Here is a 50,199-nt window from a genome sequence, read left to right as displayed (position 1 = left end):
ACAGTGACCTCCTATATGTTTAAATTTTGGTTATCTAAAAAATGTGGATAACTTAAAAGAATGAGCATAGTCGATTTTAGCATTTTTTTAAAACTTTTTCCACAAGCAATTGTTCAATGTGGAAAAAAAGTACACAAGGGTGAAAAAAGTTTTCCACAGGGTGTCGACACTTGCGGAAGAAAGTGGTTTTTGAATGAGTTATCCACAAAAAGTTGAGAATAATTAAGCTTGACACAATCATGTTTCAAGAACTTATCAACAGCTAAAAAAACACCTGTGCAAAACTTTTTAACAGGCTGTTTTTTTGTGTAAAACTAGTGGAAAAATGGCTGTGAACAGAAAAAAATGTGGAAAACTATCCACAAGCTACTCACAGGAAAATTTAATTTGTGGATAATTGAAACGAATCTTTCTCAGGAAATATTTCTTAAATTTTATTGACAAAAGACCCTATTACTCGTTATACTATCAAAGTATGTCTATATATTGATGGATAGTTACAATTTCAGGAGGTGTAATTGCATGAAAAGAACGTATCAACCAAACAAACGTAAACGCCAAAAAGTTCACGGATTCCGTAAACGTATGAGCACTAAAAATGGCCGTCGCGTATTAGCAAGCCGTCGTCGTAAAGGTAGAAAAGTTATTTCTGCTTAATGATGGTCTGGTCTTTTAAACAGTCAATTTCTAAGAACCCTTAGTTATCTCCATAATTTTTTGGAAGATGTGAAGATAACTAAGGGTTCTTTTTCTGTTTTCAATAAAAGAAAGCAGGATTCTATAGAAAAGGCTACTAAAAAAGAGCGGAAATATGCTATTATTATTAAGAAGTAAAAAAATATAGAAACAAAGGGATGCCGATGAAAAAGTCCTACCGTGTCAAGAAAGAAAAAGAATTTCAACAGGTGTTTAATAAAAAACAATCTTGTGCAAATCGTCGTTTCGTGGTGTACGTTTTAGAGAAACCACAACAAGCCCATTTTCGAGTGGGGATTTCTGTTGGGAAGAAAATTGGAAACGCGGTCACAAGAAATGCTGTGAAGCGGAAAATCCGCGCGAGTTTATTTCAATTAAAAGACCGTATCTCTCCAGAAATTGATTTTATCGTGATTGCACGTCCAGGATTGGAAAAGTTATCGTCTGAAGAAGTGAAAGCTAATTTAACACATGTGTTAAATTTAGCTAAAATATTAGATGTAAGAGAGGGAATTGAGTAGTGAAGAAGTATAAGCGCTTATTATTAATGGCTGGGTTAGTGACCTTAGTCTTTGTTTTATCCGCCTGCGGAACCGCGCCCGTAAGTGAAAGTAGTACAGGAATTTGGGATCGATACATTGTTTATTATTTTGCCCAAGCGATTAAGTTCCTATCATTAGGCGGCAGTGTCGGAATTGGGATTATCCTATTTACGTTAGTCATCCGGATTATTTTATTGCCGTTGATGCATTTCCAAACGAAGAGTATGCGTAAAACACAAGAGTTGCAACCGCAATTAAAGGCCTTGCAACAAAAATATTCTTCAAAAGATCCTGAAACACAACGCTTATTCCGAGAAGAACAGCAACGTTTGTATGCAGAGAATAATGTGAATCCTTACATTGGCTGTTTACCACTGTTGGTTCAACTACCAATCATGATGGCTTTGTATCAAGCCATTTCACGCGTGCCTGAGTTAAAAGAAGGAACGTTCTTGTGGTTAAGCCTCGATAAGCCGGATCCGTATTTAATTTTACCGATTTTAGCGGCTGTCTTTACGTTTGCTAGTACGTATCTTTCAAGTATGAGCCAACTAGAAACAAATGCCTCACTGAAAATTATGAATTACGTTATGCCAGCGATGATCTTCTTTATGGGGATTTCATTAGCCAGCAGTTTATCTCTTTACTGGGTGGTCTCAAATGCCTTCCAAACAGGGCAAACATTGTTATTAAACAATCCATTCAAAATCCGTAAAGAGCGGGAGGAAGCAGCACGTCAAGCCAAAGCACGGGAGCGAGCGCTTGAACGAGCAAAAAGTCCTAAGAAAAAAGGGAAGAAAAAATAAAGGAGGTCGTTCAGATGCCGATTTATGAAGGAAATACAATCGAAGAAGCAACGCAGAAAGGCTTACAAGCACTTGGTTTAACCAAAGAGGATGTTACAATTGATGTGTTAGACGAAGGAAAAAAAGGATTTTTAGGTCTAGGAAAAAAACTTGCCCAAATTTCAATGGAACCAACGATTAGTGAGCAAGTCACAGAAGCGGTCGAAGAAACAGTGGAAGATATTGTTGTTGCCGATGAAGCAACAGCAGTGGAAGAAGCAGTTGAGGAATTAACCGAAGCAATTCCTAGTCTCTCAGAGGAATCAACACATTCTTTAGAAAATCTGGAAGATGAAGCTGCTATTACTGAATTAGCGATGTATTTAACGAATATTTCAAATGAACTGAACGCCCCTGCCATGGTTCGCATAGCGCGCGAGAATGGCAATATTATCTTCCATTTAGAAACAGAAAAACAAGGTATCTTAATTGGAAAACACGGAAAAGTGTTAAATGCGTTACAGTATTTAGCGCAAGTCTTTATTCACCGCATTGCAAGCAATAAGCTATCGATTGTTGTGAATGTTGGAAATTATCGTGAAAAACGTCATGAAATTTTGGAACGTTTAGCGAAACGCACCGCGGAAAAAGCCAAACGCACTGGGCGGCCAGTCTTCTTGGAACCAATGCCGGCTTTTGAAAGAAAACAAATTCATCACACGCTAAGTAAAGATGAGCAAATCAAAACCCATTCTGAAGGGGATGAACCTTATCGGTATTTAGTGGTTGAACCAGTTAAGAAGTATTTTTAAACAGAGGTCGGGACGGAACCGTTTAGCTCCGAGAAATAAGAAGGAATTTCCGAAAATTGCTTTTTAATTTTTGGAGAATTTCGGCTTATTTCCGAAGGAGTTGGTTCTGTTCCCGCCGTTTATCAGGTTTTGAGCCTGGAACAAAAATCCAAAGTGATTTTTGTTCCAGGCTCTTTCCCAGTTAAATGATTTTTTAGCCGTCTCCGTTTCTTTTTTTATGTTATGATAATCAGTAATTACTCCAGTAGTAAATTCAAATGAAAAAGTTTTGTAAAGAGACGTAGGGGGAGCAACAGGTATGCGTACGGAGAAAATACTGGTTGTAGATGATGATGCAGCAGTTCGTCGCTTGATTTGGAAAGCATTACAATCAACAGGTATTCTTATTTACCAAAGTGAATCAATTGAAAAAACAAAAGATATTGTGTCCAGAGTTACCTTTGATTTGTTCATTTTAGATGATAACTTGGAACATGACAGCGATGGTTACTACTTAGTCCAAATGATTAGAGAGAAATATCCACTGGTGCCAATTATCTTTTTTAGTAGCAAAAAAGAAGAAGAGGATATCATTGCAGCCTTGGAAATGGGCGTGGATAGTTATATAACGAAACCTTTTTCCTTGAATGTTTTTAAGGCTCAGGTGATTGCTTCGTTGAATCGAGCTCGAATGATTCGAAAACAATTGAATGTTTATAAAAAAGAAGAGCTACAGGTAGGTGATTTCCGTTTTGATTATGGTCGTTATCAACTATTTAAAAAGGATTTACCTATTTCATTGTCTTCGAAAGAAGTTCAATTAATTCAATTTTTTCTGGAGAATCCCGAGCAAGTATTCTCTAAAGAACAAATTTACAGCAGTGTTTGGGGTACTGGGGATGTCGATGCGAATACGATTATGGTTTTTATTAATCGTTTACGAAGTAAATTAGAAGAAAACCCGAAAGAACCTTGTTACCTTCGGACCGTTTGGGGCATTGGTTATACCTTTACGCCAGATGGTTGCGTACAAAAAAAATGAAAAAAGGCCCGCAGCTGCACGAGCAACTGCGGGTCTTTTTTGCTTATTCAATTTGCCGACGTTCCATTTCTTTCAAAATAAATTGAAGCGAACGATTTAGATGTTCATGGGTTAAAAGTGTGATCTGGTCAATATTCTTTGTTTTCATTCCGCGGAAAATTAACCAATGTTCTTCTAGGGCAATACTACGACGTTCTGAGGCACGAATCGCAATATCTCTGAAATAGATTAAGTAAGCATGGAGATCAGTCACAATTTTTTTTAAACGTAGCATCTGACTCTTAGTATAAATAAAGGAATTAAAATCTGAAAAGTTCTGTAGTAAGTCATCTACTTGGTTATTTTTATTGTATTGTTCTCCTTCGAGAAGTAAGGCTTCCAATTCATCAAAATCTTCTGGTGTCATGAGTTCCATGGCTTTAATGGTTGCTAAAGTATCCAAAGATTTACGAATATCATAAATTTCATAAGCATCTTTCATACTAATCCCTTTAACCACGATACCCACCATAGGTATATGTTCCACCAATTGTTCTTTGACCAATTCTTGTAAAGCAAAGCGAATGGGCGTCCGACTAATGTTTAATTGCTCGGAAAATTCTTTTTCGTTAATCCGTTCACCCGCAGGAATATCCCCTAAAATAATGGTTTTTTTAAAGGCTTCATAGGTACAAATTTTTAGAGGTTTACTGCTGGTTAAATCTAAGTTCCGTTTTACTGCTTCAACCGTTGGATTCATATGAGGCACCTCCCTATAGATTATTTTTATAGATAATAAATATAATATTAAAAATGAAAATATAACGCAAGAAAAGACAAAATGAAAAGAAAACCGAGGAGAAAAGGCACTCCTACGGTTTCAGCGACGACGTTTAATTTTGTGGAATAAATAAAGGCATGTGACCTAAAGCAACAATTGTAACAACGAAAATAACGAAAATTCCTAAGGCATATTTTGCCGATTCTTTTTGCCATTGGCCCATATCTAAACCAGTTAAACGTAATAGCAAGTAAATAAATGCCACTAATGGACTTAATAAGTGGAACGCTTGCCCCATTAAGGAAGCTAAAGCCATAGACATATTGTCAAATCCATAAGAACGTCCAGCTTCTGCTAGGACTGGTAAGACACCGAAATAGAAACCATCGTTTGAAATAAAGAATGTTCCTGGTGCTGAAATGAACGCAATCACTAAGCCCCAAGCGCCGGCTAATTGTTTTGGAATAATATTAACAAAGCTATTTGCTAAGGCATTGGCCATACCAGAACCTTGGAATAAGCCCATGAAGACGCCAGCAGCAAAAACTAAGATAACTACTTGCACAGCGTCACCAGCATTTGCACTGATACGGCTGCTTTGATCTTTTAATTTTGGATAGTTAATCATTAAAGCGATACAAGTACCAACTAGGAATAATAATAACGGTGGCATTTCAATCCACGAAGGCAAACCTAATTGACCAACGAATGAACTTAAGACTAACCAACCGATTAAGACAATCGTTAAAATACCATTGAACGCAAAATTCTTTGGACGACGAATTTCTAATAACTCAGGATCGTTAACAATAGTCATTTCTTCCAATTCTTTATCAGTAAGCGTTGTCACGCCTAAGCGAGCACGTTCTTTTTTCCCCATGCGATAAGCAACAAAGAAGATAACATACAATACAGATAAAATCATACCAGGTGCTAAATAAGAAAGAATGTCGGCATCAACTTCTAGTACGGCCATGGCACGAGCTGTTGGACCGCCCCAAGGTAATAAGTTCATAATGGTGTTTTGTAAGATAACAAGCACACCTAAATTCATCAATTTCATATTAAGTTTTTTGTAGATGGGAATAAACGCAGAACAGCAAATCAAGGTCGTAGTTGTTCCATCTCCGTTTAAGGAAACAGCAGCAGCAACTACCGCAGTAGCCATCAAGACTTTCATTGGATCGCCTTTAGCAAAGTAAATCATTTTTTTAGTGATTGGGTCAAACAAACCAGCATCCAACATAATAGAGAAGTAAAGAATGGCAAATAATAACATAATACCAGTTTTTGAAGTAGTTGAAATCCCATCTAAGACGAAATTCCCAATGTTGACTTCAGGGACAACACCGTCAGCACCAGGTGGCGGACTCGCTACTCCAGTTGCAATTGCAATCAAAGTAAAAATAAGAGGAATAATTACTAAAGATGTAAACGGTGACAATTTCTTTTTCATGATTACATACATAAAGATGATAATCATACCATAAGCTAAAATAGTGAGTAACATGTTTTTCTTCCTTTCTTTTTTTAGAACTTTTTTGTAAGCGTTAACAACCGGTGTTAATAAAAAAGAATAGCCATGAGAAATGTTTCACAGTATTCTGGTTTACAACAAAAAATATTTTTTGTGTTTGTCTATAGTGTGAGAATATACAAACTTTCGCAGAGAATAAATAGCCTAAAACAAAAAGAACATCAAAAAAACAATTCAACAATCAAATTCTTATTAATAACTTAATATAATATTAATAGAATCTTAACGGCTGATAAATGCTTATATACCAATGTTTACAGAGTTTTTTTCACAAAATAAACAATAAAAGAACAATCTGAGCTAGTGTTTTCACTAGGTTTTTTAACGGTTTTTTCTATAATGAACGTATACCAAGAATTAGTGAAAGGAGAGACAATATGGGCCTATTTAAGTCCTTATTCAAGAAAGAGCAACACACGCAGGATACCGAGATTAATGAAAGCGTTATCCAACGTGAAGCGGATAACTTGGAAAAGCGATGGATAGATATACCAGCATATATTCCTGCTGAGCCAAAAGAATATCAATTGGTAAGTATTGTGGCCACTGCCATCGCAGCAGGAGAGTTTCCAGAAAGTCGTTTTGTTATCAAAAAAATCGCAAAACGAAATCCAGAAGCAAAAGAAGTTGCCATTATTGCAGCCAGTATAGCTGCAGAGCTTTCAGAAGAGTCTCAGCTAGTTGTCAAAAGAATTTCAAAACAAAACCTTGAGGAGGATCATTATGTTACGCAAATTTAAAATTTCAATTGATGGGAAAGAATATTTAGTCGAGATGGAAGAAATCGGTGGCGTCCCACAACCAGCACCTGTTGCGCCACAACCAACAGCGCCAGTTGCTACGACAGAAACACCAGCCCCTGCTGTTGAAGAAGCCCCAGCGCCAGCAGCACAGCCAGCCGCCCCAGCAGGAGCAGATGCAATGCCTGCGCCAATGCCAGGAACTGTGTTAAAAGTATTAGTCAATGTTGGTGATACGGTGTCTGAGAACCAACCATTGTTAATTTTAGAAGCAATGAAGATGGAAAATGAAATCGTTGCAGGAAAAGCAGGTACGGTAACAGGAATTCATGTTACCCAAGGCCAAATTGTGAATCCAGGGGAACCATTGATAACAATTAACTAGAATTAATTTAAGAAGAGGAAGTGATTTGTGTGGAGACACTGATTCAAGGTGTTATAGGAATGGGGCAAGAACCAGGACGCATTGTGATGATGCTGATTGGTGGACTATTAATGTATTTAGGAATAAAAAAAGAGTATGAACCAACACTTTTAGTGCCGATGGGTTTAGGAACGATTTTAGTGAACTTTCCCAATTCCGGCGTATTGAGCGCTGGCGGCGAGCCAGGTCCGTTTAATGTTCTTTTTGATTTTGGAATAAAAACAGAATTATTCCCGTTATTATTATTTATTGGGATTGGGGCAATGATTGATTTCGGGCCATTGTTACAAAATCCGTTTATGTTGATGTTTGGTGCCGCTGCACAGTTTGGGATTTTCTTTACAGTTATTATGGCTGTTTTATTAGGTTTTGATTTAAACGATGCTGCTTCGATTGGGATTATTGGTGCCGCTGATGGTCCAACGTCTATTTTCGTAGCAAATACCTTACATTCAAAATACATGGGGGCCATAATGGTTGCCGCTTACTCCTACATGGCGTTAGTTCCGATTATTCAACCAGTAGCGATTAAAGCAGTGACGACGAAAGCCGAACGTCGGATCCGTATGACTTATCGGGCCGGTGAAGTTTCTCAAACAGCGAAAATTCTTTTCCCGGTTGTTATTACGATTGTCGCAGGGTTAATTGCGCCGGTGTCATTACCATTAGTTGGTTTCTTAATGTTTGGGAACTTATTAAGAGAATGTGGCGTTTTGGATCGTTTATCCATTACAGCTCAAAATGAATTGGTGAATATTATTAGTATCTTGCTAGGACTATCTATTTCCGTTAGCATGAACTATGCAGAGTTCTTAAAAGTCGATACGTTGATGGTTATTGGCTTAGGGTTAGTCGCCTTTATTATGGACTCAGTCGGCGGCGTGCTTTTTGCTAAATTCTTGAATTTATTTAGAAAAGAAAAAATCAATCCCATGATTGGTGCTGCGGGTATTTCCGCTTTCCCAATGTCTAGTCGGGTCATTCAAAAAATGGCTACAGATGAAGACCCACAAAACTTTATTTTAATGCATGCTGCTGGTGCCAACGTTTCAGGACAAATCGCTTCTGTAATTGCTGGTGGCTTACTATTAGCCTTTTTAACATAGGACGGAAAGGAGAACGAATACATGTCTGTTAACATGGAAGATTTAAAAATTGCTTTTGAACTGTTAGGTTTTGGTTGGGGCGGCGTTTTCGTTGTTTTATTTATCATTTATCTAGCATCTAAATTACTAACAAAATTATTTCCAATTAAAAAATAAAGGAGGTTATTGCTGTGAGCAGCGTATATACAATGAAAAGAATCTGGTTGCAAAAAGATAAAAAAGCTTATCAAGCTTGGCGCGAATTAATGGAAAAAGCCGAATTGCAAACGACAGAAGCACTTGATTACACCGTTGGCATATATGATGACACAGCATTAATCGCCTCGGGCTCGCTTTCAGGCAAAACGATTAAGTGCGTGGCCGTTTGTAAAAAATATCAATCTGAAAATTTGTTAACCCAATTGGTGGTTCATCTACTTGAAAAACTGAGAGAAGAAAACCAATTACACAGTTTTTTGTATACAAAACCAAAAAATGAACAAATTTTTCAGTCGCTAGGCTTTCAAAAAGTGGTTGCGAATCAAGAGGTGCTATTTATGGAGCAAGGCAAACCAGATTTTGCCGATTATCTTGGTTACCTGACACAGCATAAAAAAGCAGGGCCAGCCAGTAGCATTGTCATGAATGCAAATCCTTTTACGAAAGGCCATCAGTACTTAGTCGAAAAAGCAGCCAAAGAAAGTCCGCACGTTTATGTGTTTGTTTTATCTGAAGATAAATCGCTGTTTTCAAAAGAAGCACGTTTCGCAATGGTGCAAAAAGGGGTAGCCCATTTACCCAATGTGACAGTCCTATCTACAGAAGATTACTTAGTTTCGTCTGCGACTTTTCCTACCTATTTTTTGAAAGAAAAAGCGCCATTAGAGGTAGCTGCAATTCAAGCAACCCTTGATGCAACGTTATTTAAAGAAAGAATTGCGCCAATACTTGAAATTCAGCAACGTTATGTGGGAGAAGAGCCTTATTCAGAAGTGACCGATGTCTACAATCAAGCAATGCAACAAGTTTTCGGACAAACGATAACGCTAACCATTGTCTCGCGATTAGCGATTGGTGGAGAGCTGATTAGTGCGACGAAAGTTCGCAAAGCGATGGCTGAAGGCGACAAAGAGACACTCAAGAAGTTTTTACCAGCAACAAGTTATCAATACTTAGTAGAACACAAGAAACTAATGAGGTGAAGAAAGTGAAGATTATCAAAAATGCTACTGCAGGGACAGTAGAATCAAGTGATATTATGATTACCGTCCAACCCATTGAATCAACAGAAAATACCATTGAATTAGAAAGTAGTGTCGAAAAACAATTTGGCAATCAAATTCGTCAGGTGATTACGACAACTTTGGAACATTTAGATGTCCAAGGCGTTGCGGTCAAGGCGATTGATAAAGGGGCATTAGATTGTACAATCAAAGCTCGGATGATTACAGTTTTACATCGAGGCGCTGAAAAAGAAACGTATGATTGGAAGGAGTTGGACTCATGGAACGTTTAAGAAGAACAATGATGTTTGTCCCTGGAGCGAACGCAGCAATGCTAAGGGATGCACCTTTGTATGGGGCAGATTCAATCATGTTTGATTTAGAAGATGCAGTTTCATTAAAAGAAAAAGACTCTGCCCGTGTTTTAGTCCATTCTGCTTTGAAAACTTTCGATTATGGCAATATTGAAATTGTTGTTCGAATCAATGCTTTAGATGCCGGTGGTGCAGAAGATATTGAAGCAATGGTCTTAGCTGGTGTCGATGTGATTCGTTTACCAAAAACAGAAACAGCCCAAGATATCATTGATGTTGAGGCAGTCATTACAGAAGTAGAACAGCAAAATGACATTCCCGTAGGAACAACGAAAATGATGGCTGCTATCGAATCGGCTGAAGGTGTTCTAAATGCGCCCGCGATTGCCAAAAGTTCAACTCGCTTGATTGGCATCGCGTTAGGCGCCGAAGACTATGTTACCAATATGAAAACACGGCGCCATCCAGATGGCCAAGAACTATTCTTTGCTCGTAGCATGATTTTACATGCCGCTCGAGCAGCTGGGATTGCAGCTATTGATACGGTCTATTCAGATGTAGACAATACGGAAGGCTTTGAAGCCGAAGTTCGTTTGATTAAACAGCTAGGTTTCGATGGGAAATCGGTGATTAACCCTCGTCAAATCCCATTGGTTAATAATATTTATGCGCCAACAGAAAAAGAAATCCAGAATGCTAAGGAAGTAATCTGGGGCATTCGGGAAGCCGAAGCAAAAGGTTCCGGTGTTATCTCCGTAAATGGAAAAATGGTTGATAAACCAATTGTTGAACGAGCTGAACGAGTCATTGCGTTAGCATTGGCGGCTAAATTAATTACCGAGGAGGAAATATAGACATGGTAGTAAATAAAGTAGGCAAAGACATTCCTCAATCTTATGCAGAGCAATACGGCATTTATGAAGGAGAATTAGCACACATTGATGCTTATCAAGAAGCGAGCCGAGCAATTAAACCAGTGAAACCTCGGGAGACAAAACTTTTAGGAAGTATTCGTGAAGCAATTGAAAAAACAGGTTTAAAAGATGGCATGACCATCTCTTTCCATCACCATTTCCGTGAAGGAGACTATGTGATGAATTTAGTTTTAGCCGAGATTGCCGCCATGGGGCTGAAAAACATTTCGATTGCACCTAGTTCAATTGCAAATGTTCATGAACCTTTGATCGAAAACATTAAAAATGGAGTAGTCACCAACATTACTTCTTCAGGTTTGAGAGATAAAGTAGGCGCCGCTATTTCAGCAGGTATCATGGAAAATCCTGTGGTGATTCGTTCACATGGTGGCCGGGCACGGGCAGTAGCAGCAGGCGATATCCATATTGATGTAGCTTTCTTAGGTGCACCAAGTTCAGACGCTTATGGAAATGCGAATGGAACCAAAGGAAAAGCCACCTGTGGTTCTCTTGGATATGCGATGGTCGATGCAAAATATGCGGATCAAGTGGTCATCATTACTGACACATTAGTACCATATCCTAATACCCCTATTAGTATTCCACAAACAGATGTTGATTATGTAGTAGAAATTGATGCAATTGGTGATCCAGATGGAATTGCCAAAGGCGCGACACGTTTTACAAAGAATCCTAAAGAATTATTGATTGCTGAATATGCCGCAAAAATAATTACACATTCTCCTTACTACAAAGAAGGCTTCTCATTCCAAACAGGAACAGGTGGCTCTTCACTAGCAGTTACGCGGTTCATGAGAGAACAAATGCTTAAAGATGGCATTAAAGCAAGTTTCGCTTTAGGCGGAATTACGAATGCAATGGTGGAACTTTTGGAAGAAGGCTTAGTAGAAAAAATTATTGACGTCCAAGACTTTGATCATCCATCAGCTATTTCTTTAGGTGAAAATGCCAATCATTATGAAATTGATGCCAATATGTATGCTTCACCGCTTAGCAAAGGGGCGGTTATTAATCAATTAGACACAGCTATTTTATCTGCTTTAGAAGTGGACACAGATTTTAATGTAAATGTCATTACTGGTTCAGATGGTGTCATCCGTGGTGCTTCTGGCGGACATTCCGATACAAGTATGGCTTGTAAAATGAGTCTAGTGATTGCACCACTTGTTCGTGGACGGATTCCAACAATCGTTGAGCAAGTAAATACAGTCGTTACACCAGGTACGAGTGTCGATGTCGTAGTAACGGAAGTCGGCATTGCAATCAATCCAAAAAGAACAGACTTAATTGATTGTTTTAAAACCTTAGATGTTCCTCAGTTTACGTTAGAAGAGTTGAAAGACAAAGCCTACAACATTGTTGGCACCCCGGAACCAATTAAATATGGAGACAAAGTCGTTGCGTTAATTGAATACCGAGATGGTAGTCTAATTGATGTGGTACGCAATGTTTAATGGGGAAAAAGTAACACTTTTAGAGATGTTGGATGCTCGCGAACAAAGAGCTGCCACACAGAAGGAATTGTTAGAAACAGCACCAGAAGCTAGTCTCTTATCTGCCACAATGAATATTCCTGGAGAAGTAAAAAATTCGCCCACCTTAACGGCTGTTTTTTTAGAAGTAATTGACGAAGTCGAGCAACAATTGCTGGATCAAGTACCGATTGTTAATTTTTACCGGAATGAAAAGACAGGGCCTGAATATTATTTGGCGGTTTCGTTAGCCCCGCAAGAGTTAAAACAAAGAATGGTCAAAATTGAAGAAACACATCCTTATGGTCGTTTAGTGGACCTAGATGTTTTATGGGGAAATGAGGAACTAAAAAGCCTTCATCGAGGAGATTTAGGCTTGCCACCACGGCGCTGTTTTATTTGCCAAGAAGAGGCGAAAGTCTGTGGACGAAATCGACGTCACAGTCTTGAAGCAATGCAAGAAAAAATAACAGAAATAATTTTGACACGAAAGGAGCAGCCAAGTGAGTAAAAAAATTCGTTTTACAGAAACGGTGCTACGGGATGGACAACAAAGTTTAATTGCAACACGGATGCCAACCTCAGATATGCTGCCGATTATTAAAACAATGGACGAGGCAGGATTTCATGCATTAGAAATGTGGGGCGGGGCAACGTTTGATTCCTGTGTCCGCTATTTAAACGAGGATCCTTGGGAACGTCTTCGCCAAATTCGCAAAGAAGTTAAAAATACCAAACTTCAAATGTTATTACGAGGACAAAATTTACTAGGATATCGTCATTACGCTGATGATGTGGTGCGGGCCTTTGTCGAAAAATCAGTTGAAAATGGGATTGATATTATTCGTATTTTCGATGCCTTGAATGATGTCCGTAATTTACAAACAGCAATTCAAACAACAAAAGAAGCTGGCGGACACTGTCAAGCAGCGATTTCTTATACTACGAGTGAAATTCATACCATCGATTACTTTGTAAAATTAGCCAAAGAATTAAGTCAAACAGGAGCGGATTCCATTTGTATTAAGGATATGGCAGGCGTTTTGACGCCACAAACTGGTTTTGAATTAGTGAGCAAAATGAAAGATGCCATTGATTTACCTTTAGAGGTGCATACGCATGCGACTAGTGGTATTTCTGAGATGACCTATTTAAAAGTTGCTGAAGCAGGTGCGGATATCATCGATACAGCTATCTCTTCTTTCGCTGGCGGTACGAGTCAACCAGCCACAGAATCTGTAGCCATTGCGTTAGAAGATTTAGGCTTTGAAACAGGTTTAAATATGGAAAAAGTAACAGAGATTGCTGACTATTTCAATCCGATTCGTGATCGTTTTAGAAGTGAAGGCATTTTAAACCCTAAAGTTAAAGATACGGAACCGAAAACCTTGATTTATCAAGTGCCTGGTGGTATGTTATCAAACTTATTAAGTCAATTAACGGAGCAAGGCTTACAAGACAAATATGAAGAAGTTTTAGCTGAAGTACCTAAAGTAAGAGCAGATTTAGGGTATCCACCACTAGTTACGCCGCTTTCACAAATGGTTGGAACACAAGCCTTAATGAATGTGATTTCTGGGGAAAGATATTCCTTAATACCGAATGAAATCAAAGATTATGTGCGCGGAGAATATGGCAAATCACCAGCACCTATCGCAGAAGAGATTAAGCAAAAAATCATTGGGGATGAAGAGGTAATCACTTGTCGACCAGCGGATTTATTGAAACCAGAGTTGCATAGTTTAGAAAATGAAATCCAACAATATGCAAAATCTGAAGAGGATGTCCTATTATATGCGATGTTCCCACAACAAGGAAAAGACTTTTTAGGACGTCGTGAAGATCCTTTTTACGATGTACCGTTACAGAAAGTGACAGTCAAACTTGACTTGCCAGAATAGAACGGGCAAGTGCTCCGCAAATGTATAAAGAAGCAAGGGTTTGAGCGACGATAACGGTTGTTCAAACCCTTGCTTCATCAAATAGAAAAAAGGCAGCCCGTGAAAGGAAGTGACAATGTGTTAGAAGAAGTTCTAGCAATTCATCAAAAAAATATTGGTGTACTAAGTCTTGAAGCAACAGAAGCGGTGTTAAACCATCATGATTTAGCCAAAATGTATACACCTGGTGTCGCAGAATTGAGTTTAATGATTGCCCAAAATCATGAATTAGCGCGCGAGTGGACCATTAGTGGTAAGTTAATTGCGGTTATTACAGATGGGTCAGCTGTTCTGGGTCTCGGCAATATGGGCACGCAAGCGGGCTTGCCAATTGTTGAAGGCAAAGCTTTACTTTATAAAAATTTGGCGGGGGTCGATGCTATTCCTTTAGCACTGGAACAAAAATCAGTTGACGAGATGGTTCAAACAATTGAAAATTTACAAAATAGTTTTGCAGGAATCCATTTAGAAGATATTTCTGCACCAAAATGTTTTGAAATTGAAGAAAAACTTCAACAACGTTTGAACATTCCTGTGTATCATGATGACCAAGAAGGCACAGCCATCGTCGTTTTAGCTGGGCTAATTAACGCAGCTAAAATTAAAGGAAAACCTTTAAATCAATTACGTGTGGTGATTAACGGAGTTGGTGCTTCTGGTGTAGCGACCGCTAAGTTATGTATTCAAGCGGGGATTACGCATCTCACCTTAGTAGATCGCCAAGGTGTTTTAAGAGAAGAAGACCCGACATTGAATCCTTACCAACGTGCTTTGCTTCGACAGGTAATAAAACCATCAGTAGAAAACAAAGATTTAGCCACCGCTGTCGTCAATCAGGATGTTTTTTTAGGCTTATCAGAAGCGGATGTGCTAACGCCAGCCCTGATTAAATCAATGAGCCAAGACCCAATTATCTTTGCTTTAGCAAATCCTAAACCAGAAATTGAACCAGCCCTCGCCCAAGCCAATGGTGTCCGTTTATTAGCAACTGGTTCTTCCAAATATCCGAATCAAGTGAACAACATTTTAGCTTTTCCAGGTCTTTTTAAAGGGTTATTGGCAGCGAAAGGCAGAAAAGTCGATGTCGGTTTGCAAATGACAGTAGCACGAAGCTTGGCCGCTTTGATTTCAGAACCCACAGCAGAAAAATTCATACCTAATGTATTTGATGGCGGCGTAGTTGACACGGTTTTTAATGCTGTACTAGACTATATAAAACAAGAAAAGGCCACGGCAGAAGAAGGGACGTAAAAGGCAATGACAAAGCAAGCAAGGAGTAAATTAGCGCAGCAAGCACAATTGGCACTACTCTATGAAGTGACCTGTTTAAATAAACCAGGCTTGGTGGATCCAGTCGATGCAGGCGCCCATCAAGATATGGATGTTTTCACTTTTTTAGAAAGTAGTGTGGTTTTGACTCCTTATTTTGAAACCTTCGTTCAAGCTGGGACAGAGCTACGTCATTTGCCGATTGAGGCAACATTTCGCGCGATTCGACAAGTTGGTTTAGAAGCAGAACGAGCAATGTTTGAGGCAACAGAAGGTATCAATACACATAAAGGAGCGATTTTTTCTCTAGGTATTTTTTTAGCTATCTGTGGTCGTTTAATGATTTGGGAGACCCCTTGCACCTTACAATTGTTTCAACAAACGCTTCAAACAATGACGCAAGACTTATTGGCTGACTTTGAAAACCTCGCTACGAATGAGCTAGAAAAACTAACTTGGGGTGAACGACTATTTGTTCAGCATGGCTTGACTGGAATCCGTGGAGAGGCGCAACAAGGTTATCCCGCTGTCTTTGAACAGGGAGTGCCTTATTATCAAAAACATCAAGGCACACAACAACAAAAACTCATTGATACGCTCCTTTATTTATCGCTCTATGTTGAGGATACGAATTTGATTAAACGAAGTCAAAATGTCCAAATTTTTGAAATATATCAACCGTTAATCCAGGAATATTTTGCTTTAGGGGGGACACAAACGTTACGGGGAACCCTTTGTTTAGAAAGATTGAATCACTTATTCAAAGAAAAAAATTGGAGTATTGGTGGCAGTGCAGATGCTTTAATTTTGGTGGTATTTTTAGATAAACTAATGAAATTAAATTGGCTGACCCCTTAATTAAAAAGATAGTTACAACGCTGATTTGGTCAGTTATTTTGACCTTATATGCTTATGGAAAGGTCTCAAGAGAATTCAAGAAAGCGATTGACAAATACCACGAAACACAGTATATTTTATTACGAAATCATTCTTATCAGAGTATACAAATACGATGATAAACAGTTGAAGCGAATCTTGATTTGCTTTTCCTAAACCTGATTCTTTTAGAATCAGGTTTTTGTTTATCTAAAAGGCGGCATTCGTTCAAAAACGGCTGTCGCCTTTTTTTATGAAATTTTTTTAATATAAAAAAATTCATAAAAAAATCTTAAAAACAGAAAAAATTGTTATAGATTAGAGTCATTTTTTTGATGTAAAGTTTTTATGACTTACAGCCATAAAATTGATAAAAACAGTCAAAGAAGCAGAAAAAATAATAGTGGAATTTCTCAAAAAAATAAAAAAATTTTCCGTTATTTAATTATCGATTTATCAAACGATAAGTTATAATAAAATAATTTATTTATCTTTAATGATTGGGGAGAAATGTACAAACTTCCTCATTTTCCTCTCATTGTATAATAACTCACTAATGAATTAGTGAGTTTTTTAACATATCCAGGATGCTTGTTATCAAATGAATTTTTATATAAAAATTCACAGCATTATATTTTGAAAAGCTGAGGAAATGTACTAAACTGCAGGTGTTAAATCCATTTAAATCGCTAAAGGGGGAGATGAACAACTAGGGGAAGCTAATGATCTTGGTATTTATCGTTTATTTTAAAGAAAAGAGGGACGATCAGATGAAAAAGAAAATTGTTGAGGATTTTAATCGGAAAAGTCAGCATAAAAAATGGACAAAACGCAAGATGCTTAATTTAGCAATATCAAGTGGTTTATTATTTACGTCATTAGCAATCCCTGTAAGTATAGCTGTTACCTCTGGCACAATCAGTGCATCAGCAGCGGTCTTGGATATCGAACTATTATCAAATGTTACGTCAAATAATGACAGTGGCACTTCAACGAGTAATCGTTGGACAGCCGCAAACCAAAATCAACCAGTTAATTTCACGGTTTCTGGTGGCGCTTTAGCAGATGCTTCCGCTGTGTTTAGTGGACAAAAACAAGCGGTGTTAGTGGTTCCTCCTGAGTTAAGAGGAAATGTAGCTGCAGCAGGCAGCGCAGCAATCAATACCAATGTCACGATTGATCTTTCAAAAGTTACTTTTTTGACCGCCGTTTTGAATGCAGCCAATGATTTAACCAATGTCATTACTCAAATTACCAGTGGAGCGTTAGGGAATTTAACTGGTGTTGATATTGATTTGACGGAAGTGAATCGTCAGTTGGAATTAGTGAATAACATTGAAAACTTAGGTGCTGCTTCATTTACAGCTCCGGAAACATTAGCAGCTGACGGCTCATACATTAGCGCACCAATTAGTGATGGTTTAGGGTTAGTTTTAGCCCAAAATGTTTCAAACATCTTACAAGATTTGAATGCGGCCGTTCAAGCTTTGGAGGCAAAAGGAACCAGTATCCCAAGTAATCTTGTCGCCACAGCCATAAATGCAGCCTTGCTTCCTGTCAAAGGCACGGTAAACGTGGCTGTTTCAGGTGCTTTGCCTTTATTAGCGGTTGGTGGTTCAGGTGTGAATGAGTTAGTGGATGCTTCTTTACTAGGCGCAACTACGGTTACTTTACCAACTACCGTTTCAACACCTCAAAATTTATCCAATAATTTAGATGCTCGTTTTGTAGGAACAGTCGTTCAAACAGATCTTTTAGACGTTAATTTATTAGCAACAGCAGACGGTGTATCCAACATTTATTTTGCTGCAGGTACTACTAGTGAAGTAACCGCACCTACCGTAACAGGAGTAACAGGCAATTCAACAGCAGGTTACGAAGTTAAAGGAACTGCCGATGCCAATGCCACGGTTGAGATCCGAAATGCAGGAGGTTCCGTGATAGGTACAGGTACTGCTGATGGGGCAGGGGCATTTACAGTTACCATTCCCGCAGGTGAAGCAGGTGCCAATGAAACATTAACCGCCGTAGCGAAAAACGCCAGCGGTACAGAAAGTACGCCAACAACGTTCCAAACACCAGCGGATGAAGCAACCGTAACCGCACCAACAATCACAGGAGTGACAGGTAATTCAACGGCAGGTTACGAGATCAAAGGCACCGCCGACGCCAATGCCACGGTTGAAATCCGAAATGCAGGAGGTGCCGTGATAGGTACAGGTACCGCTGATGGGACAGGGGCATTTACAGTTACCATTCCCGCAGGTGAAGCAGGTGCCAATGAAACATTAACGGCTGTAGCGAAAAACGCCAGCGGTACAGAAAGTACGCCAACAACGTTCCAAACGCCAGCGGATGAAGCAACCGTAACCGCACCAACAATCACAGGAGTGACAGGTAATTCAACGGCAGGTTACGAAGTTAAAGGAACTGCCGACGCCAATGCCACGGTTGAAATCCGAAATGCAGGAGGCACCGTAATAGGCACAGGTACCGCCGATGGGACAGGGGCATTTACAGTTACCGTTCCCGCAGGTGAAGCAGGCGCCAATGAAACGTTAACCGCCGTAGCGAAAAACGCCAGCGGTACAGAAAGTACGCCAACAACGTTCCAAACACCAGCGGATCCTAATACGCCCGTGGCGACGCCAATTGTTGAGACTGTAACAGGTAGTACAACAAAAGGCTATGAGGTCAAAGGGACTGCTGAAGTTGGCACCACCATTGAGGTTCGCGATGCAGCTGGCACGGTCCTTGGTACTGCAACAACTGGAACTGACGGAAAATATACAGTGACTTTAGATCCAGGAAAAGCAACAGCCAATCAAACGCTGAGCGTTGTAGCGAAAAACGCTAGTGGCACGGAAAGTCAACCAGCAACGGCGACAACACCAGCTGATGTCACTGCACCAACAGTTGATAACATCACAGGCAACTCTGGTTCGGGTTATGAAATTACAGGAACAGCAGACCCTAACACAACAATCGAAGTTCGTGATCCAGCTGGGGCAGTTATTGGTACAGGTACCTCTGATACGAATGGTGATTTTACTGTAACGCTACCAACGGGAACGACCAATCCTGGGGATACGTTAACAGTGATTGGAAAGGATAACGCGGGAAATGAAAGTCAACCGACTGAAGTCCTTGTTCCTGCTGATGCCACGGTTACAGCACCAACTGTAACAGGAGTAACAGGTAATTCAGTTGCTGGTTATCAGGTGACAGGCACCGCTGATCCGAATGCTACCATCGAAATTCGTGATGCAGATGGGAACGTGATTGCAACAGGGACTGCCGATGGGACTGGTTCCTTTGCTGTGAACCTTCCAGCTGGGACGGCAAATGCGAATGAAACATTGACAGCGTTAGCCAAAGATCCTGCTGGCAATACAAGTACACCGACAACCTTCCAAACACCAGTAGATGAAGTAGTGGCACCGCCAAGTGTCGACAAAGTTACTGGGAATACAACACAAGGATATCAAGTAACAGGTACCGCTGAACTTGGCACCACCATTGAAGTTCGTGCAACAGACGGAACAGTTTTAGGCACCGCAACAACTGGACCGACTGGCCAATATACTGTGACGTTAGCTTCAGGAAAAGCAACAGCTAAACAAACAGTGAATGTAGTTGCTAAAAATGATACTGGACTTGAGAGTCAACCAACTACAGCTATCACACCCGCTGATGTTACCACACCAACAATTGGTGACATTACTGGAGATTCAACAACTGGTTATGAAATCACTGGGACGGCGGACCCTAATACCACCATTGAAGTACGGAACCCAGATGGAACAATTATTGGTACAACGACAACGGATGATCAAGGAAACTTTACTGTGGACCTTCCAGCGGGAGCCGCTAATCCTGGTGATACATTAACAGTTGTTGGAAAAGACGGTGACGGCAATGAAAGTCAACCAACGGAAGTGACGGTCCCTGAAGATGCAACCGTAGCAGCACCAACTGTGACGACTGTTACAGGAACAACTGCCACTGGGTATCAAGTAACCGGCACGGCAGAGCCAAATGTCACCATTGAGATTCACAATGAAGCAGGTTTAGTTATTGCTACGGGAACGACTGATGGTGCTGGCGCCTTTACAATCAGTCTTCCGACGGGCACAGCAACAGCTAACGAAGCCTTAACTGCCATTGCGAAAGATGCTGCTGGGAAAGAAAGTAATCCGACTGCTTTCAAAACACCTGCTGATCCAGATGCACCAGTCGCGACACCTACTGTTGACAAAATCACTGGTAGCACGACAAAAGGCTATCAAGTAGTAGGAGCAGCAGAAGTTGGTACAACAGTTGAGGTGCGTGACGCCGATGGCACAGTCCTTGGCATGGCAACTACTGGAACTGATGGCAAATACACAGTGACTTTAGAGCCAGGGAAGGCCTCAGCTAACGAAACAATAATTGTCGTAGCGAAAAATGCAACAGGAAAAGAAAGTCAGCCAGCTACAGCAACTACACCAGCCGACTTAGCCAAACCAACCATTGATTCTATTACCGGAAATTCTAGTAAAGGTTACGAAATCACTGGAACGGCGGAGCCCAAAACCACTATTGATGTCCGTGACGCAGACGGAACCATCATTGCTGCTACCACTGCTAACGAAACCGGCCAATATACGGTGACTCTACCAGCTGGCGTAGTGACACCAGGAGAAACGATTACGATTATTAGCAAAGATGGCGCTGGCAATGAAAGTCAACCAGCTACAGCCGTTATTCCAGCGGATGTTGTTTTAGCGGCGCCAACTATTACGAAGGTTGAAGGAAACAAAGCCAATGGCTATACAGTCACTGGAACTGCTGATCCAAATGTCACGGTTCAATTTTACAATAGCAGTGAACAATTATTGGCAAGTGGCAATACAACTATTGGAGGCACCTTCTCCGTTCATATTGCAGCAGGGTTAGCAACAGAAAAAGAAACGTTAACCGCACTAACAACAGATACACAAGGAAATGTGAGTCCTAAAACCACATTTATGACGCCAGCCGATATTACGGGAGAACCAGAAATTAAAATTGCGGCACCAACTGTTTCTTCAGTTTTAGGAACGTCTAAAGCCGGCTACCTCATCAAAGGAACAGCTGAACCAAACCGAATCATTCAAATTAGTAACCGACTATTAAGAAGTGTGATTGCTGTAGGTGCCACCGATGCTGAAGGCAACTTCGCTATCCAATTAACAGCGGGACAAGCGACTGCTCAACAAAGTTTACTTGCGACAGCTACCGATGGCGCAGGACATTACAGTACGGCTACAACCTTCATGACACCAGCCGACCCAACGAATCCTGGAGGAGGCAATGGTAACACTGGCGGAAATAACGGCAATACAGGAAACAATGGCGCAACTGGCGGGAATAATGGGAATGGTTCAAACACAGGTTCAAATCCAAATGGAGGTTCTGGTTTAGGCACAACAGGTTCTGGCTTAGGTTCACTAGGCAATGGCCTCGGTACAAATGGTAGTGGCTACCACCCTAAACTAAGCACCATCAGTTATGGCACTGGAAATCACGGGAAAACAGGCTTCTTACCTAGCACAGGTGAAAAAGAGTCTTCAGCCGTGACAACAAGTTTGTTTGGCGCCTTTGTCGCACTCCTTGCGAGCATGGGAATCATCAAACGCAAACGTAAAAACTAGCTCTCTCCTTTAATTCCTATAGATGAGAAAACGTATTGTTGAGAATTCCCCACTCAATGATACGTTTTCTCGTTCCATTTAATGAAGAAAAATTGCCAAATAGAATAAAATGTGCTATTCTATTTTCAGAAAATCGAAGGAACAAGCAGTGAAAGTGCTAAATCCAACCTGAATTTTTTAATGCAGGAGGAGTGGGCGCTTTTTTTGTTGTTATGAAGAAAGGAAGCTAATTATGCAATCAGCTACAATGGAATTTGATACAATTGCGGCGATTTCTACGCCGCCAGGTGAAGGTGCGATTAGTATTGTTCGTTTAAGTGGCGAGCAAGCAGTTGCTATTGCAAACAAAGTTTATCGGTCAGGCACTAAAGATTTAGCTAAAGTCCCCACGCACACGATTCATTATGGTCATATTGTTGATCCGCAAAACGATCAATTGATTGATGAAGTCATGCTTTCTGTGATGCGGGCACCGAAAACATTTACTCGAGAAGACGTGGTAGAAATTAACTGTCATGGCGGCATTGTCGTGGTGAACCAATTATTGCAATTACTGTTACGTGAAGGCGCACGAATGGCCGAACCTGGGGAATTTACAAAACGTGCTTTTCTAAATGGCCGAATGGATCTTTCACAAGCAGAAGCAGTGATGGACTTAATCCGTGCTAAAACAGATAAAGCGATGAATGTTGCATTGAACCAATTGGATGGTAACTTGTCGGCGTTAATTCGTTCATTAAGACAAGAAATTTTAAATACTTTAGCACAAGTAGAAGTTAATATTGATTATCCAGAGTATGATGATGTCGAAGAATTAACCACGAAATTACTTTTAGAAAAAGCCGAATTTGTGAAAGCGCAGATTCAACAATTATTAACGACCGCTAAACAAGGAAAAATTTTGCGAGAAGGTCTAAGTACAGCAATTATTGGCCGACCAAATGTCGGGAAATCCAGTTTGTTAAACCATCTGTTACGAGAAGAAAAAGCCATCGTTACAGATATTGCTGGAACGACACGTGATGTCATTGAAGAATACGTTAACGTTCGCGGCGTTCCTTTAAAATTAATTGATACAGCGGGGATTCGCGAAACAGAAGACATTGTGGAACGAATTGGTGTCGAACGTAGCCGCAAAGCGTTAGCAGATTCGGATTTAATTTTGTTAGTCTTAAATCAAAGCGAAGAATTGACAGAGGAAGATCGTCAACTGTTGGAAGCAACGAAAGGCTTAAAACGCGTTATTCTTTTAAATAAAATGGACTTACCGACAAAACTGGATCCTAACGAATTACAAGAATTAGTCCCTGCAGAAGAAATTTTATCCGTTTCGGTGTTGTCAAACACAGGCTTAGACCAGTTAGAAGCGAAAATTGCTGATCTTTTCTTTGGCGGCCAAACAGGCGAAAAAGATGCTACCTATATTTCTAATACACGTCATATTGCTTTGCTGGATCAAGCAGCGCTTTCGTTACAAGAAGTGATTAACGGCATCGAAGCAGGTATGCCAGTCGATTTAGTTCAAATTGATATGACCCGTTGTTGGGATTATTTAGGGGAAATCGTCGGCGATAGTGTCCAAGATGAATTAATTACACAGTTATTTAGTCAATTTTGTTTAGGAAAATAAGACAAGAGAGGAATTTTTTATGAATCAATATCAAGCAGAATCATATGATGTTATTGTCGTCGGTGCTGGACATGCTGGCTCTGAAGCAGCCTTAGCAGCCGCACGAATGGGCGTTAAAACGTTACTTTTAACGATTAATTTAGATATGGTTGCTTTTATGCCATGTAACCCTTCTGTTGGTGGACCTGCCAAAGGAGTCGTTGTCCGAGAAATTGATGCATTAGGCGGCGAAATGGGTAAAAACATTGATAAAACCTACATCCAAATGCGGATGCTAAATACTGGTAAAGGTCCAGCAGTGCGTGCGTTGCGCGCGCAAGCTGACAAACATGCCTATGCGACAGAAATGAAACATACCATTGAAAAAGAAGAAAATTTAACCCTTCGTCAAGGGATTGTTGAAGAATTAATCGTGGAAGATGGCGTTTGTCGTGGTGTTGTAACTTCAACAGGTGCCGCATACCGTAGTCAAGCAGTGGTGATTACTGCCGGTACTGCCTTGCGTGGCGAAATTATTATTGGTGAATTAAAATATTCTTCAGGACCAAACAATTCGCAACCTTCCGTTGGTTTAGCCAATCATTTAAAAGAATTAGGTTTAGAAATCGATCGCTTTAAAACAGGAACGCCGCCACGAGTAAAATCAAGTACGATTGATTATTCTGTGACAGAGGAACAACCAGGCGATAAAGAACCCAACCACTTTAGTTACAGCACGCCAGATAGTGCCTACAATCAAAACCAAGAACCTTGTTGGTTAACTTATACGAATGAAACAACGCATGAAATTATTCAAAAAAATCTACATCGCGCCCCAATGTTTACTGGGATTGTGGAAGGTGTGGGCGCTCGGTATTGCCCATCCATCGAGGACAAAATTGTTCGTTTTGCAGACAAACCAAGACACCAATTGTTCTTGGAACCAGAAGGGTTGAATACCGAAGAAGTTTACGTCCAAGGCTTATCTACTTCTTTACCAGAAGATGTCCAAACAGAAATGCTTCATTCTATTGAAGGATTAGAAAAAGTAGAAATGATGCGTACAGGTTACGCCATTGAATACGATGTGGTAGTCCCTCACCAATTACGCCCAACATTAGAAACAAAGGTCATTGAGAATCTTTATACAGCAGGTCAAACGAACGGAACTAGTGGCTACGAAGAAGCTGCTGGTCAAGGCTTGATGGCAGGAATTAATGCTGCATTGAAAATTCAAGGCAAAGAGCCTCTTGTTTTAAAACGTAGTGATGGCTATATTGGCGTCATGATTGACGATTTAGTTACAAAAGGCACTAACGAACCTTATCGCTTATTAACGTCACGTGCGGAGTATCGTTTGATTTTACGACATGACAATGCGGACTTACGTTTAACAGAAATGGGTCATGAAATTGGCTTAGTCAAAGAAGAACAATATGCCGCCTATCTAGTCAAAAAAGCGGCTGTTGAAGCGGAAATTGCCCGCTTAGGCAAACATCGGATTAAACCAACCAAAGAAGTGCAAGCATTTTTGGAAACCAAAGGCGCTGCTGACTTAAAAGATGGTATTTTAGCTAGAGATTTTCTGAAACGTCCAGAAATCAGTTATCAAGAAGTCGCTCAATTTATTCCCGCACCTGAAGAGGCGCTCGATCCAAAAGTGATTGAACAAGTAGAAATTCAAATCAAGTACGAAGGCTACATTAAAAAAGCCATGGAAAAGGTTGAGAAACTAAAACGCATGGAAGCAAAACGCATTCCAGAAAACATCGATTACCAAGCGATTAACGGCTTGGCTACAGAAGCAAAACAAAAACTACAAAAAATCCAACCAGAAACGATTGCCCAAGCAAGCCGTATCAGCGGTGTGAATCCCGCTGACATTAGCATTTTGATGGTCTACATCGAACAAGGAAAAATCGCGAAAGTGCAAGGATAATAAAAATTTGAAGCAGTTGCTTCTTCACGGATGATTGATTGTGAAGAAGCAACTGCTTTTTTGTTTTGAATTAGTCTACTTTTTTTTCTAAACTGCAAAAAAAGACTGTCTTAAATAATTTCACAAACTGACCTATACTGAAAGCGCAAACAAATGATAGGAGTGGAACAAATGACAGATTGGTTAGGAATTAAAGGAAAAGTAGTGATTGTTACAGGAGGCTCATCTGGTATTGGTCGCAGCATTGTTGAAAGCTTGTTAGCACAAGAGGTCTATGTCGCTAATTTTGATATTTCAGCATCAGAAACGCAACATGAGCATTTACTCTTTGTGAAAGTCGATGTAACTTCTCGAGCAGAAGTAGAAGCGGGTGTCGCTCAAGTGGTGGAAAAATTTGGAACCGTAGATGGCCTAGTAAATAATGCCGGAATCAATATTCCTCGTCTATTGGTGGATAAAAATCATCCTCATGGGCCTTATGAATTATCGGATGAGGTATTCGACAAAATTGTAGCCATCAATCAAAAAGGGCTCTACCTAATGAGCCAAGCAGTGGGCCGGATTCTTGTACAAAAACAAGCAGGTGTCATTATTAATATGTCTTCAGAAGCTGGATTAGAAGGCTCCGAAGGGCAAAGCGCCTACGCTGCAACGAAAGCAGCGGTCAGCAGTTATACACGTTCATGGGCTAAAGAGTTAGGAAAATCAAACGTCCGTGTCGTGGGGATTGCGCCAGGCATTATGGAAGAAACGGGCTTGCGCACTTTAGCATACGAAGAAGCATTGGCTTATACACGAAACATTTCTGTGGAGCAATTGCGAGCAGGTTATTCAAAAACAAGTACGATTCCATTAGGTCGTAGCGGAAAACTCCATGAAGTCGCTGACTTAGTATGCTATTATTTATCAGACCGTTCAAGCTATATTACAGGCATCACCACAAACGTAGCTGGAGGTAAAACAAGAGGATAGAGGTGGGAAAACTAAATGACGCTAGTAAATAGATGGTACCAAGTAATAAAATTACTAGTTGATCACAAAGGAATGAGCTTACAGGAATTGCAAGAAAAATTAGCCGCAAGTCCTCAAACAGTTCGTAAAAACATTGATACATTGAATGATGAATTAATCGGTATCGCCCAAATTATTCAGAAGGAAAATCTCTTTCAGTTAGAAATCAATAACTTTGAAGGTTTTGAAGAGGTTTTGTCTGGACGGCTAAAAAGGGAATCTGATTTTAATTCTTCAAGCAAGCGTGTTTCCTACATTATCAAACGATTAATAGAAGAAGATCAATTTATTTCAACTTATGATTTATCCGAAGAACTCGCCGTTAGTCGCGGCACAGTTAATAAAGACATTAAGCGCATGAAAGAGCTGATTGCTCCTTGGCAGGTTGCGGTTGTAGGTACGCCAAACCGTGGCATTCATTTAGAAGGAAAAGAGTTTGATTTACGCTTACTTCATGTGAATTACGTCCAAGAATATTTTGAAGAACAGTTTCTTCATGAAACTACCAAACAAATGATACAAAAAATAATCAAAGAAACAAGACTAGCAAAACAAGATAGTTTTCTTTTACGAAGAGTGGTTTCAATTGTTTTGCAGCGTGTTTTAGCTGGAAAACTCATTACGGAACTACCACCAGAATATGTTGATTATGTTCGTCATAACGAGCAGATTGAAGAACTGATGTATCACTTGGAAATAACCTATAATGTAACGTTAAGCCAATGGGAACGTTCCTTTATCAGCTTTCCTTTTAACATCAACACAAACCATATTCGTAATTCTTTATTGGCTGATGAAGGACTCTTAGCTGACTATTTTCAAAAAATGATGAAAAAAATTCATCATTCAGTTGTTGTTGAATTTGATGAGGACTTCTTGTTTTCAGAAATGAAAGATCATTTAAGAAACGTGATGAATCGACTCGTTTTTCATGTGGAGTGTCACGATTTATTTTACGGAGAAATTGAACGACAATATCCTTTGGCCTATGAATTAGCCAAGATTGGCTTGCAAGAATTGGGCCGTTTGTTAAATCGTTGTGTGCCGACGGTTGAATTTGGGTATCTCGCTTTGTATTTTGAGCTAGCATTGAGAGGGAACTATGAAGCGGGAGCCAAAAAAGAAATCGCTGTAATCTGCAGTACAGGTCATGGAACGGCCTTGATCATTCAGCGGCAATTGGAAAAAGTTTTGGGTCCAGACGTCCAGATTGCCCATTTTTCTGAAGAAGAGGCAGAGAGAAGAGAATTGAATCAATATTTTGCTATTTTTACAACCATTCCCTTAAAAAATATTCGACCACAAACACCGATGATCCATTTAACTAATTTATTTAACGATACTTGGCTCAGAAATGAGTGGCAGAGAGCAAAAGAAATTCGTTCCGTGGAATCTCAAAATATTCATATGACCTATCAATTATTAGAGAATACTCAAGGTTACCGAGCGAATATCCAGAAAATGATTGCTGATTTAGAAGCAGAAAAATTAGTAGATTCCCAATTTATCGAACGAATTTTTACTAGAGAAGATCAACAAACAACTATTTTTGAATCGGGGATTGCCTTTCCCCATACAATTAATCAAGCCTTACCAACGATTATTTTATCGATTGGGGTTTTTGAAGAATCACTGGTTACACCAGAAGGTAAAGTTGATGTTATTTTGCTGTTGGGTATTCCAGAAGAGCTGACGGCCACTGTTGAAGCAGAGTTACTACAACTATATGACCGCTTGTTTACAATCGCAGGAGACGAACGTTTACGTAATGAGTTACGGAAGCAACGAGATGTTTTAGCAGTTAAAGAGTGGATGCAAAGGAAGGGGATTATCATATGAGCTTTATCTACGTATTCGGAGCGCTTTTTTTAACAGCTTACTTCGTTCAGATAGCTATGGGAATGAAACAGATTAAACACTTTAATCAAAACTACCAAGAATTGCGACAATTAGGGAAAGTCGCGATTGGTCGACGTGCAGGGAAGTTAAAAGCTGGCACGATTATCTTATTTGCTGTGGATTCGCAAGGGAAAATCTTAGCCGCTAGAAAGATGCAAGGTGTCACTGTTCTAGCTAAATTTCATCCCTTACCTCAGTACGTGAACGAGGATATTCATTATATGGATCATTACCATCCACTCGTACAAAAGGAAAATAAATTAACCCAACAAGCGATGGAAAATGCACGAGAGATTTACTTACGTGTTGAGCTTGGCAATTATCAAGAAACACAACCATTAACGCCGCTTAATGGAGCCAAAATTCAATGGCAATTATGGAAAAATAAAGTACAAACAAAATTGAAAGGAAGTGTCGAGTAATGTCTTATATTACAAAATTTGCGGAAGGATTTATGCACCTTTTCCAAACAGGAGCAGAAACATTTATTTCTTGGATGACAGGCATCGTACCTGTTGTTTTGATGTTAATGGTAGCTATGAATACTTTAATTGCTTTTCTAGGAGAAGAAAGAGTAACCAAAGTAGCCAAACTTTCTGCTAAAAATCCTGTTACGCGATATTTAGTGCTGCCTTTTTTATCCGCTTTTATGTTAGGCAATCCAATGTCCTTTACGATGGCTCGATTTTTACCAGAATACTATAAACCTAGCTATTATGCTGCACAAGCGCAATTTTGTCATACCAGTAATGGAGTTTTTCCTCATATTAATCCTGGTGAATTGTTCGTTTGGTTAGGGATTGCGCAAGGGATTGATACGTTAGGACTAAATTCGATGGACCTAGCGATTCGCTATATGTTTGTAGGGATATTAATGAATTTTATTGGCGGTTGGGTTACCGATTTCACTACCGCCTATGTTTGCAAACAACAAGGAATTACCCTTAGTAAAACAGTAGAGATTGCTGTGGATTAGAAAGGAGCAAGGTGCGATGACGTACAATAGTATTAAGGTAGTTAAAGGAAATGGCGGTTATGGTGGGCCCTTAGTGATTACACCGACAGAAGAAAAACATAAATTTATTTACATTACAGGTGGCGGCGAGAAACCCGCAATTGTTGATAAAATCGTAGAATTGACAGGAATGGAAGCGGTCAATGGTTTTAAGACATCGATTCCAGATGATGAAATCGCATTAGCCATTATTGATTGTGGAGGCACTCTTCGTTGCGGGATTTATCCTAAAAAAGGAATTCCTACTATTAACGTTGTTCCAACTGGCAAAAGTGGTCCCTTAGCACAATACATTAATGAGACAATTTATGTTTCCGCTGTAGGCCCGAAACAGATTACATTGACATCAGAAGAAGCTGCTGCTGATGCAGAAAAGCCCACCTCGAAAAAAACAGAATTTAAATATGATACAAGTAAAAAAATTACTGAACAAAAAGCGGAACAACAAAGTTTTGTTGCGAAAATTGGTATGGGTGCAGGAAAAGTTGTAGCGACGTTCAACCAATCAGCCCGTGAAGGCGTACAAACGATGATCAACACAGTGATTCCGTTTATGGCATTTGTTTCTTTATTAATTGGTGTGATTCAAGGTTCAGGAATTGGTGAATTTTTTGCCAATATCATGGCGCCATTGGCAGGAAACATTGTGGGGTTAACAATTATTGGTTTTATTTGTTCTCTGCCGTTTCTTTCTCCTTTATTAGGTCCTGGAGCAGTAATCAGCCAAGTAATTGGTACGTTAATTGGTGTGGAAATTGGGAAAGGCAACATTCCGCCACAACTAGCTTTACCAGCATTGTTTGCTATTAATACACAAAACGCGTGCGACTTTATTCCCGTGGGTTTAGGCTTGGAAGAAGCTGAAGCTGAAACCGTTGAAGTCGGGGTCCCTTCTGTTTTATATTCTCGTTTCTTAAATGGTGCCCCTCGAGTACTAGTTGCTTGGTTAGCAAGTTTTGGATTGTATAGTTAAAAAATTTTTTTGGAGGATGGGAAATGTCAGTATTTACAACAAAGGTTCAGTCTATTGGACCAGAAGCCGAATTATTTAAAGAAGAAAAAATGGTCATCTTATTTGGAAAAGATGCACCAGATGCTTTAGCAGATTATTGTTATAACATTGAGGTTCAGCCAGTCACAGAAGCGATTACGGACAAGCAAACGTTAGTGATTGATGAACAAACTTACCAGATTACCGCTGTAGGCGAGGTAGTATTAACTAATTTAGACACATTGGGTCACATTACTATTAAATTTGATGGCGCAACAACACCTGAATTACCAGGTACATTATATGTTGAAGAAAAAGCTATTCCTGAAATAACTGTTGGTACAACAATCACTATTCTATAATTATCGTTTAAGGGAGGAACGTAAAAGATGGAATTTATGCTAGATACAATTAACCTTGAGGCTATTCGAAAGTATCAGAAAATTTTACCACTGGCAGGCGTAACGTCTAATCCTAGTATTGTTAAGCAAGCAGGAAAAATTGACTTCTTTGCGCAGATGAAAGAAATCAAAAATACGATTGGACAAGCGAGTTTGCACGTCCAAGTGGTCGGTCAAACGACAGAAGAGATGCTAGAAGATGCCCAAACCATTGTACAACAATTAGGCCAAGAAACATTCATTAAAATCCCAGTTAATGAAGCAGGCTTGGCAGCCATCAAACAACTTAAGCAGGCAAATTATCGGATAACAGCAACCGCTATTTATACAGAATTTCAAGGCTACCTAGCGATTGCGGCAGGTGCAGATTATTTAGCGCCGTATTATAATAGGATGGAGAATTTAACAATTGATTCTCAAAAGGTTATTGAGCATTTAGCTGCAGAAATTAAACGGACGAACGCAAAGAGTAAGATCTTAGCTGCTAGTTTTAAAAACGTGGCACAAATTAATCAAGCCTGTCAAATGGGGGCGCAAGCGGTCACTATCGCACCAGAACTCGTGACACAAGGCTTGGCAATGCCCGCCATTCAAAAAGCAGTAACTGATTTTCAGGAAGATTGGGTTGCTGTTTTTGGAGTAGAAACGGTAAACGAATTAGCATAAAAAGAACGAGAAGAAAAAGCGGCCATTTTTCTTCTCGTTCTTTTTTTGTTTCACATGAAACATCTACGATTATTCACTTGCTTAAAAATTAGACAATTTTCTTTATTTGTCAAAGAATTTCTTAAAAAAAAGGGTTATCTTTTGGGTATTTTTTTTGGTAGCAGTATGATGAGGGTATCAAATGATAGGAGGAAACGAGAATGAGATACACAAATGGAAATTATGAAGCATTTGCTCGACCAAGAAAACCAAAAGGTGTAGATGACAAGAGTGCCTATATTGTTGGTGGTGGCCTAGCAGGTTTAGCAACGGCTGTTTTCTTAATTCGTGACGGTCAAATGAAGGGCGAAAATATTCACATTTTTGAAGAACTCACGCTGTCTGGCGGTTCTTTAGATGGTAAATTTATTCCCCATGATGGCTTTGTCACTCGCGGCGGACGCGAAATGGAAAACCATTTCGAGTGTTTGTGGGATCTATTTCGTTCGGTACCATCATTAGAAGTAGAAGATGCCTCTGTCCTAGATGAGTTTTACCGTTTAGATTTAGATGATCCGAATTCTTCAAATTGCCGCATTATTCATAACCGTGGCGAACGTGTCCCAGATGATGGACAATTTACTTTATCCAAAAAAGCACAAAAAGAAATCGTTGATTTATTTATGACTTCTGAAGATCAATTAATTGGCAAAAAAATTGAAGATGTTTTCGGCGAAGAATTTTTTGAATCCAACTTTTGGATCTATTGGTGTTCAATGTTTGCTTTTGAAAAATGGCACTCTGCCATTGAAATGCGCCGTTACATCATGCGCTTTATCCACCACATCAAAGGTTTGCCTGACTTTACAGCCTTGAAGTTTACCAAATACAATCAATACGAATCGTTAGTGAAACCATTATTAAGCTTTTTAACCAATCAAGGGGTAGACTTTCAATATGAAACAACGATCAATGATATCCAAGTCGACATCAAAGGAGCTACTAAAGTTGCTCGGCGATTATTGTTGACACAAGCGGGCAAAACCAAAGAAATTCCTTTAACTGAAAATGATTTAGTCTTCGTAACGAATGGCTCAATTACTGAAAGTTCGACGCAAGGAGATCATCATACACCAGCACCAATTACTCATGAACTAGGGGGAAGTTGGAATCTCTGGAAAAACTTAGCAAAACAATCCCCAGAATTTGGACACCCAGAAGTTTTCTGTGAAAATTTACCAGATGAAAGTTGGTTTGTCTCAGCAACGATTACGTGGGAAAATTTCGATATTGAACCGTATCTTTCTCGGTTAACACATCGTAAATTACGGACAGGAAAAATTGTCACAGGTGGTATTATTACTATCAAAGACTCTAATTGGATGATGAGTTTCGCTATGCATAGACAACCGCATTTTAAAGAACAAAATGATCAACAATCTATAACTTGGGCATATGGATTACTTTCTAATAAACCAGGAAATTATATCAAAAAACCAATCGAACAATGTACAGGCCAAGAAATTACGCAAGAGTTACTTTATCATTTAGGGGTCCCAGAAGGGGAAATTGAACGTATTTCAGAAGAATCGGCTACCACTATTCCGGTTTATATGCCGTTTATCACTTCTTACTTTATGTTAAGAGAACCAGGCGATCGACCATTAGTTGTACCAAACGGCTCTAAAAATCTTGCTTTCATTGGGAACTTCGCAGATACTGAACGAGATACGGTGTTTACAACAGAGTATTCTGTACGGACAGCGATGGAAGCTGTTTATCAATTGCTAGAGGTTGAACGCGGAGTACCAGAAGTGTTTGCTTCTGCATACGACTTGCGCGTCTTAGCAAACTCTGTTTATTATTTATCTGACAAGAAAAAATTAACAGAAATGGATATGCCGTTCGTAGAACGCAAAATGGTTGAACACTTTGTGAAGAAATTTGAGGATACGTATATTGGTGATATTTTAAGAGAAAATCATTTAATTTAGTTGAAAAAGCGAGTGTAAATCACTCGCTTTTTTGGTTGTTTTATTAACCGTTGAATAAATATTCATAATTGTGTATATTTCTTTTATGATTTTATGGATATTAAATATATAATATGTTGAATGGGGGTAGCCAGTGGGCAACTTCGCAAAAAAATCTTAATTTCTGAAGAGACTTTTTCAAAATTTTGTTGAAAAGAAGGCGCATTTTTACCATAGTTTCTTCACATTTAACGGCTATTATTTAAACATACCCGATAAACAAAACCCTAACAAAACACTTTTTCATTTTTTAACTCCTCCGCCCGCCCTTCCCCAAAGGGCGGGTTGTTTTTTTGCTTTAAAGCAGTTGGCATTTTGCGGGGAAAGGATTATCATTATAGAAGAAGTATATAGAAAAAGGCGGCGAGAAGATGGGACGTTGGCAAGAATTACAACAAGCAATGAGTGCTGGTGTAGAGGCGGCGATTGACGCTGGCTGGGACCGCCAAGCTGTTTATGGATTAGTGGAAAGTGCCATAAAAGACACGCGTTTCTTGCCACTTGAGCAAGCGAAAATAGCAGTCGCGGAACTGTTTTCTGAAGTGGAAGAAGTGGGCTCTTCAGCGTATGAGCGATTATTTCGCTTTTCGGCTTATCGTCCGCAAGAAAAGCTCTCGTTACTGTTATGGCAATTAGGTGCAGTGTTGGATCAGCATGGCATGTTGCAATTAGTAGGACCTTATCGTTTCTCGAAGACGGTTGCACCGCATGCGACGTTTTGGGATTTGTTGGCAAAAACAGTTCAAAAAGCCTATCCGTTAGGTCTTCTTGGGAGCTTTAATCAAGAGAAAGCGAAAAAGATACATCAATTAAGAATGTATATTGATCGTCAAAATATCACGTATATCCGCGATTTTTTTAAACAAGAAGGGGACACCGATGAACAGGCATTAAAACGCTATGTTTTTGCGGCCAAGCCGCAAGGGATGGGCGGGCGGAAGCTGAAAAAAAGCTCTGCTCGTTTGCACAACAAATACCCTGAGGGGGCATCTTATTCTTTAATTAATAAGAAACGATTGACGCCTAATTTTCACAGTGAGTTTATTTTGAATGAAGAAGGGACCTTTGTAACCCAGTGGGATGTGTTAGTTGAGGACTGGCGAGGCAGATTAATTAGTAATCCAGCCTATTATCAAGCGGCCAAAAACAGTGAATACCAGGAAAAAGTCTTGAATGGTGAATCGTTTAATTATGCGAATCGGAATAATCGTACCCATGAATTACTAGATAGTTCACCACCAGGGAGATTTGATCATCAATTACGAAAAACAGCCAAAAAAGGTTGGTTAAGTCCCCGTATCCAAGAATACGACTACCGCAGAGAACGACAAATAAAGTGCGATGATTATAGTAAGTAAAACAAGCCAATGTTTCACATGAAACATTGGCTTGTTTTACTCTTAGAGAAAGGCGGTTTTCGTTGCCGCCAATTGAACATTTTGGCCCGTGGCTAGAGACTTTTTACTACATAAAAAGGCGGGTTTTTCTTTTATCATTCAGGCAAAAATCTTCCGAAAAGCATTGCAAGAAATTGCTATTTGCGTTAAAGTAGGAAAAGATGATTGTGAAACATTTTTCTGTTTCACAAAAAAGGAAGGAGTCTTTATGCTACCCGAAGAATTTAGACAACTATTAGCCGCAAAAGGCATTGAATTGACAGACCAACAGATGACACAATTTGACCAATATTTCCATTTATTAGTAGAATGGAATGAAAAAATGAATTTAACAGCCATTACAGAAGAAAAAGAAGTTTATTTGAAACATTTCTATGATTCTGTTTCGTTGGCATTCTTTGAAGACTTTGCCAGCGATAAAGCCATTTGTGATGTTGGCGCAGGCGCAGGATTTCCAAGTATTCCTTTGAAAATTGTTTTTCCTTCATTAAATGTCACAATTGTTGACTCTTTAAATAAACGAATTACTTTCCTAACAGAGTTGGTGAATCAACTAGGTTTGGCTAATGTTTCTTTGTATCATGATCGTGCAGAAACATTTGGTCAAAAAGCAGAATTTCGTGGCGCGTTTGATTACGTTACAGCGCGAGCAGTTGCACGATTAAATGTTTTAAGTGAACTGTGTTTACCCTTAGTTAAAAAAGAAGGCTATTTTTTAGCCTTAAAAGCATCGAAAAGTGAAGAAGAAATTAATGAAGCAAAACCTGCAATCGCTACATTAGGCGGTCAATTTCAAAAAGAAGTTGGTTTTACTTTGCCGATTACGGCAGACGAACGCCACATTGTCGTGATTCAAAAGAAAAAAGAAACCCCTAAAAAATATCCCAGAAAACCTGGATTACCAAATAAACAACCGATTAAATAAGATGGAGGCACACACATGACACGAATTATTTCTGTAGCGAACCAAAAAGGCGGCGTTGGTAAAACAACGACCACTGTAAATTTAGGCGCATGTTTAGCAAACTTAGGCAAAAAAGTCTTACTGATCGACATTGATGCACAAGGAAATGCGACCAGTGGCATGGGTGTCCCTAAACCAGATGTCGCACACGATGTGTATGATGTCCTTGTAAATGAAGAACCAATCACTAGCGTGGTTCAACATACCAGCCGTGAAAATTTAGATATTGTCCCTGCCACTATTCAATTAGCAGGCGCTGAAATTGAATTAACTTCAATGATGGCTCGAGAATCGCGCTTGAAATTAGCAATTGATGAAGTAAGAGACATGTATGATTTCGTTTTAATTGATTGCCCGCCTTCTCTAGGGCATTTAACAATCAATGCTTTTACAGCAAGTGATTCGATTCTAATTCCTGTTCAATGTGAATATTACGCATTAGAAGGCTTGAGTCAATTGCTAAATACGATTCGCTTGGTTCAAAAACATTTTAACCCTGAATTGAAAATTGAAGGGGTCCTGTTAACCATGTACGATGCTCGGACCAATTTAGGTGCCGAAGTCGTTGAAGAAGTCCGTAAATATTTCCGTGAAAAAGTCTATGACACGATTATTCCAAGAAATGTCCGTTTATCCGAAGCACCAAGTCATGGTTTACCAATCATTGACTATGATATTCGCTCAAAAGGTGCCGAAGTGTATCAAGCACTAGCAAAGGAAGTGTTGGAGAATGAATAAAGGCAAAGGTTTAGGCAGAGGCATCGATGCCTTGTTTCAAGATATCGCAAAGCTAGAAGATGTCGACGTTAAGAACGAACAAGTGACAGAAATTCTATTAAACGAACTTCGTCCCAATCCTTACCAACCGCGGAAAACATTTGATGAAACCTCTTTACAAGAACTTGCAAACTCGATTCTACATTCCGGTGTGTTTCAACCGATTATTGTCCGTAAATCGGCAGTTAAAGGCTATGAAATTATTGCAGGTGAGCGTCGGTTCCGGGCTTCTAAATTAGCCGGCAAAGAAAAAATTCCCGCAATTATTCGCGAATTTGATGAAGAATCCATGATGCAAGTTGCTGTTTTGGAAAACTTACAAAGGGAAGATTTAAATCCGCTAGAAGAAGCAGAAGCCTATGAAATGCTAATGAAAAATTTGAAATTAACACAAGCGGAAGTCGCAGAACGTTTGGGCAAAAGTCGCCCGTATATTGCCAATTATTTACGATTGCTAACCTTACCAGATGCGGTCAAAGCAATGGTTCAAAAACAAAGCATGTCAATGGGTCAAGCACGGACGTTATTAGGCTTGAAGAACAAAGAACAGCTATTGCCATTAGCTAATCGTTGTATTAAAGACAATTTAACGGTTCGACAATTAGAACAACTTGTCGCTGAATTAAACGAAACACAAGGCAAAAAGGGCAAAAAAGCGAAAAAAGCCATCAAAGAAAAACCCATTTATATTCGTGAAAGTGAAGACCGTCTAATGGATAAATTTGGGACAACTGTAGCAATTCAAGAAAAAGAAGGCAAAGGAAAAATTGAAATTGAGTACTTGTCCTCTTCGGATTTGGCTAGAATTTTAGATATTTTAGATATTCATTTTGACGAGGAATAAAAAGCAAAGTGAGAAAGTAAGACAGAAAGTCACAAATCCTTTTGCTAGTTTCGGTAAAAAATGGTATTGTAATCATGGTATTTTTATATAAGTAAGAGAAGAAAGAAGGCTTGGAACATGTATGATTTAGGCGATATTGTCGAAATGAAAAAGCCGCATGCTTGCCAAGCAAATCGTTGGCAAATCATTCGCATGGGCGCTGATATCAAAATCAAGTGCACGAATTGCGGGCATATTGTCATGATGCCGCGTCGTGATTTTACTAAAAAATTAAAAAAAGTAATCGAGAAAAAAGCAGACTAATGCTTTGATGCCTCTAATAGAAAAGAGAATAGACTGAGAGAAAGAGTGGAAAACAAATGGCACTAACAGCTGGAATTGTCGGCTTACCAAACGTTGGTAAATCGACCCTATTTAACGCAATTACAAAAGCAGGAGCAGAAGCTGCAAATTATCCCTTTGCAACGATTGATCCGAACGTCGGCATGGTTGAAGTACCAGATGCCCGTTTACAACGCTTGACAGAACTAGTAAAACCGAAAAAAACAGTTCCCACAACGTTTGAATTTACAGACATCGCCGGAATTGTTAAAGGTGCCAGCAAAGGAGAAGGGCTGGGAAATCAGTTTTTAAGTCACATTCGTCAAGTAGATGCAATCTGTCACGTGGTTCGTTGTTTTGATGACGAAAATATCATGCGTGAACAAAATCGGGATGCGGATTTCGTTGATCCTTTAGCAGACATTGATACAATTAATTTAGAGCTAATTTTAGCAGATTTAGATTCAATCAATAAGCGCTATACTCGCGTGGCTAAAATGGCGAAAGCAAAAGATAAAGAAGCGGTGGAAGAATTAGCTGTTTTAGACAAAATTAAACCAGTTTTAGAAGAAGGTTTATCTGCTCGTACGATTGAATTTACGCCAGAAGAAGAGAAAATTGTTAAATCTCTTTTCTTATTAACCACAAAGCCGGTCCTTTATGTAGCAAATGTTTCAGAAGATGAAGTGGCGGATCCAGACAACAACGAGTATGTACAACAAGTTCGTAATTTTGCAACCAGTGAAAATGCGGAAGTAATCGTAGTTAGTGCGCGAGCAGAAGAAGAAATTGCTGAATTGGATTCTGAAGAAGACAAGGCTGAATTTTTAGAAGCAATGGGCATTGAACAATCTGGCTTAGATCAATTGATTCGTGCGGCGTACGATTTGTTAGGCTTAGCTACCTACTTTACAGCTGGTGAACAAGAAGTTCGTGCGTGGACGTTCCGTAAGGGAATCAAGGCACCTCAAGCAGCTGGGATTATCCACAGTGACTTTGAACGAGGCTTCATTCGTGCGGAAACAGTTTCTTATGAAGACCTAGATAAATATGGCAATATGCAAGCTGCCAAAGAAGCGGGCCGTGTTCGTTTAGAAGGAAAAGACTACGTCGTTCAAGATGGCGATGTTATGTTGTTCCGTTTTAACGTTTAAAAAAATGTGCCCAACAAGCAATTTGTTTTGGGATAAGCCCACATATTTAAGGCCATTCAGCCGTTTAGAAAGAGGTTCCCTCTACATGAGGGTGAGGAGGATACAACTATGGAAGCAGAAGCATTACGAGCAATCGTGGCTGAGAATCGTCAATTAGAACAGAATTTGACTAAAAGAAATGAACAATACATTTTTGACTTAAAAAAATCATTAAAAGCGGCTAATTTATCTGAAGAAGAGCTAGCATTGGCTCTACACGGTATTTTACCAGAATTAGTAGCCGGTCAAAAAACAGGTAAAACAGCCCGTCAGTTATTTGGCACTGTTTCAGAACGGACGGAAGCAATTTTAAATAAACCAGCAGAAGTCAAAGAACCAGCGGGCTGGATGATTTGGCTCGACAATACCTTACTATTACTTGGTTTATTAACAATCATGTTAGCGGCGATGTCTCTATTTTCAAAAGGAACCGCACAACCTCTCGGATTAACCACATATATCTTAGGTGCGATGGCTGGGGGTTATGTTTTCTATCTAATGCACAAATATGTTTATCGTTTTGATCGTCAAGGTGGCGACAAAAGCAAACGTCCTGGTTGGTTAAAAACGACCGCCATTCTATTTGGTGGGATGTTCTTGTGGATTGCAGTTTTCGCTGGTTCAGCGATGCTGCCACCAGTGATCAATCCCATTTTAGATCCGATGATTGCTTTAGTAATCGGTGCGTTAGCCTTTGTAGCACGCTATTTCTTCAAGAAAAAATACAATATTCAAGGTAGTTTCATGACACGTCAATAAACGGCGCGCGCTCAATTGTGAATGCGCTCGGCTGACGCAGAAACTGCAACAAGCAAAGTCGCTCTCTCAATAGAGCGTTTTAACAGTTAAAGCCTGGGGGATTAGTCGAAAAAGCTAGTGTCCCAGGCTTCTGTTTTCAGAAGTTTGCTAAAGAAAGGAGCCTCTTATGGGACAACAAGTGAAGTCTTGGTGCCGTCAACACGAGCGGCTACTCATTTTTATTAGTTTTCTCTTATTAAGTGGACTTTCTCTTTATTTTGTCTATTTTCAAGAGAATTTTTTACGAGCAAGTGATTTCCGCTTTCATCAAAATCGGGTGGAAGGCCTCGCATTAGCAATTAAAAACAACGACTGGTTTCCTAAAATCAATTATTTTTTCTTGGGAGGCTATGGCTATGCCTCTAGTTTGTTTTATCCAGATGCGTATCTTTATTTGCCTGCGCTTTTGCGTGTTCTGGGGCTTTCCTTTGTCGCTAGTATGGCGGTTTTTGTGTTTGCGGTAAACTTGGCAACATTTAGTCTTACTTATTATGCAGGCCGATTAATGGCGCTCTCTAAAAAAAGAAGCTATCTCTTTGCCATTTTGTATGGCTTATCTATTTACCGCATGCAAGACTTGTTTAATCGCCAAGCGTTAGGAGAATTTTTGGCGCTAAGTTTTTTTCCGTTGGTCTTAGCGAGCCTGTTTTTATTACGAAAGGGAACCACGAAATGTTGGCCGTTGTTAACGCTGGCGATGACTGGGATTGGGTTGGCTCACTTTATTTCTATTGAAATGGTTTCTATTTGGATTGGGTTATACATTCTGTTTTATTGGCAGCAGTTTTTTAAAAAGGAGGTCCTGTGGGCATTAACGAAGGCTGCAGGTCTGACGCTGCTTTGGCTGGCCTTTTATCTTTTACCAGTTGCTGAACAAATGAAAAATCAAGTGTTTAAAGTTACATCCAATCCACTCACTTATATTTCCGAAAGAAGTTATCCCATTGATTCTCTTTTCATTAATAGTTTAAAGAGCAGTGTTTTTCACGCGAAAACAGCGAATCTAGGAACCCTTTTGTTTGTGGGACTTGTTGTAGCAGTGGTTTCGCTTGCCAGCAAAAAAATTCAGAACAAACGGTTTATTGGTTTGACGCTGGTACTCTTATTGATGGTTACCACGCTTTTTCCTTGGCACTGGCTGAACCACACGCCTTTAAATACGATTCAGTTTCCTTGGCGGTTTTTAGGGATTCTTTCCGTAATGCTCGCTTTTTTCATTGCACAAGACGAATGGGGCGTTTTCCGTAAATCTTGGACCGTGGCTTTGTTGGTTTTCCTTGCCATCAGCAATTTAGGCATTTATCAATATCAAAGTATTCAGTCACAACAAGGTCGCCTGTTAACAAAAGCTGAGTATGAGCAACCAACACCTTTTTATATCGGTGCGGGCCATGAATATTTGCCAGATGAAATCAATTATCAGGAATTATTGAAACAGAAAAAACGACAACTTGATTATTCGGCAGAACAAGTAACCATTACAAATGTTAGAATGCCTTATGGGAAAATTTCATTTGATTACCAAGTGGTGAAGCAATCAGCGAAGGTGACCGTTCCTTTTATTTATTACTTAGGCTATCAAGCCACGATTCAAATGAAAAACCAAACGGGCGCTAAAAAAATGAACCTAACCAATCAAGGAGGCTTAGCCGCTCTTTCTTTATCTGGTACAGGACATGTCGACATCCGTTACCAAAGAACAAAAGTGCAAAAAATAGGGACAATGATTACCTTGCTTTCTGTCGGCGGTTTTGGATTTAGCCGATTTTTACAACAAAAAAAGAAACACAAGATAAAAGAACAACGATGAAAGTAGGACCTTAATTAGGAAGAGTTGAATAGAGGACAAACCGATTTTGGTGTTTTGTCCTTTATTCCTCATTGATTATTTAAACAAATCTAGTTGACTTCCTTAGTATTATCTGTTATTTTCATATATAAAATTAAGTTGAGGAGTGGACAAAAAAATGTCAAATTGGGAAACAAAATTTGCGAAAAAAGGTCTTACATTTGATGATGTGCTATTAATCCCTGCAGAAAGCCATGTCTTACCAAATGATGTAGACATGAGTGTACAATTAGCTAAAAATATCAAGTTAAATATTCCATTGATGAGTGCCAGTATGGATACTGTTACAGATAGTAATATGGCAATTGCGATGGCTCGTCAAGGTGGACTAGGTGTCGTACATAAAAATATGACTGTCGCCCAACAAGCAGACGAAGTACGTAAAGTCAAACGTTCTGAAAGCGGCGTTATCATTGATCCATTCTTTCTAACACCAACAAACTTAGTAGCGGATGCAGAAGAATTAATGAGTCGTTACCGTATTAGCGGTGTGCCAATTGTAGAAACAATGGAAAACCGTAAATTAGTCGGAATTATTACAAACCGTGATATGCGTTTTGTAACCGACTACCAAATCAAAATTGAAGAAGTCATGACAAAAGATCATTTAGTCACTGCGCCAGTTGGCACATCTTTAAAAGATGCAGAAAAAATCTTACAAAAACATAAAATCGAAAAATTACCAATCGTTGATGAAGCAGGTCGCTTAAGTGGCTTAATTACAATTAAAGACATTGAAAAAGTGATTGAATTCCCAAATGCTGCCAAAGACGAACACGGTCGTTTACTTGTGGCGGCAGCAGTCGGTGTCACTAGTGATACGTTCGAACGTGCGGAAGCATTATTAGAAGCAGGTGCCGATGCGATTGTTATCGATACTGCACATGGCCATAGTGCCGGCGTTATTCGCAAAATTAAAGAAATTCGTGAAACGTTCCCTGAAGCAACATTAATTGCTGGTAATGTTGCCACTGCTGAAGCAACCAAAGCATTGTATGATGTCGGCGTGGACGTTGTCAAAGTTGGTATTGGACCTGGTTCAATTTGTACAACACGTGTCGTTGCCGGTGTTGGTGTTCCTCAATTAACAGCGATTTATGATGCTGCTTCTGTAGCTAGAGAATATGGTAAAGCAATTATCGCTGATGGCGGTATTAAATATTCTGGTGATATCGTGAAAGCCTTAGCTGCTGGTGGCCATGCTGTAATGCTAGGAAGTATGTTAGCAGGTACAGATGAATCTCCAGGCGAATTTGAAATTTATCAAGGCCGTCGTTTCAAAACTTACCGTGGCATGGGCTCATTGGGTGCAATGGAAAAAGGATCAAGTGATCGTTACTTCCAAGGAAGTGTCAATGAAGCAAACAAATTAGTGCCAGAAGGAATCGAAGGACGTGTCGCCTACAAAGGAAGCGTTTCTGATATTGTCTTCCAATTAATCGGTGGCTTGAAATCAGGGATGGGTTACGTCGGTGCAGCAGACCTGAAAGCGTTGCGTGAAGAAGCACAATTTGTTCAAATGAGTGGTAACGGATTGAAAGAATCACATCCACATGACGTTCAAATCACAAAAGAAGCACCAAACTATTCTGTTCAATAAAATAAAAGCTGATTTTTTTGAAATTTAAAAGAGGCAGACGTCATTTCGACGTCTGCCTCTTTTTCTGTAGAATGAAGGATTTGCTTCTGTTTCCGCCGTTTATCAATTTTTAAGCCTGTAACAAAAATCCAAAGTGATTTTTGTTACAGGCTCCTTTTCCTATAGAATAAAAGCCGTTATCTGATATCAGACAACGACCTTCATCTTCCCTTTATTTAATAACTGTTAGGTTACCCATGTAAGGAACTAGGACTTCTGGTACAGTCACAGAGCCATCTTCGTTTTGGTAGTTTTCTAAAATAGCAGCGACTGTCCGTCCCACGGCTAAACCAGAACCATTGAGTGTATGCGCATATTGGACTTTATCATTTTCATCACGGTAACGAATCATCGCACGGCGCGCTTGGAAATCTTCACAGTTTGAGCATGAACTGATTTCACGGTATGTCTCTTGAGCGGGAATCCAAACTTCCAAGTCATAAGTTTTCGCAGCTGAGAAGCCCATGTCACCTGTTGAAAGAGCCATGACACGGTAAGGTAATCCCAGTTTTTGCAGAATTTCTTCGGCATTATTCGTCATTTTTTCTAATTCCTCATAAGAATGCTCTGCATCACTAAATTTAACCATTTCGACTTTATTAAATTGGTGTAAACGAATTAACCCACGTGTGTCACGACCAGCGCTACCAGCTTCAGAACGGAAAGAAGGGCTCAAGGCCGTAAAGTAAATCGGTAAATCCTTGCCATCTAAAATTTCATTGTTGTAGTAATTAGTTAACGGGACTTCTGCCGTTGGGATTAACGTTAAATCCGTATCTTGTAATTGGAAGACATCTTCTTTAAATTTAGGAAATTGGCCAGTTCCGAACATGGCGGTGTCATTAACGATATAAGGCGTAATCATTTCTGTATAGCCATGTTCATAAACATGTAAATCTAACATGAAGTTGTATAACGCACGTTCTAAGCGAGCACCTAAGCCTTTGTAATAAACAAAACGGCTACCAGCTACTTTGGCACCACGTTCAAAATCTAGAATGCCTAAGTTTTCAGCGACTTCCCAGTGTGGTTTTGGTTCAAAAGCAAAAGTTCTTGGTTCACTCCAACGACGTACTTCTACATTTTCTTCTTCACCAGCACCAACAGGCACAGAATCATCTGGCAAGTTCGGTAAAGTAGTTGTGATCCCACGTAGCTCTTCGTCAATAGCATTAATTTCTGCATCTAACGCTTTAATATTGCCGCCGACTTCTTTCATTTCCGCGATTTTGGCCGTTGCATCTTCTTTGTTTCGTTTTAATTGAGCAATTTCAGCAGACACATCATTCCGGTATTTTTTCATTTCTTCGACTTTGACTAATAAATCACGGCGACTTTCATCTAAACGCAGAAATTCCACTAAGATTTCTTCTTTCACGCCACGGGTTTGTAGCTTTGCTTTTACTTCGTCAAAATTTTGACGCATCATTTTTACATCTAACATATTTTTTCCTCCTTAAAATTAGTACATAATCAATAATAACTGTTGTAGAAAACAACAAAAAAGCCATCTCACCCCAAAAATAAATATTCTTGGGACGAAATGACTGGAAATCTCGCGGTACCACCCAAGTTCAGTAATGTTACTGCCCTTGATTTGCAGATAACGGCTGCAGACCGTTCCAACTTATTTCGCTGGACACCTGGAAGAGACGGACTTCTTTATAGATGAATGTTTGCTCGCACCCCCGCAAACTCTCTGAAATTCAGTGCCATAAATACTTTTTCTCTTAGTTTTCTCTTTTCTATAGAATACCGAAAAAGTTCAGGGATGTCAATTAACTCTCTGATTTCTTGTTGGTACGCTGTAAGGGTAGATGAATAATAAAGGAAGTCCACTTTTGATCAGACTTCGCATAAATATATCCACCATGTAAAGCAACAATACTTTGTGCAATAGCCAGACCTAAACCAGTACCCCCCGTTTCTTGTGATCGGGATTCTTCGACACGATAGAAGCGGTCAAATAACTGATCTAAAGAATGTTTAGGGATAGCTGGTCCATCATTGCGAACAGCGATAATTGCTTCGGTGCCGACTTTGTCTACTTCCATTACAATATGATGGCCACCTTTGCCATATTTCAAAGCGTTTGAAAGAAGGTTGTTAAAGACTCGGACTAGTTTTTCCGTATCGCCTTCCATCATTAAAGAAGCTGGATTGGCTTTTACTTGGATTTGCATATTAATCTTTTTCGCTTCCAATTCAAAATCGGCAGCAAGCTGTTCAATTAATTGTGCCATATCAAAAGTCGTCGTATGAATCGGTACACTTGGTTGACGGACTTTTGTATATTCAAAAAGATCATCAACTAATAATTTCATTTGTTTCGCTTTGACGTAAGCGGTATGCGTATATTTCAGTAAATCTTCTTGGCTATGAAATTGACGATCTTCAATCAATCCCAGATAACCAATAATAGAAGTTAACGGTGTCCGAATATCATGACTGACATTCGTAATTAATTCATCTTTTGATTTTTCAATTCGCCGTTCATCTTCAATGGCTGCGACAGTACTATCCACCAGACCGTTAATACTCGTCACGACTTTTGCTAAATCACCACTTAATTCAAACGGAATGCGGTGATTGTAATTACCATCAGCGATGTAATGTAACTCACTGATAATATGACGCAATTGCATTTGATGGTAGCGACGAATTAAGCGCCAATAGAGAACAGCTGCATCTACTAAAAAGAAAATGGGTAAGACAAATTTATTCCAGCTCCAAAACAAATCAGTATTTAATTCTTTAGCGACCGCATCCTTAGTGGCCCAGATGACACCAGCTAAGGGCGAGTTTTCACTAAGTAGTTGTCCTAAGAGGAACATAATTGAGACATTTAATAGTAGTAATAAAACAATTGTCACAATTGCTTCTGCTAATAACTCGCTGATTTCTTTAGAAGTTAAGGTAATTCGTTTTTGTTTTTCAATCTTTTTAGGTTTAACGAGCATCGATCTTATATCCAACTCCCCACACTGTTTGAATGACTTTTTCTCCACCAGTTGCTTCTTCAATCTTATCTCTTAAATGACTGACGTGAACCATCACGGTTTTAGCAGAAACAATACTTTCTTGTTGCCACACACGCTCAAAAATTTCATCCGCACTAAACACACGATTTGGATGACTAGCTAATAGATAGAGGATACCAAACTCAAGAGCGGTTAATTGAATTTCTTTTCCTTCTATTGTTTTGACTTCGTGAGAGTCCTTATTAATCATTAATGGGCCGACTTCTAATTCATCGGGTTCTTCTTTGGTTAATTGCATTTGGCTTCTACGTAAAATAGACTTCACCCGAGCCATTACTTCTAAAGGATTAAAAGGCTTGGTGACATAATCGTCTGCACCAGCAACTAACCCTTTGATTTTATCCATATCGGTTGTTTTTGCTGTTAACATAATAATTGGAATTTGCGATTCTTTTCGAAGTTCTTTCACTACTTCCATTCCATCCATGATTGGCATCATAATGTCCAAGATTAATAAATCGATATCTGGTGTTGTGTGCAATTTGGATAACGCTTCTTTTCCATCATAAGCTTTCACGACTTCGTATCCTTCATTATGAATATAAATACTCAATAGTTCTACAATTTCTTTATCATCATCTGCAACTAAAATTTTCATAAGCGTTCATTTCCTCCATATATAAAAAATCTCTTTTCCATATTTTAACAAATAATTGCTAAAAAGGACAAAATCCTTGATATATTACGATAAATTTAGAAGATTTTGCTAAAAGTTAATAAACTATAGCCAAAAAAGGATGAAAGGGGGTAAAAAGCGAACGAAAATACCTATACCAATCATAATAATCGGTATTGAAAAAAAGTTTAAAAAAAGTGAAAATAATGATTGACCAATGCTTGAAATCTTGGTATATTATTACATGTCTCAAGGCGAGTCACACAGCTGAGCGATTCAGAAATCAATAATTAAATAACAATTCTTGATTTCAAATCTCTCGAAAAAAGTTTGAAAAAACAACAAAAAAGTTGTTGACAAATAACAAGCGAGATGATAAGATATAGAAGTTGTCACAACAGACAACAACAACCGAGCAAAACAACTTAAAAAACTTTTTAAAAAAAGTTCTTGACATTCAAACGAAAGTTTGTTATGATATAAAAGTTGCTGCGAGGTAACGTAGACCTTTGAAAACTGAACAAAGAATAGACGAACCAAATGTGTAGGGCGTCTTGATTCAATTCAAGACAACAAACATTTTTAACAAGCAAGCAATATGCTAGCAAACAAATTGAGCTTAACAATCGCAAGATTGTTCTAACTTTTATTATGAGAGTTTGATCCTGGCTCAGGACGAACGCTGGCGGCGTGCCTAATACATGCAAGTCGAACGCTTCTTTCCTCCCGAGTGCTTGCACTCAATTGGAAAGAGGAGTGGCGGACGGGTGAGTAACACGTGGGTAACCTACCCATCAGAGGGGGATAACACTTGGAAACAGGTGCTAATACCGCATAACAGTTTATGCCGCATGGCATAAGAGTGAAAGGCGCTTTCGGGTGTCGCTGATGGATGGACCCGCGGTGCATTAGCTAGTTGGTGAGGTAACGGCTCACCAAGGCCACGATGCATAGCCGACCTGAGAGGGTGATCGGCCACACTGGGACTGAGACACGGCCCAGACTCCTACGGGAGGCAGCAGTAGGGAATCTTCGGCAATGGACGAAAGTCTGACCGAGCAACGCCGCGTGAGTGAAGAAGGTTTTCGGATCGTAAAACTCTGTTGTTAGAGAAGAACAAGGACGTTAGTAACTGAACGTCCCCTGACGGTATCTAACCAGAAAGCCACGGCTAACTACGTGCCAGCAGCCGCGGTAATACGTAGGTGGCAAGCGTTGTCCGGATTTATTGGGCGTAAAGCGAGCGCAGGCGGTTTCTTAAGTCTGATGTGAAAGCCCCCGGCTCAACCGGGGAGGGTCATTGGAAACTGGGAGACTTGAGTGCAGAAGAGGAGAGTGGAATTCCATGTGTAGCGGTGAAATGCGTAGATATATGGAGGAACACCAGTGGCGAAGGCGGCTCTCTGGTCTGTAACTGACGCTGAGGCTCGAAAGCGTGGGGAGCAAACAGGATTAGATACCCTGGTAGTCCACGCCGTAAACGATGAGTGCTAAGTGTTGGAGGGTTTCCGCCCTTCAGTGCTGCAGCAAACGCATTAAGCACTCCGCCTGGGGAGTACGACCGCAAGGTTGAAACTCAAAGGAATTGACGGGGGCCCGCACAAGCGGTGGAGCATGTGGTTTAATTCGAAGCAACGCGAAGAACCTTACCAGGTCTTGACATCCTTTGACCACTCTAGAGATAGAGCTTTCCCTTCGGGGACAAAGTGACAGGTGGTGCATGGTTGTCGTCAGCTCGTGTCGTGAGATGTTGGGTTAAGTCCCGCAACGAGCGCAACCCTTATTGTTAGTTGCCATCATTTAGTTGGGCACTCTAGCGAGACTGCCGGTGACAAACCGGAGGAAGGTGGGGATGACGTCAAATCATCATGCCCCTTATGACCTGGGCTACACACGTGCTACAATGGGAAGTACAACGAGTCGCTAGACCGCGAGGTCATGCAAATCTCTTAAAGCTTCTCTCAGTTCGGATTGCAGGCTGCAACTCGCCTGCATGAAGCCGGAATCGCTAGTAATCGCGGATCAGCACGCCGCGGTGAATACGTTCCCGGGCCTTGTACACACCGCCCGTCACACCACGAGAGTTTGTAACACCCGAAGTCGGTGAGGTAACCTTTTTGGAGCCAGCCGCCTAAGGTGGGATAGATGATTGGGGTGAAGTCGTAACAAGGTAGCCGTATCGGAAGGTGCGGCTGGATCACCTCCTTTCTAAGGAATATTACGGAATTACACATTTCGTCTTTACTTTGTTCAGTTTTGAGAGGTCTACTCTCAAAACATTCGTTCATTGAAAACTGGATATTGAAGTAAAAAGAATCAAAACAAACCGAGAACACCGCGTTGAATGAGTTTTTTAATAAGTTCAATTGCTTATTTATTGATTAACCTTCTATCGCTAGAAGAAGTGATCAAGACCCAACCGCAAGGTTGATAAGGTTAAGTGAATAAGGGCGCACGGTGGATGCCTTGGCACTAGGAGCCGATGAAGGACGGGACTAACACCGATATGCTTTGGGGAGCTGTAAGTAAGCTATGATCCAGAGATTTCCGAATGGGGGAACCCAATATCTTTTATAGGATATTACTTTTCAGTGAATACATAGCTGATTAGAGGTAGACGCAGAGAACTGAAACATCTTAGTACCTGCAGGAAGAGAAAGAAAATTCGATTCCCTGAGTAGCGGCGAGCGAAACGGGAAGAGCCCAAACCAACAAGCTTGCTTGTTGGGGTTGTAGGACTCCGTTATGGTAGTCTGTTAGTATAGTTGAAGGATTTGGAAAATTCCGCTAAAGAGGGTGAAAGCCCCGTAGACGAAATGCTGACAACACCTAGGAGGATCCTGAGTACGGCGGAACACGAGAAATTCCGTCGGAATCCGCGGGGACCATCCCGCAAGGCTAAATACTCCCTAGTGACCGATAGTGAACCAGTACCGTGAGGGAAAGGTGAAAAGCACCCCGGAAGGGGAGTGAAATAGATCCTGAAACCGTGTGCCTACAACAAGTCAAAGCTCGTTAATGAGTGATGGCGTGCCTTTTGTAGAATGAACCGGCGAGTTACGATTGCATGCGAGGTTAAGTCGAAGAGACGGAGCCGCAGCGAAAGCGAGT

The 50,199-nt window shown here is 39.9% G+C and carries 42 protein-coding genes, 2 rRNA genes and 1 other annotated feature (1 of these 45 cut by a window edge); of the genes, 39 read left to right on the top strand and 5 right to left on the bottom strand.

Going from position 1 to position 50,199, the window contains the following annotated elements; translation table 11 throughout:
* The first annotated feature begins 522 nt into the window (after nt 1-522).
* The 5 genes from rpmH (at nt 523) to IGJ24_RS13315 (ending at nt 3,856) form a co-directional block, all read left to right on the top strand.
* Nucleotides 523-657 carry a 50S ribosomal protein L34 gene (gene rpmH, locus IGJ24_RS13335; RefSeq protein ID WP_002356012.1) on the top strand — a complete coding sequence of 45 codons (135 nt, stop codon included), beginning with the start codon at nt 523-525 and terminating at the stop codon, nt 655-657.
* 203 nt (nt 658-860) lie between these two features.
* Entirely contained in the window at nt 861-1,217 is a 357-nt protein-coding gene (gene rnpA / locus IGJ24_RS13330) for a ribonuclease P protein component (RefSeq protein ID WP_002356011.1), read from the top strand.
* Nucleotides 1,217-2,044, top strand: a complete 828-nt coding sequence (locus tag IGJ24_RS13325) for a YidC/Oxa1 family membrane protein insertase (RefSeq protein ID WP_002356010.1) — start codon at nt 1,217-1,219, stop codon at nt 2,042-2,044. The genes rnpA and IGJ24_RS13325 overlap by 1 nt, the downstream gene beginning before the upstream one ends.
* 14 nt (nt 2,045-2,058) lie before the next feature.
* Nucleotides 2,059-2,835, top strand: coding sequence for an RNA-binding cell elongation regulator Jag/EloR (jag, locus tag IGJ24_RS13320; protein WP_002361456.1), 777 nt, complete (start codon nt 2,059-2,061; stop codon nt 2,833-2,835).
* A gap of 298 nt (nt 2,836-3,133) precedes the next feature.
* Complete coding sequence (locus IGJ24_RS13315; RefSeq protein WP_002363545.1) at nt 3,134-3,856, top strand: response regulator transcription factor; 723 nt, start codon at nt 3,134-3,136, stop codon at nt 3,854-3,856.
* Nucleotides 3,857-3,899: 43 nt separating this feature from the next.
* Here the strand turns inward: IGJ24_RS13315 and IGJ24_RS13310 are convergent, their stop codons facing one another.
* Both IGJ24_RS13310 and IGJ24_RS13305 read right to left on the bottom strand, forming a co-directional pair.
* On the bottom strand, nt 3,900-4,595 hold the full coding sequence (locus IGJ24_RS13310) for a GntR family transcriptional regulator (RefSeq protein ID WP_002356006.1): 696 nt from the start codon (nt 4,593-4,595) through the stop codon (nt 3,900-3,902).
* Nucleotides 4,596-4,728: 133 nt separating this feature from the next.
* The gene (locus IGJ24_RS13305) at nt 4,729-6,126 is read right to left on the bottom strand and encodes a CitMHS family transporter (protein WP_002356005.1); all 1,398 of its coding nucleotides are present in this window, start codon (nt 6,124-6,126) and stop codon (nt 4,729-4,731) included.
* Between the two features lie 404 nt (nt 6,127-6,530).
* Here IGJ24_RS13305 and IGJ24_RS13300 point away from each other — a divergent pair, with 404 nt between their 5' ends.
* The 32 genes from IGJ24_RS13300 to guaB all read left to right on the top strand — a co-directional run bounded on the left by IGJ24_RS13300 (nt 6,531) and on the right by guaB (nt 43,392).
* Nucleotides 6,531-6,893: a hypothetical protein gene (locus IGJ24_RS13300; protein ID WP_002356004.1), complete on the top strand. Its 363-nt coding sequence runs from the start codon at nt 6,531-6,533 to the stop codon at nt 6,891-6,893.
* A complete protein-coding gene (locus IGJ24_RS13295; protein ID WP_002363547.1) occupies nt 6,877-7,278 on the top strand; it encodes an acetyl-CoA carboxylase biotin carboxyl carrier protein subunit in 402 nt (133 codons plus the stop codon). The genes IGJ24_RS13300 and IGJ24_RS13295 overlap by 17 nt, the downstream gene beginning before the upstream one ends.
* Nucleotides 7,279-7,307: 29 nt before the next feature.
* The gene (locus IGJ24_RS13290) at nt 7,308-8,423 is read left to right on the top strand and encodes a sodium ion-translocating decarboxylase subunit beta (protein WP_002383526.1); all 1,116 of its coding nucleotides are present in this window, start codon (nt 7,308-7,310) and stop codon (nt 8,421-8,423) included.
* A gap of 21 nt (nt 8,424-8,444) precedes the next feature.
* The gene (locus tag IGJ24_RS13285; protein ID WP_002356001.1) at nt 8,445-8,579 is read left to right on the top strand and encodes an OadG-related small transporter subunit; all 135 of its coding nucleotides are present in this window, start codon (nt 8,445-8,447) and stop codon (nt 8,577-8,579) included.
* Between the two features lie 32 nt (nt 8,580-8,611).
* Nucleotides 8,612-9,604: a [citrate (pro-3S)-lyase] ligase gene (gene citC / locus IGJ24_RS13280; RefSeq protein ID WP_033594382.1), complete on the top strand. Its 993-nt coding sequence runs from the start codon at nt 8,612-8,614 to the stop codon at nt 9,602-9,604.
* A gap of 5 nt (nt 9,605-9,609) precedes the next feature.
* Entirely contained in the window at nt 9,610-9,918 is a 309-nt protein-coding gene (gene citD / locus IGJ24_RS13275) for a citrate lyase acyl carrier protein (RefSeq protein WP_002355999.1), read from the top strand.
* Nucleotides 9,906-10,793: a citrate (pro-3S)-lyase subunit beta gene (gene citE / locus IGJ24_RS13270; protein ID WP_002376284.1), complete on the top strand. Its 888-nt coding sequence runs from the start codon at nt 9,906-9,908 to the stop codon at nt 10,791-10,793. Before citD ends, citE begins: the two co-directional genes overlap by 13 nt.
* A gap of 2 nt (nt 10,794-10,795) precedes the next feature.
* Nucleotides 10,796-12,328 (top strand): citrate lyase subunit alpha, encoded by a 1,533-nt coding sequence (citF, locus tag IGJ24_RS13265; protein WP_289865845.1) that lies wholly within the window; start codon nt 10,796-10,798, stop codon nt 12,326-12,328.
* On the top strand, nt 12,321-12,857 hold the full coding sequence (gene citX / locus IGJ24_RS13260) for a citrate lyase holo-[acyl-carrier protein] synthase (protein ID WP_002390266.1): 537 nt from the start codon (nt 12,321-12,323) through the stop codon (nt 12,855-12,857). Before citF ends, citX begins: the two co-directional genes overlap by 8 nt.
* Nucleotides 12,850-14,247, top strand: a complete 1,398-nt coding sequence (locus IGJ24_RS13255) for an oxaloacetate decarboxylase subunit alpha (protein ID WP_002359205.1) — start codon at nt 12,850-12,852, stop codon at nt 14,245-14,247. The genes citX and IGJ24_RS13255 overlap by 8 nt, the downstream gene beginning before the upstream one ends.
* Nucleotides 14,248-14,364: 117 nt before the next feature.
* Nucleotides 14,365-15,537, top strand: a complete 1,173-nt coding sequence (locus IGJ24_RS13250) for an NAD(P)-dependent malic enzyme (RefSeq protein WP_033657856.1) — start codon at nt 14,365-14,367, stop codon at nt 15,535-15,537.
* 6 nt (nt 15,538-15,543) lie between these two features.
* On the top strand, nt 15,544-16,413 hold the full coding sequence (gene citG, locus IGJ24_RS13245) for a triphosphoribosyl-dephospho-CoA synthase CitG (protein WP_002355991.1): 870 nt from the start codon (nt 15,544-15,546) through the stop codon (nt 16,411-16,413).
* Between the two features lie 740 nt (nt 16,414-17,153).
* Nucleotides 17,154-22,106 (top strand): Ig-like domain-containing protein, encoded by a 4,953-nt coding sequence (locus IGJ24_RS13240; protein WP_129194053.1) that lies wholly within the window; start codon nt 17,154-17,156, stop codon nt 22,104-22,106.
* A gap of 232 nt (nt 22,107-22,338) precedes the next feature.
* Entirely contained in the window at nt 22,339-23,736 is a 1,398-nt protein-coding gene (gene mnmE / locus IGJ24_RS13235; RefSeq protein ID WP_002355989.1) for a tRNA uridine-5-carboxymethylaminomethyl(34) synthesis GTPase MnmE, read from the top strand.
* 19 nt (nt 23,737-23,755) lie between these two features.
* Entirely contained in the window at nt 23,756-25,654 is a 1,899-nt protein-coding gene (gene mnmG / locus IGJ24_RS13230) for a tRNA uridine-5-carboxymethylaminomethyl(34) synthesis enzyme MnmG (RefSeq protein WP_289865842.1), read from the top strand.
* Nucleotides 25,655-25,825: 171 nt separating this feature from the next.
* Complete coding sequence (locus tag IGJ24_RS13225; protein WP_002355987.1) at nt 25,826-26,626, top strand: SDR family oxidoreductase; 801 nt, start codon at nt 25,826-25,828, stop codon at nt 26,624-26,626.
* Nucleotides 26,627-26,641: 15 nt separating this feature from the next.
* Nucleotides 26,642-28,504 (top strand): BglG family transcription antiterminator, encoded by a 1,863-nt coding sequence (locus IGJ24_RS13220; RefSeq protein WP_016615254.1) that lies wholly within the window; start codon nt 26,642-26,644, stop codon nt 28,502-28,504.
* Complete coding sequence (locus IGJ24_RS13215; protein WP_002355985.1) at nt 28,501-28,986, top strand: transcriptional regulator GutM; 486 nt, start codon at nt 28,501-28,503, stop codon at nt 28,984-28,986. Before IGJ24_RS13220 ends, IGJ24_RS13215 begins: the two co-directional genes overlap by 4 nt.
* A complete protein-coding gene (srlA, locus tag IGJ24_RS13210) occupies nt 28,986-29,540 on the top strand; it encodes a PTS glucitol/sorbitol transporter subunit IIC (RefSeq protein WP_002355983.1) in 555 nt (184 codons plus the stop codon). Before IGJ24_RS13215 ends, srlA begins: the two co-directional genes overlap by 1 nt.
* Before the next feature lie 16 nt (nt 29,541-29,556).
* Nucleotides 29,557-30,552, top strand: coding sequence for a PTS glucitol/sorbitol transporter subunit IIB (gene srlE / locus IGJ24_RS13205; RefSeq protein WP_129194052.1), 996 nt, complete (start codon nt 29,557-29,559; stop codon nt 30,550-30,552).
* Nucleotides 30,553-30,575: 23 nt separating this feature from the next.
* A complete protein-coding gene (locus tag IGJ24_RS13200; protein WP_002355981.1) occupies nt 30,576-30,932 on the top strand; it encodes a PTS glucitol/sorbitol transporter subunit IIA in 357 nt (118 codons plus the stop codon).
* Between the two features lie 27 nt (nt 30,933-30,959).
* Nucleotides 30,960-31,637: a fructose-6-phosphate aldolase gene (locus IGJ24_RS13195; RefSeq protein WP_289865841.1), complete on the top strand. Its 678-nt coding sequence runs from the start codon at nt 30,960-30,962 to the stop codon at nt 31,635-31,637.
* A 200-nt stretch (nt 31,638-31,837) separates the two neighbouring features.
* Nucleotides 31,838-33,610 (top strand): oleate hydratase, encoded by a 1,773-nt coding sequence (locus tag IGJ24_RS13190; protein ID WP_129194051.1) that lies wholly within the window; start codon nt 31,838-31,840, stop codon nt 33,608-33,610.
* 410 nt (nt 33,611-34,020) lie between these two features.
* Nucleotides 34,021-35,007 (top strand): DUF3114 domain-containing protein, encoded by a 987-nt coding sequence (locus IGJ24_RS13185; protein ID WP_010819661.1) that lies wholly within the window; start codon nt 34,021-34,023, stop codon nt 35,005-35,007.
* Nucleotides 35,008-35,254: 247 nt separating this feature from the next.
* Nucleotides 35,255-35,971 carry a 16S rRNA (guanine(527)-N(7))-methyltransferase RsmG gene (gene rsmG / locus IGJ24_RS13180; RefSeq protein WP_002355977.1) on the top strand — a complete coding sequence of 239 codons (717 nt, stop codon included), beginning with the start codon at nt 35,255-35,257 and terminating at the stop codon, nt 35,969-35,971.
* 15 nt (nt 35,972-35,986) lie between these two features.
* On the top strand, nt 35,987-36,748 hold the full coding sequence (locus IGJ24_RS13175) for a ParA family protein (RefSeq protein WP_002355976.1): 762 nt from the start codon (nt 35,987-35,989) through the stop codon (nt 36,746-36,748).
* Nucleotides 36,741-37,631, top strand: coding sequence for a ParB/RepB/Spo0J family partition protein (locus IGJ24_RS13170; protein ID WP_002355975.1), 891 nt, complete (start codon nt 36,741-36,743; stop codon nt 37,629-37,631). The genes IGJ24_RS13175 and IGJ24_RS13170 overlap by 8 nt, the downstream gene beginning before the upstream one ends.
* Nucleotides 37,632-37,748: 117 nt before the next feature.
* Entirely contained in the window at nt 37,749-37,934 is a 186-nt protein-coding gene (locus tag IGJ24_RS13165; protein WP_002355974.1) for a DUF951 domain-containing protein, read from the top strand.
* A 56-nt stretch (nt 37,935-37,990) separates the two neighbouring features.
* The gene (ychF, locus tag IGJ24_RS13160) at nt 37,991-39,106 is read left to right on the top strand and encodes a redox-regulated ATPase YchF (protein WP_002355971.1); all 1,116 of its coding nucleotides are present in this window, start codon (nt 37,991-37,993) and stop codon (nt 39,104-39,106) included.
* 108 nt (nt 39,107-39,214) lie between these two features.
* Nucleotides 39,215-39,904 carry a DUF1129 domain-containing protein gene (locus tag IGJ24_RS13155; RefSeq protein WP_002363563.1) on the top strand — a complete coding sequence of 230 codons (690 nt, stop codon included), beginning with the start codon at nt 39,215-39,217 and terminating at the stop codon, nt 39,902-39,904.
* Between the two features lie 166 nt (nt 39,905-40,070).
* Nucleotides 40,071-41,753, top strand: a complete 1,683-nt coding sequence (locus IGJ24_RS13150) for a 6-pyruvoyl-tetrahydropterin synthase-related protein (protein ID WP_002368743.1) — start codon at nt 40,071-40,073, stop codon at nt 41,751-41,753.
* Between the two features lie 157 nt (nt 41,754-41,910).
* Nucleotides 41,911-43,392 carry an IMP dehydrogenase gene (gene guaB, locus IGJ24_RS13145; RefSeq protein ID WP_002355966.1) on the top strand — a complete coding sequence of 494 codons (1,482 nt, stop codon included), beginning with the start codon at nt 41,911-41,913 and terminating at the stop codon, nt 43,390-43,392.
* A gap of 211 nt (nt 43,393-43,603) precedes the next feature.
* Here the strand turns inward: guaB and serS are convergent, their stop codons facing one another.
* The 3 genes from serS to IGJ24_RS13130 all read right to left on the bottom strand — a co-directional run bounded on the left by serS (nt 43,604) and on the right by IGJ24_RS13130 (nt 47,070).
* Entirely contained in the window at nt 43,604-44,875 is a 1,272-nt protein-coding gene (gene serS, locus IGJ24_RS13140; RefSeq protein WP_002355965.1) for a serine--tRNA ligase, read from the bottom strand.
* 87 nt (nt 44,876-44,962) lie between these two features.
* Nucleotides 44,963-45,169: a binding site (T-box leader), on the bottom strand.
* Nucleotides 45,170-45,209: 40 nt separating this feature from the next.
* Nucleotides 45,210-46,391, bottom strand: coding sequence for a sensor histidine kinase (locus tag IGJ24_RS13135; protein ID WP_002363566.1), 1,182 nt, complete (start codon nt 46,389-46,391; stop codon nt 45,210-45,212).
* Nucleotides 46,381-47,070: a response regulator transcription factor gene (locus tag IGJ24_RS13130; protein WP_002355963.1), complete on the bottom strand. Its 690-nt coding sequence runs from the start codon at nt 47,068-47,070 to the stop codon at nt 46,381-46,383. Before IGJ24_RS13130 ends, IGJ24_RS13135 begins: the two co-directional genes overlap by 11 nt.
* Before the next feature lie 665 nt (nt 47,071-47,735).
* Here IGJ24_RS13130 and IGJ24_RS13125 point away from each other — a divergent pair.
* Together IGJ24_RS13125 and IGJ24_RS13120 are read left to right on the top strand one after the other, a co-directional pair.
* Nucleotides 47,736-49,296, top strand: a 16S ribosomal RNA gene (locus IGJ24_RS13125).
* A 226-nt stretch (nt 49,297-49,522) separates the two neighbouring features.
* Nucleotides 49,523-50,199, top strand: a 23S ribosomal RNA gene (locus IGJ24_RS13120) (it continues 2,236 nt past the right edge of the window).
* The 16S and 23S rRNA genes sit together here, the layout of an rRNA operon.

Source organism: Enterococcus sp. DIV0546 (assembly GCF_051712785.1).
Classification (GTDB): Bacteria; Bacillota; Bacilli; order Lactobacillales; family Enterococcaceae; genus Enterococcus; species Enterococcus faecalis.
The sequence above is the reverse complement of the archived record's forward strand: the minus strand, read 5'-3'. Positions and strand labels throughout refer to the sequence as shown.

What these genes read in the sequence shown, in the direction of transcription:
- citF (WP_289865845.1), top strand. Translation starts at nt 10,796, where the DNA reads ATGGTAGTAAATAAAGTAGGCAAAGACATTCCTCAATCTTATGCAGAG.
- citG (WP_002355991.1), top strand. Translation starts at nt 15,544, where the DNA reads ATGACAAAGCAAGCAAGGAGTAAATTAGCGCAGCAAGCACAATTGGCA.
- IGJ24_RS13305 (WP_002356005.1), bottom strand. Translation starts at nt 6,126, where the DNA reads ATGTTACTCACTATTTTAGCTTATGGTATGATTATCATCTTTATGTAT.
- IGJ24_RS13285 (WP_002356001.1), top strand. Translation starts at nt 8,445, where the DNA reads ATGTCTGTTAACATGGAAGATTTAAAAATTGCTTTTGAACTGTTAGGT.
- IGJ24_RS13185 (WP_010819661.1), top strand. Translation starts at nt 34,021, where the DNA reads ATGGGACGTTGGCAAGAATTACAACAAGCAATGAGTGCTGGTGTAGAG.
- IGJ24_RS13315 (WP_002363545.1), top strand. Translation starts at nt 3,134, where the DNA reads ATGCGTACGGAGAAAATACTGGTTGTAGATGATGATGCAGCAGTTCGT.
- IGJ24_RS13135 (WP_002363566.1), bottom strand. Translation starts at nt 46,391, where the DNA reads ATGCTCGTTAAACCTAAAAAGATTGAAAAACAAAAACGAATTACCTTA.
- IGJ24_RS13190 (WP_129194051.1), top strand. Translation starts at nt 31,838, where the DNA reads ATGAGATACACAAATGGAAATTATGAAGCATTTGCTCGACCAAGAAAA.
- IGJ24_RS13150 (WP_002368743.1), top strand. Translation starts at nt 40,071, where the DNA reads ATGGGACAACAAGTGAAGTCTTGGTGCCGTCAACACGAGCGGCTACTC.
- IGJ24_RS13300 (WP_002356004.1), top strand. Translation starts at nt 6,531, where the DNA reads ATGGGCCTATTTAAGTCCTTATTCAAGAAAGAGCAACACACGCAGGAT.
- IGJ24_RS13155 (WP_002363563.1), top strand. Translation starts at nt 39,215, where the DNA reads ATGGAAGCAGAAGCATTACGAGCAATCGTGGCTGAGAATCGTCAATTA.
- IGJ24_RS13295 (WP_002363547.1), top strand. Translation starts at nt 6,877, where the DNA reads ATGTTACGCAAATTTAAAATTTCAATTGATGGGAAAGAATATTTAGTC.
- IGJ24_RS13310 (WP_002356006.1), bottom strand. Translation starts at nt 4,595, where the DNA reads ATGAATCCAACGGTTGAAGCAGTAAAACGGAACTTAGATTTAACCAGC.
- srlA (WP_002355983.1), top strand. Translation starts at nt 28,986, where the DNA reads ATGTCTTATATTACAAAATTTGCGGAAGGATTTATGCACCTTTTCCAA.
- IGJ24_RS13220 (WP_016615254.1), top strand. Translation starts at nt 26,642, where the DNA reads ATGACGCTAGTAAATAGATGGTACCAAGTAATAAAATTACTAGTTGAT.
- rsmG (WP_002355977.1), top strand. Translation starts at nt 35,255, where the DNA reads ATGCTACCCGAAGAATTTAGACAACTATTAGCCGCAAAAGGCATTGAA.
- jag (WP_002361456.1), top strand. Translation starts at nt 2,059, where the DNA reads ATGCCGATTTATGAAGGAAATACAATCGAAGAAGCAACGCAGAAAGGC.
- citE (WP_002376284.1), top strand. Translation starts at nt 9,906, where the DNA reads ATGGAACGTTTAAGAAGAACAATGATGTTTGTCCCTGGAGCGAACGCA.
- IGJ24_RS13165 (WP_002355974.1), top strand. Translation starts at nt 37,749, where the DNA reads ATGTATGATTTAGGCGATATTGTCGAAATGAAAAAGCCGCATGCTTGC.
- guaB (WP_002355966.1), top strand. Translation starts at nt 41,911, where the DNA reads ATGTCAAATTGGGAAACAAAATTTGCGAAAAAAGGTCTTACATTTGAT.
- rnpA (WP_002356011.1), top strand. Translation starts at nt 861, where the DNA reads ATGAAAAAGTCCTACCGTGTCAAGAAAGAAAAAGAATTTCAACAGGTG.
- IGJ24_RS13240 (WP_129194053.1), top strand. Translation starts at nt 17,154, where the DNA reads ATGATCTTGGTATTTATCGTTTATTTTAAAGAAAAGAGGGACGATCAG.
- mnmE (WP_002355989.1), top strand. Translation starts at nt 22,339, where the DNA reads ATGCAATCAGCTACAATGGAATTTGATACAATTGCGGCGATTTCTACG.
- ychF (WP_002355971.1), top strand. Translation starts at nt 37,991, where the DNA reads ATGGCACTAACAGCTGGAATTGTCGGCTTACCAAACGTTGGTAAATCG.
- IGJ24_RS13225 (WP_002355987.1), top strand. Translation starts at nt 25,826, where the DNA reads ATGACAGATTGGTTAGGAATTAAAGGAAAAGTAGTGATTGTTACAGGA.
- IGJ24_RS13195 (WP_289865841.1), top strand. Translation starts at nt 30,960, where the DNA reads ATGGAATTTATGCTAGATACAATTAACCTTGAGGCTATTCGAAAGTAT.
- mnmG (WP_289865842.1), top strand. Translation starts at nt 23,756, where the DNA reads ATGAATCAATATCAAGCAGAATCATATGATGTTATTGTCGTCGGTGCT.
- IGJ24_RS13175 (WP_002355976.1), top strand. Translation starts at nt 35,987, where the DNA reads ATGACACGAATTATTTCTGTAGCGAACCAAAAAGGCGGCGTTGGTAAA.
- serS (WP_002355965.1), bottom strand. Translation starts at nt 44,875, where the DNA reads ATGTTAGATGTAAAAATGATGCGTCAAAATTTTGACGAAGTAAAAGCA.
- IGJ24_RS13170 (WP_002355975.1), top strand. Translation starts at nt 36,741, where the DNA reads ATGAATAAAGGCAAAGGTTTAGGCAGAGGCATCGATGCCTTGTTTCAA.
- rpmH (WP_002356012.1), top strand. Translation starts at nt 523, where the DNA reads ATGAAAAGAACGTATCAACCAAACAAACGTAAACGCCAAAAAGTTCAC.
- IGJ24_RS13130 (WP_002355963.1), bottom strand. Translation starts at nt 47,070, where the DNA reads ATGAAAATTTTAGTTGCAGATGATGATAAAGAAATTGTAGAACTATTG.
- srlE (WP_129194052.1), top strand. Translation starts at nt 29,557, where the DNA reads ATGACGTACAATAGTATTAAGGTAGTTAAAGGAAATGGCGGTTATGGT.
- citX (WP_002390266.1), top strand. Translation starts at nt 12,321, where the DNA reads ATGTTTAATGGGGAAAAAGTAACACTTTTAGAGATGTTGGATGCTCGC.
- IGJ24_RS13215 (WP_002355985.1), top strand. Translation starts at nt 28,501, where the DNA reads ATGAGCTTTATCTACGTATTCGGAGCGCTTTTTTTAACAGCTTACTTC.
- IGJ24_RS13200 (WP_002355981.1), top strand. Translation starts at nt 30,576, where the DNA reads ATGTCAGTATTTACAACAAAGGTTCAGTCTATTGGACCAGAAGCCGAA.
- citC (WP_033594382.1), top strand. Translation starts at nt 8,612, where the DNA reads ATGAAAAGAATCTGGTTGCAAAAAGATAAAAAAGCTTATCAAGCTTGG.